Source organism: Streptomyces sp. NPDC058653 (assembly GCF_042716895.1).
Lineage (GTDB): Bacteria > Actinomycetota > Actinomycetes > Streptomycetales > Streptomycetaceae > Streptomyces.
The window spans coordinates 1-56,461 of record NZ_JBHXRM010000047.1 but is presented as its reverse complement, the minus strand read 5'-3'; the positions used below and the strand labels follow the sequence as shown (position 1 = coordinate 56,461).

Annotated in this window: 53 protein-coding genes (1 of these 53 cut by a window edge); 8 read left to right on the top strand and 45 right to left on the bottom strand. The window is 70.4% G+C overall.

Annotation, left to right across the window (positions count from 1 at the left end; translation table 11 throughout):
* The 7 genes in view from ACFWU9_RS30535 to ACFWU9_RS30505 are tightly spaced (at most 32 nt apart) and all read right to left on the bottom strand, a layout consistent with a single transcriptional unit that may run on beyond the window.
* Positions 1-2,467: the 5' portion of an NADH-quinone oxidoreductase subunit G gene (locus ACFWU9_RS30535; RefSeq protein WP_384324164.1), read on the bottom strand. Its footprint begins 56 nt before the window's first position; 2,467 of the gene's 2,523 nt are visible here — the first part of the coding sequence; it begins with the start codon at positions 2,465-2,467; its stop codon lies off the left edge, out of view.
* The gene (nuoF, locus tag ACFWU9_RS30530; RefSeq protein ID WP_384324162.1) at positions 2,464-3,819 is read right to left on the bottom strand and encodes an NADH-quinone oxidoreductase subunit NuoF; all 1,356 of its coding nucleotides are present in this window, start codon (positions 3,817-3,819) and stop codon (positions 2,464-2,466) included. Before nuoF ends, ACFWU9_RS30535 begins: the two co-directional genes overlap by 4 nt.
* Positions 3,819-4,637 carry an NADH-quinone oxidoreductase subunit NuoE gene (gene nuoE / locus ACFWU9_RS30525; RefSeq protein ID WP_384324186.1) on the bottom strand — a complete coding sequence of 273 codons (819 nt, stop codon included), beginning with the start codon at positions 4,635-4,637 and terminating at the stop codon, positions 3,819-3,821. Before nuoE ends, nuoF begins: the two co-directional genes overlap by 1 nt.
* A 32-nt stretch (positions 4,638-4,669) precedes the next feature.
* Positions 4,670-5,992, bottom strand: a complete 1,323-nt coding sequence (locus ACFWU9_RS30520; protein WP_384324160.1) for an NADH-quinone oxidoreductase subunit D — start codon at positions 5,990-5,992, stop codon at positions 4,670-4,672.
* Positions 5,989-6,750 carry an NADH-quinone oxidoreductase subunit C gene (locus ACFWU9_RS30515; protein WP_384324159.1) on the bottom strand — a complete coding sequence of 254 codons (762 nt, stop codon included), beginning with the start codon at positions 6,748-6,750 and terminating at the stop codon, positions 5,989-5,991. The genes ACFWU9_RS30520 and ACFWU9_RS30515 overlap by 4 nt, the downstream gene beginning before the upstream one ends.
* Positions 6,747-7,301, bottom strand: coding sequence for a NuoB/complex I 20 kDa subunit family protein (locus ACFWU9_RS30510; protein ID WP_384324157.1), 555 nt, complete (start codon positions 7,299-7,301; stop codon positions 6,747-6,749). The genes ACFWU9_RS30515 and ACFWU9_RS30510 overlap by 4 nt, the downstream gene beginning before the upstream one ends.
* A 19-nt stretch (positions 7,302-7,320) precedes the next feature.
* Positions 7,321-7,680 (bottom strand): NADH-quinone oxidoreductase subunit A, encoded by a 360-nt coding sequence (locus tag ACFWU9_RS30505; RefSeq protein WP_023539436.1) that lies wholly within the window; start codon positions 7,678-7,680, stop codon positions 7,321-7,323.
* A 766-nt stretch (positions 7,681-8,446) separates the two neighbouring features.
* On the opposite strand from ACFWU9_RS30505, the gene ACFWU9_RS30500 reads away from it, so the two are divergent.
* Positions 8,447-9,271, top strand: coding sequence for a C40 family peptidase (locus ACFWU9_RS30500; RefSeq protein ID WP_384324155.1), 825 nt, complete (start codon positions 8,447-8,449; stop codon positions 9,269-9,271).
* 239 nt (positions 9,272-9,510) lie between these two features.
* Complete coding sequence (locus ACFWU9_RS30495) at positions 9,511-10,125, top strand: glycoside hydrolase family 25 protein (RefSeq protein ID WP_384324153.1); 615 nt, start codon at positions 9,511-9,513, stop codon at positions 10,123-10,125.
* A 27-nt stretch (positions 10,126-10,152) separates the two neighbouring features.
* On the opposite strand, the gene ACFWU9_RS30490 is transcribed toward ACFWU9_RS30495, so the two are convergent.
* Positions 10,153-11,436, bottom strand: a complete 1,284-nt coding sequence (locus tag ACFWU9_RS30490; protein WP_384324151.1) for a geranylgeranyl reductase family protein — start codon at positions 11,434-11,436, stop codon at positions 10,153-10,155.
* Between the two features lie 143 nt (positions 11,437-11,579).
* Here ACFWU9_RS30490 and ACFWU9_RS30485 point away from each other — a divergent pair, with 143 nt between their 5' ends.
* Positions 11,580-12,104 (top strand): GNAT family N-acetyltransferase, encoded by a 525-nt coding sequence (locus ACFWU9_RS30485; protein ID WP_384324184.1) that lies wholly within the window; start codon positions 11,580-11,582, stop codon positions 12,102-12,104.
* Positions 12,105-12,167: 63 nt separating this feature from the next.
* Here ACFWU9_RS30485 and ACFWU9_RS30480 read toward each other — a convergent pair whose 3' ends face one another.
* From ACFWU9_RS30480 to ACFWU9_RS30460, 5 genes are all read right to left on the bottom strand, one after another.
* Positions 12,168-12,869, bottom strand: coding sequence for a demethylmenaquinone methyltransferase (locus ACFWU9_RS30480; protein ID WP_384324149.1), 702 nt, complete (start codon positions 12,867-12,869; stop codon positions 12,168-12,170).
* A 105-nt stretch (positions 12,870-12,974) separates the two neighbouring features.
* Positions 12,975-13,631: a hypothetical protein gene (locus ACFWU9_RS30475; protein ID WP_384324182.1), complete on the bottom strand. Its 657-nt coding sequence runs from the start codon at positions 13,629-13,631 to the stop codon at positions 12,975-12,977.
* 10 nt (positions 13,632-13,641) lie between these two features.
* Complete coding sequence (gene mqnC / locus ACFWU9_RS30470) at positions 13,642-14,841, bottom strand: cyclic dehypoxanthinyl futalosine synthase (RefSeq protein WP_384324148.1); 1,200 nt, start codon at positions 14,839-14,841, stop codon at positions 13,642-13,644.
* A 92-nt stretch (positions 14,842-14,933) separates the two neighbouring features.
* Positions 14,934-16,682: a protein kinase gene (locus ACFWU9_RS30465; RefSeq protein ID WP_384324146.1), complete on the bottom strand. Its 1,749-nt coding sequence runs from the start codon at positions 16,680-16,682 to the stop codon at positions 14,934-14,936.
* A gap of 49 nt (positions 16,683-16,731) precedes the next feature.
* Positions 16,732-17,625: a menaquinone biosynthetic enzyme MqnA/MqnD family protein gene (locus ACFWU9_RS30460; protein WP_384324144.1), complete on the bottom strand. Its 894-nt coding sequence runs from the start codon at positions 17,623-17,625 to the stop codon at positions 16,732-16,734.
* A 317-nt stretch (positions 17,626-17,942) separates the two neighbouring features.
* Between ACFWU9_RS30460 and ACFWU9_RS30455 the strand changes: the two genes are divergently transcribed.
* Complete coding sequence (locus ACFWU9_RS30455) at positions 17,943-18,146, top strand: cold-shock protein (RefSeq protein ID WP_017948713.1); 204 nt, start codon at positions 17,943-17,945, stop codon at positions 18,144-18,146.
* 120 nt (positions 18,147-18,266) lie between these two features.
* On the opposite strand, the gene ACFWU9_RS30450 is transcribed toward ACFWU9_RS30455, so the two are convergent.
* The 8 genes from ACFWU9_RS30450 to ACFWU9_RS30415 all read right to left on the bottom strand — a co-directional run bounded on the left by ACFWU9_RS30450 (position 18,267) and on the right by ACFWU9_RS30415 (position 26,694).
* Positions 18,267-20,228 (bottom strand): AMP-dependent synthetase/ligase, encoded by a 1,962-nt coding sequence (locus ACFWU9_RS30450; RefSeq protein WP_384324180.1) that lies wholly within the window; start codon positions 20,226-20,228, stop codon positions 18,267-18,269.
* Between the two features lie 169 nt (positions 20,229-20,397).
* Complete coding sequence (locus ACFWU9_RS30445; protein WP_384324142.1) at positions 20,398-21,021, bottom strand: TetR/AcrR family transcriptional regulator; 624 nt, start codon at positions 21,019-21,021, stop codon at positions 20,398-20,400.
* Between the two features lie 242 nt (positions 21,022-21,263).
* Positions 21,264-22,631, bottom strand: coding sequence for a dicarboxylate/amino acid:cation symporter (locus ACFWU9_RS30440; protein WP_384324140.1), 1,368 nt, complete (start codon positions 22,629-22,631; stop codon positions 21,264-21,266).
* A 443-nt stretch (positions 22,632-23,074) separates the two neighbouring features.
* The gene (locus tag ACFWU9_RS30435; RefSeq protein ID WP_384324138.1) at positions 23,075-23,371 is read right to left on the bottom strand and encodes a DUF4229 domain-containing protein; all 297 of its coding nucleotides are present in this window, start codon (positions 23,369-23,371) and stop codon (positions 23,075-23,077) included.
* A gap of 127 nt (positions 23,372-23,498) precedes the next feature.
* Positions 23,499-24,023: a GNAT family N-acetyltransferase gene (locus ACFWU9_RS30430; RefSeq protein WP_384324136.1), complete on the bottom strand. Its 525-nt coding sequence runs from the start codon at positions 24,021-24,023 to the stop codon at positions 23,499-23,501.
* A gap of 106 nt (positions 24,024-24,129) precedes the next feature.
* Entirely contained in the window at positions 24,130-25,293 is a 1,164-nt protein-coding gene (mqnE, locus tag ACFWU9_RS30425; protein ID WP_384324178.1) for an aminofutalosine synthase MqnE, read from the bottom strand.
* Positions 25,294-25,404: 111 nt separating this feature from the next.
* Positions 25,405-25,860: an Lrp/AsnC family transcriptional regulator gene (locus ACFWU9_RS30420; RefSeq protein WP_023539462.1), complete on the bottom strand. Its 456-nt coding sequence runs from the start codon at positions 25,858-25,860 to the stop codon at positions 25,405-25,407.
* A gap of 78 nt (positions 25,861-25,938) precedes the next feature.
* Positions 25,939-26,694: a UbiX family flavin prenyltransferase gene (locus tag ACFWU9_RS30415; RefSeq protein ID WP_384324134.1), complete on the bottom strand. Its 756-nt coding sequence runs from the start codon at positions 26,692-26,694 to the stop codon at positions 25,939-25,941.
* A gap of 93 nt (positions 26,695-26,787) precedes the next feature.
* Here ACFWU9_RS30415 and ACFWU9_RS30410 point away from each other — a divergent pair, with 93 nt between their 5' ends.
* Entirely contained in the window at positions 26,788-27,393 is a 606-nt protein-coding gene (locus ACFWU9_RS30410) for a rhomboid family intramembrane serine protease (protein WP_384324132.1), read from the top strand.
* Between the two features lie 30 nt (positions 27,394-27,423).
* Here ACFWU9_RS30410 and mqnP read toward each other — a convergent pair whose 3' ends face one another.
* Positions 27,424-28,377, bottom strand: coding sequence for a menaquinone biosynthesis prenyltransferase MqnP (gene mqnP / locus ACFWU9_RS30405; RefSeq protein WP_384324130.1), 954 nt, complete (start codon positions 28,375-28,377; stop codon positions 27,424-27,426).
* Positions 28,374-29,831 carry a menaquinone biosynthesis decarboxylase gene (locus ACFWU9_RS30400; protein WP_384324128.1) on the bottom strand — a complete coding sequence of 486 codons (1,458 nt, stop codon included), beginning with the start codon at positions 29,829-29,831 and terminating at the stop codon, positions 28,374-28,376. Before ACFWU9_RS30400 ends, mqnP begins: the two co-directional genes overlap by 4 nt.
* 87 nt (positions 29,832-29,918) lie before the next feature.
* Here ACFWU9_RS30400 and ACFWU9_RS30395 point away from each other — a divergent pair, with 87 nt between their 5' ends.
* Entirely contained in the window at positions 29,919-30,371 is a 453-nt protein-coding gene (locus tag ACFWU9_RS30395) for a PLD nuclease N-terminal domain-containing protein (protein WP_384324126.1), read from the top strand.
* A 72-nt stretch (positions 30,372-30,443) separates the two neighbouring features.
* Here ACFWU9_RS30395 and ccsB read toward each other — a convergent pair whose 3' ends face one another.
* From ccsB to hemL, 7 genes are all read right to left on the bottom strand, one after another.
* On the bottom strand, positions 30,444-31,535 hold the full coding sequence (ccsB, locus tag ACFWU9_RS30390) for a c-type cytochrome biogenesis protein CcsB (RefSeq protein WP_384324124.1): 1,092 nt from the start codon (positions 31,533-31,535) through the stop codon (positions 30,444-30,446).
* Complete coding sequence (locus tag ACFWU9_RS30385) at positions 31,532-33,343, bottom strand: cytochrome c biogenesis protein ResB (RefSeq protein WP_384324122.1); 1,812 nt, start codon at positions 33,341-33,343, stop codon at positions 31,532-31,534. Before ACFWU9_RS30385 ends, ccsB begins: the two co-directional genes overlap by 4 nt.
* 4 nt (positions 33,344-33,347) lie before the next feature.
* Complete coding sequence (locus ACFWU9_RS30380) at positions 33,348-34,085, bottom strand: cytochrome c biogenesis CcdA family protein (protein WP_384324120.1); 738 nt, start codon at positions 34,083-34,085, stop codon at positions 33,348-33,350.
* A 31-nt stretch (positions 34,086-34,116) separates the two neighbouring features.
* Positions 34,117-34,746, bottom strand: a complete 630-nt coding sequence (locus ACFWU9_RS30375) for a TlpA family protein disulfide reductase (protein ID WP_384324118.1) — start codon at positions 34,744-34,746, stop codon at positions 34,117-34,119.
* Between the two features lie 124 nt (positions 34,747-34,870).
* Positions 34,871-36,124: a hypothetical protein gene (locus ACFWU9_RS30370; RefSeq protein ID WP_384324116.1), complete on the bottom strand. Its 1,254-nt coding sequence runs from the start codon at positions 36,122-36,124 to the stop codon at positions 34,871-34,873.
* A gap of 157 nt (positions 36,125-36,281) precedes the next feature.
* Entirely contained in the window at positions 36,282-36,986 is a 705-nt protein-coding gene (locus ACFWU9_RS30365; protein WP_384324114.1) for a histidine phosphatase family protein, read from the bottom strand.
* Entirely contained in the window at positions 36,983-38,296 is a 1,314-nt protein-coding gene (gene hemL / locus ACFWU9_RS30360; RefSeq protein WP_384324112.1) for a glutamate-1-semialdehyde 2,1-aminomutase, read from the bottom strand. Before hemL ends, ACFWU9_RS30365 begins: the two co-directional genes overlap by 4 nt.
* Before the next feature lie 270 nt (positions 38,297-38,566).
* Here hemL and ACFWU9_RS30355 point away from each other — a divergent pair, with 270 nt between their 5' ends.
* Entirely contained in the window at positions 38,567-39,157 is a 591-nt protein-coding gene (locus tag ACFWU9_RS30355) for a hypothetical protein (RefSeq protein WP_384324110.1), read from the top strand.
* Between the two features lie 277 nt (positions 39,158-39,434).
* Here ACFWU9_RS30355 and ACFWU9_RS30350 read toward each other — a convergent pair whose 3' ends face one another.
* The 14 genes from ACFWU9_RS30350 to ACFWU9_RS30285 form a co-directional block, all read right to left on the bottom strand.
* A complete protein-coding gene (locus ACFWU9_RS30350) occupies positions 39,435-40,229 on the bottom strand; it encodes a MerR family transcriptional regulator (RefSeq protein ID WP_384324108.1) in 795 nt (264 codons plus the stop codon).
* A 15-nt stretch (positions 40,230-40,244) separates the two neighbouring features.
* Complete coding sequence (locus ACFWU9_RS30345; protein ID WP_384324106.1) at positions 40,245-41,006, bottom strand: ABC transporter permease; 762 nt, start codon at positions 41,004-41,006, stop codon at positions 40,245-40,247.
* Positions 41,003-41,812, bottom strand: a complete 810-nt coding sequence (locus tag ACFWU9_RS30340) for an ABC transporter ATP-binding protein (RefSeq protein WP_384324104.1) — start codon at positions 41,810-41,812, stop codon at positions 41,003-41,005. Before ACFWU9_RS30340 ends, ACFWU9_RS30345 begins: the two co-directional genes overlap by 4 nt.
* A 207-nt stretch (positions 41,813-42,019) precedes the next feature.
* Positions 42,020-42,700, bottom strand: coding sequence for an N-acetylmannosamine-6-phosphate 2-epimerase (locus tag ACFWU9_RS30335; RefSeq protein WP_384324102.1), 681 nt, complete (start codon positions 42,698-42,700; stop codon positions 42,020-42,022).
* Positions 42,697-43,794 (bottom strand): N-acetylglucosamine-6-phosphate deacetylase, encoded by a 1,098-nt coding sequence (gene nagA / locus ACFWU9_RS30330; RefSeq protein WP_384324100.1) that lies wholly within the window; start codon positions 43,792-43,794, stop codon positions 42,697-42,699. The genes ACFWU9_RS30335 and nagA overlap by 4 nt, the downstream gene beginning before the upstream one ends.
* The gene (locus ACFWU9_RS30325) at positions 43,791-44,636 is read right to left on the bottom strand and encodes a GntR family transcriptional regulator (RefSeq protein WP_384324098.1); all 846 of its coding nucleotides are present in this window, start codon (positions 44,634-44,636) and stop codon (positions 43,791-43,793) included. The genes nagA and ACFWU9_RS30325 overlap by 4 nt, the downstream gene beginning before the upstream one ends.
* Before the next feature lie 124 nt (positions 44,637-44,760).
* Complete coding sequence (locus ACFWU9_RS30320) at positions 44,761-45,786, bottom strand: SIS domain-containing protein (protein ID WP_384324096.1); 1,026 nt, start codon at positions 45,784-45,786, stop codon at positions 44,761-44,763.
* Positions 45,783-47,036 (bottom strand): sugar ABC transporter permease, encoded by a 1,254-nt coding sequence (locus ACFWU9_RS30315; protein WP_384324094.1) that lies wholly within the window; start codon positions 47,034-47,036, stop codon positions 45,783-45,785. Before ACFWU9_RS30315 ends, ACFWU9_RS30320 begins: the two co-directional genes overlap by 4 nt.
* Positions 47,033-47,845, bottom strand: a complete 813-nt coding sequence (locus tag ACFWU9_RS30310; RefSeq protein ID WP_384324092.1) for an ATP-binding cassette domain-containing protein — start codon at positions 47,843-47,845, stop codon at positions 47,033-47,035. Before ACFWU9_RS30310 ends, ACFWU9_RS30315 begins: the two co-directional genes overlap by 4 nt.
* Positions 47,842-49,434 (bottom strand): ROK family protein, encoded by a 1,593-nt coding sequence (locus ACFWU9_RS30305; RefSeq protein WP_384324090.1) that lies wholly within the window; start codon positions 49,432-49,434, stop codon positions 47,842-47,844. The genes ACFWU9_RS30310 and ACFWU9_RS30305 overlap by 4 nt, the downstream gene beginning before the upstream one ends.
* Positions 49,435-50,535: a substrate-binding domain-containing protein gene (locus tag ACFWU9_RS30300; protein ID WP_384324088.1), complete on the bottom strand. Its 1,101-nt coding sequence runs from the start codon at positions 50,533-50,535 to the stop codon at positions 49,435-49,437.
* Between the two features lie 361 nt (positions 50,536-50,896).
* A complete protein-coding gene (locus tag ACFWU9_RS30295; protein WP_384324086.1) occupies positions 50,897-51,721 on the bottom strand; it encodes a helix-turn-helix domain-containing protein in 825 nt (274 codons plus the stop codon).
* A gap of 38 nt (positions 51,722-51,759) precedes the next feature.
* A complete protein-coding gene (locus ACFWU9_RS30290; RefSeq protein WP_384324084.1) occupies positions 51,760-52,032 on the bottom strand; it encodes a hypothetical protein in 273 nt (90 codons plus the stop codon).
* 550 nt (positions 52,033-52,582) lie between these two features.
* Positions 52,583-55,240: a DUF6185 family protein gene (locus ACFWU9_RS30285; RefSeq protein ID WP_384324082.1), complete on the bottom strand. Its 2,658-nt coding sequence runs from the start codon at positions 55,238-55,240 to the stop codon at positions 52,583-52,585.
* A gap of 245 nt (positions 55,241-55,485) precedes the next feature.
* On the opposite strand from ACFWU9_RS30285, the gene ACFWU9_RS30280 reads away from it, so the two are divergent.
* Positions 55,486-55,728, top strand: a complete 243-nt coding sequence (locus ACFWU9_RS30280; protein WP_384324080.1) for a DUF6411 family protein — start codon at positions 55,486-55,488, stop codon at positions 55,726-55,728.
* Between the two features lie 94 nt (positions 55,729-55,822).
* On the opposite strand, the gene ACFWU9_RS30275 is transcribed toward ACFWU9_RS30280, so the two are convergent.
* A partial coding sequence (locus ACFWU9_RS30275) for a potassium-transporting ATPase subunit C (RefSeq protein ID WP_384324078.1) occupies positions 55,823-56,461 on the bottom strand: 639 nt, incomplete at its 5' end.

Sequence of the window (56,461 nt, the reverse complement as noted above, 5' to 3'; positions counted from 1 at the left end):
CGGCGGGGCCGATCCGGACCAGCGTGCCCGGCCGGGAGCCGGTGTCCGCGAGGACACCGCCGCCGGCCGAGTTCAGCGGCAGCCAGACGACCTTGTCGGGCATCTCCGTGACGCTGAGCGGCAGTTCGACCGTGCCGGCGGGGCCGGTCACGGCCAGGACGTCGCCGTCCTTGACGCCCGTCTCGGCCGCCGTGGTGGCGGAGAGCCGGGCCACGGCCGCGTGACGGGTGCCCGCCAGGGCCTCGTCGCCGTCCTGGAGCCGGCCCTGGTCGAGCAGCAGCCGGTGACCGGCGAGCACCGCCTCGCCCGTGCCCGGACGGGGCAGCGGACGCGACGACTCGACGGGGCCTTCGGCGCGCGCGCCGTCCCAGGTGCCGAGCCGGTCCAGTTCGGTGTGGACGGCCTTCAGATCGGGCAGCGCCAGGGACACGTCCATGGCGTCGGCGAGCATGTGCAGCACCCGCGCGTCGTCCGTGGCCAGCCGGCGCGTCATCTGCTCGGGCTTGAGCGCCGCCTCGAACATCCGGACCCGGCCCTCCCAGTTGAGGAAGGTGCCGGCCTTCTCGGCGACGGCCGCGACGGGGAAGACGACGTCGGCGTGGTCGGTGACCTCGCTGGGCCGCAGCTCCAGCGAGACCAGGAAGCCGACGGCCGCGAGCGCCTCACGCGCACGTGCCGGGTCGGGCAGGTCGGCGACCTCGACGCCCGCGACGACCAGCGCGCCGAGTTCGCCGGTCGCGGCGGCCTCGACGATCTGGCCGGTGTCCCGGCCGTGGCGGTGCGGCAGTTCGCGTACCCGCCAGACCTCGGCGACCTCCTCACGGGCCCGGGGGTCCGTGGCGGGACGGCCGCCGGGCAGCAGCGTCGCGAGCGCGCCGGCCTCGACCGCGCCGCGCTCACCGGCCCTGCGCGGCACCCAGACGAGCTTGGCGCCGGTCGCGGTGGCGGCCCGTTCGGCGGCGGTGAGCCCGCCGGGAACGGCGGCGAGCCGTTCGCCGACGACGATCACCGCGCCGCTCTCGCGCAGGGCGTCGGCGGCGCGGACGCCCGCGCCCTCGAGGCCCGTCTGCGAGGCGAGCGCGTCGAGCCACTCGGTCTCGGTGCCGGGCGCGGCGGGCAGCAGCGTGCCGCCCGCCTTCTTCAGACCGGGTGTGGCGTGCGTGGCGAGGGAGAAGCTGCGCTGCCCGTGCTTGCGGTGGGCCTTGCGCATCCTCAGGAAGAGGCCGGGCGCCTCCTCCTCGGACTCGAAGCCGACGAGGAGGACGGCCGGGGCCTTCTCCAGCGTGGTGTTCGTGATCCCCTTGCCGTCCAGGTCGACGCCGTGGCCGGCGACATGGGCCGCGAGGAACTCGGCCTCCTCGGCGCTGTGCACGCGCGCGCGGAAGTCGATGTCGTTGGTGTCGAGCGCGACCCGGGCGAACTTGGCGTACGCGTAGGAGTCCTCGACGGTCAGCCGGCCGCCGGTCAGGACGGCGGACCGGCCGCGCGCGCCGGCGAGACCGGCCGCGGCGGCGGCGAGTGCCTCGGGCCAGCTCGCCGGCTCCAGCTCACCGTCGGCGTTGCGTACGAGGGGTGAGGTGATCCGGTCCAGCTTCTGCGCGTAGCGGAAGCCGAACCGCCCCTTGTCGCAGATCCACTCCTCGTTGACCTCGGGGTCGTCGGCGGCCATGCGCCGCATGACCTTGCCGCGCCGGTGGTCGGTGCGCGTGGCGCAGCCGCCCGCGCAGTGCTCGCACACGCTCGGCGAGGAGACCAGGTCGAAGGGGCGGGAGCGGAAGCGGTACGCCGCCGAGGTCAGCGCGCCGACCGGGCAGATCTGGATGGTGTTGCCGGAGAAGTACGACTCGAACGGGTCGCCCACCCCGATACCGACCTGCTGGAGCGCGCCGCGCTCCAGGAACTCGATCACCGGGTCGCCCGCGACCTGGTTGGAGAAGCGGGTGCAGCGCGCGCAGAGCACGCACCGCTCACGGTCGAGCAGCACCTGGGTGGAGATCGGTACGGGCTTCTCGAAGGTCCGTTTCTTGCCCTCGAACCGGGTGTCGGCCTGACCGGCGCTCATGGCCTGGTTCTGCAGCGGGCACTCGCCGCCCTTGTCGCAGACCGGGCAGTCCAGCGGGTGGTTGATGAGCAGCAGCTCCATCACACCGCGCTGCGCCTTCTCGGCGACGGGCGAGGTGATCTGCGACTTGACGACCATGCCGTCGGTGCAGGTGATGGTGCAGGACGCCATCGGCTTGCGCTGGCCCTCGACCTCGACGATGCACTGCCGGCAGGCGCCGGCCGGGTCGAGGAGCGGGTGGTCGCAGAACCGGGGGATCTCGATGCCGAGGAGTTCGGCGGCGCGGATGACCAGGGTCCCCTTGGGGACCGAGATCTCGATGCCGTCGATCGTCAGCGAGACGAGATCTTCGGGCGGGACCGCCGCCTCGCCGCCGCCTGTGGGGGCGGAGGTGGTGACTGTCATGCGTTCACCTCCAGGTGCGCGGGTCGGTCGGCCCACAGGGTGGACTTCGCCGGGTCGAAGGGACAGCCCTTGCCGGTGATGTGCTGCTCGTACTCCTCGCGGAAGTACTTGAGCGAGGAGAAGATCGGCGCCGCCGCGCCGTCGCCGAGGGCGCAGAACGACTTGCCGTTGATGTTGTCGGCGATGTCGTTCAGTTTGTCGAGGTCGGAGGGCACGCCCTTGCCGGCCTCGATGTCGCGGAGCAACTGGACCAGCCAGTAGGTGCCTTCACGGCACGGTGTGCACTTGCCGCAGGACTCGTGGGCGTAGAACTCGGTCCAGCGGGTGACGGCCCGCACCACGCAGGTCGTCTCGTCGAAGCACTGGAGCGCCTTGGTGCCGAGCATGGAGCCGGCGGCGCCGACGCCCTCGTAGTCGAGGGGCACGTCCAGGTGCTCGTCGGTGAACATCGGGGTCGAGGAGCCGCCCGGTGTCCAGAACTTGAGCCGGTGGCCCGGCCGCATGCCGCCGCCCATGTCGAGCAGCTGGCGCAGCGTGATGCCGAGCGGGGCCTCGTACTGGCCGGGGGCGGCGACATGGCCGCTGAGCGAGTACAGCGTGAAGCCCGCGGACTTCTCGCTGCCCATCGACTTGAACCAGTCCTTGCCGCGGTTGAGGATCGCGGGAACAGAGGCGATGGACTCGACGTTGTTCACCACAGTGGGGCACGCGTACAGACCCGCGACCGCCGGGAACGGCGGGCGCAGCCGGGGCTGTCCGCGCCGTCCTTCCAGCGAGTCCAGCAGCGCGGTCTCCTCGCCGCAGATGTACGCGCCGGCCCCCGCGTGCACGGTGATGTCGAGGTCGATCCCGCTGCCGAGGATGTCCTTGCCGAGGTAGCCCGCCTCGTAGGCCTCGCGTACGGCCTCGTGCAGCCTGCGCAGTACGGGCACGACCTCGCCGCGCAGATAGATGAAGGCGTGCGACGAGCGGATCGCGTAGCACGCGATGATCATTCCCTCGATGAGGGAGTGCGGATTGGCGAAGAGAAGGGGGATGTCCTTGCAGGTGCCCGGCTCCGACTCGTCGGCGTTGACGACGAGATAGTGCGGTTTGCCGTCGCCCTGCGGGATGAACTGCCACTTCATGCCGGTGGGGAAGCCCGCGCCGCCCCTGCCGCGCAGACCGGAGTCCTTCACGTACGCGATGAGGTCGTCGGGCGTCATGGCGAGTGCCTTGCGCAGCCCCTCGTACCCCTCGTGCCGCCGGTAGGTCTCCAGCGTCCACGCGTCGGGCTGGTCCCAGAACGCGGACAGGACCGGAGAGAGGAGCTTCTCCGGGCCGGTGTCGCTCATCTCGGGTGCGGTGGTCATCACTTCCCCTCCTCGGCGACCGGGCCCGTGGGATTCGCGGGATCGGACGGCGCGGTCTGCTGCGGCGCGTCGTGGGAGCTGAGGTGCTCGGAACCGGGCTCGGGCGGTGTGTCCCGGGGTGCCCGGTCGCCGCGCGGCGCGGGCGTACGGGCCGGGGGTGCCTCGCCCTTGGCGAGCTTCAGGCCGATCAGCGAGGCCGGACCCGCGCCACCGGTGGCGTCGACGGCGCCGGGGCGCTCGTCGGGGAAGCCGGCGAGGATGCGGGCCGTCTCCTTGTACGTGCACAGGGGCGCGCCGCGCGTCGGGCTGACCTGCTCGCCGGCCCTCAGGTCGTCCACGAGCCGCTTCGCCGACTCGACGGTCTGGTTGTCGAAGAACTCCCAGTTGACCATCACCACCGGCGCGAAGTCGCAGGCCGCGTTGCACTCGATGTGCTCCAGCGTGACCTTGCCGTCCTCGGTGGTCTCGTTGTTGCCGACGCCCAGGTGCTCCTTCAGCTCGTCGAAGATGGCGTCGCCGCCCATCACCGCGCAGAGCGTGTTGGTGCAGACGCCGACCTGGTAGTCGCCGGACGGCTTGCGCCGGTACATCGAGTAGAAGGTGGAGACCGCGGTCACCTCGGCCGTGGTCAGCCCGAGCATCTCGGCGCAGAACCGGACGCCGGTACGGGTGACGTACCCGTCCTCGGACTGGGTGAGGTGCAGCAGCGGCAGCAGGGCCGAGCGGCTGTCGGGGTAGCGGGCGATCACCTCCTTGGCGTCCGTCTCCAGCCGGGCGCGTACATCGGCCGGGTAGTCGGGGGCGGGGAGTTGGGGCATTCCGAGGCTGACCTCGGAACTCGGTGTGGTGGTCACCGGTCGACGCCTCCCATCACGGGGTCGATGGACGCGACGGCGACGATGACATCGGCGACCTGGCCGCCCTCACACATGGCCGCCATGCACTGGAGATTGGTGAACGACGGGTCGCGGAAGTGGACCCGGTAGGGGCGGGTGCCCCCGTCGGAGACGACGTGCACGCCGAGTTCGCCCTTGGGCGACTCGACGGCGGCGTACGTCTGCCCGGGCGGGACCCGGAAGCCCTCCGTCACCAGCTTGAAGTGATGGATCAGGGCCTCCATGGACGTACCCATGATGTTCTTGATGTGGTCGAGCGAGTTGCCGAGACCGTCCGGGCCGAGCGCGAGCTGCGCGGGCCAGGCGATCTTCTTGTCGCCGACCATCACCGGACCCGGCTCCAGCCGGTCCAGGCACTGCTCCACGATCCGCAGCGACTGCCGCATCTCCTCCAGCCGGATCAGGAAGCGCCCGTAGGCGTCGCAGGTCTCGGCGGTGGGGATGTCGAAGTCGTACGTCTCGTAGCCGCAGTACGGGTCGGTCTTGCGCAGGTCGTGGGGCAGGCCGGCCGCTCGCAGTATCGGGCCGGTGGCGCCGAGCGCCATGCAGCCGGCCAGGTCGAGATAGCCGACGTCCTGCATACGGGCCTTGAAGATCGGGTTGCCGGTGGCGAGCGCGTCGTACTCCGGCAGGTTCTTGCGCAGGGTCTTCAGCAGCTCGCGCAGATGGTCGACGGCGCCCGGGGGAAGGTCCTGGGCGAGGCCGCCGGGCCGGATGTACGCGTGGTTCATCCGCAGACCGGTGATCAACTCGTAGGCGTCGAGAATCAGTTCACGATCACGGAAGCCGTAGATCATGATCGTCGTCGCGCCGAGCTCCATACCGCCGGTGGCGATGCAGACCAGGTGCGAGGAGAGCCGGTTGAGCTCCATCAGCAGGACGCGGATGATGTTCGCCCGGTCCGGGATGTCGTCCTCGATACCCAGCAGCGTCTCCACGCCGCGGCAGTACGCCGCCTCGTTGAAGAACGACGTCAGGTAGTCCATGCGCGTGACGAAGGTGGTGCCCTGCGTCCAGTTGCGGAATTCGAGGTTCTTCTCGATACCGGTGTGGAGGTAGCCGATGCCGCAGCGGGCCTCGGTGACGGTCTCGCCCTCGATCTCCAGGATCAGCCTGAGCACGCCGTGCGTCGACGGGTGCTGGGGACCCATGTTGACGATGATGCGCTCGTCGTCCGACTTGGCCGCGGTCTCGACGACCTCGTCCCAGTCACCGCCCGTGACGGTGTAGACGGTGCCCTCGGTGGTGGCACGGGGAGTTGCGTGGGGGGTGGTCATGAGTACGACCTCCGCTGGTCCGGAGACGGGATCTGGGCGCCCTTGTACTCGACGGCGATGCCGCCGAGGGGATAGTCCTTGCGCTGCGGGAAGCCCTGCCAGTCGTCCGGCATCATGATCCGGGTGAGGGCGGGGTGGCCGTCGAAGATCAGGCCGAAGAAGTCGTACGTCTCGCGCTCGTGCCAGTCGTTGGTCGGATAGACCTCGACCAGGGACGGGACGTGCGGGTCGCTGTCCGGTGCGGACACTTCGAGGCGGATCAGCCGGCCGTGCGTCAGCGAACGCAGGTGGTAGACGGCGTGCAGCTCGCGGCCCTTGTCGCCCAGGAAGTGGACGCCCGAGACACCCGTGCAGAGCTCGAAGCGGAGCGCCGGGTCGTCGCGCAGGGTCCTGGCCACCTGGACCAGATGCTCGCGGGCGATGTGGAAGGTGAGTTCGCCGCGGTCGACGACCGTCTTCTCGATGGCGTTGGCGGGCAGGAGTCCCTGCTCCTCCAGCGCGCCCTCGAGTTCGTCGGCGATCTCGTCGAAGACACCGTCGCGGCCGCCGTAGGGGCGGCTGGAGGCGCCCGGCAGGGTCACGGTCCTGACGAGACCGCCGTAACCGCTGGTGTCACCGCCGCCGCTGTCCGTGCCGAACATGCCCTTGCGTACGCCGATGACCTCGGAGGCCTGGCCGCGCGCGGACGGAATGCCGCCGGCGGCCCCCTCGGCCGTGCCGTTGTCCGGGGAACTTCCGGACCGCTGCTCGTCGCTCACCTGAGAAGGCCCTTCATCTCGATCGTCGGGAGCGCCTTCAGCGCCGCCTCCTCCGCCTCGCGGGCGGCCTCCTCCTGGTTGACCCCGAGCTTGGAGCCCTGGATCTTCTGGTGGAGCTTGAGGATGGAGTCCATCAGCATCTCCGGCCGCGGCGGGCAGCCCGGCAGATAGATGTCGACGGGGACGATGTGGTCGACGCCCTGGACGATCGCGTAGTTGTTGAACATCCCGCCCGACGACGCGCAAACCCCCATGGAGATGACCCACTTGGGATTCGGCATCTGGTCGTAGACCTGCCTCAGGACGGGCGCCATCTTCTGGCTCACCCGGCCCGCGACGATCATCAGGTCCGCCTGTCGCGGCGAACCGCGGAAGACCTCCATGCCGAACCGGGCCAGGTCGTACCGGCCGGCGCCCGTCGTCATCATCTCGATGGCGCAGCAGGCGAGGCCGAAGGTCGCCGGGAACACGGACGACTTCCGCACCCAGCCCGCGGCCTGCTCGACGGTGGTCAGCAGAAAGCCGCTCGGCAGCTTCTCTTCGAGTCCCATTGGTTGCCCCTCCGCGCCTTTAGTCCCATTCCAGACCGCCGCGCCGCCACACATACGCGTAGGCGACGAAGACGGTGAGCACGAAGAGCAGCATCTCCACGAGCCCGAAAAGCCCCAGCGCGTCGAAGGTGACGGCCCAGGGGTAAAGGAAGACGACCTCGATGTCGAAAATGATGAAGAGCATCGCCGTCAGGTAGTACTTGATAGGAAAGCGGCCACCTCCGGCCGGCGTGGGAGTGGGCTCGATGCCGCACTCGTACGCTTCGAGTTTTGCCCGGTTGTACCTTTTCGGGCCGATAAGCGTGGCCGCCACCACGGAGAAGATCGCAAACGCGGCACCGAGAGCGCCGAGCACGAGGATTGGCGCGTAGGCATTCACGCTCCTCGCTCCTTCCAGTCGTCCCTGACCGTTGGTCCTCAACCGAGCTTCTGTCTCCCGCCCCACGAAGATCACGCGTATGTGAGGCAGTTCACAAGCCGGACTGTCCCGCATCCTATGCCTCCCGGTCTGTGATCTGCGACACGGGGTGGGGCAAGGAGTTTGTGATCTCCACCACCTGACGATCGATCATGCGCCGGAGAGCCTGTTGATCTTCGAACGGGCAGCGTCCAATCGGTCACTTGAGGTAACAATGCGGAGAGTCACCGCTGGTCGGAGGGTGTGCGGCTCTATCAAGACATTGCGGAGAGCGGCAAATTGGAGATGGGCGCGGGCGGGTGATAAACGCGCGCCCCACCCGCGCGGGGGAGGTCCGCGGACGGAGGTGGACGGAGCCGGGCGCGGACATGAACGAGGGTGGACGGGCCTCGCCGGAGCGCTCGGAGCCGGAGAGCGTGCACGTGTTCACGAGCGCGCGCGAACGAGCACCCGCGAGCCGCCGCCTTCACCATTCTGTGACCTGTGCCACTACGCCCAACCTTCTCGAAAGCGGGGCTTGGCCATCGAAGCGAACGGATGGTAGGCAGCGGGCAATCCGGGCGATTCACCGAAACCCTCTGATCAAGGCCATGATCACCGTCGCCCGTTTTGCCCGTTACGGCGTCAATAAGAGTCACCGCTAAGCGGATTGATCTATTCCGAACGTAACTGTGGCGCAACACACGTTTCTTGAAGGGAACCGAAAGCCCTGATAGCGATTGGTCCCATGTCCCACACCGCTCACATACGAAGCCACCGGAAGCCCCGCCGAGGCGCGTCGAAAACCGCGATCCGGTCCGGAGTTGCCGGTGGCGTCCTCAGCACCATCGCGCTGGCTGGTGCCGCCGCTCCGGCCAACGCCGAGCCGGTGACCGAGACCATCGAGATGCCCACGCTCACCTCCGGCATCGCCGGCGCCGTCGCGCAGTCCGCCGCCGCCACCCAGCAGGTCGCGGTCGACCTCGAACTCCAGGCGCGCGAGGACGCCGCGGCCACCCGGGCGGCGAAGGCCGCCAAGAAGGCCAAGGCCGAGGCGGAGCGCAGGGCGGAGGCCGCCGCGAAGGAGAAGGCCGCCGAGGCCGCCGCCCGCGCCGAGGCCGCGGCCGAGGAGCGCGCCTCACGCTCCGAGGAGCGCACGACGCTCTCCGCCTCCTCCGGCTCGTCCTCGGGGGCCTCGTACGGCACCACGCAGGCCACCGGCTCGGCCGCGGCCGTCCTGGCCTTCGCGCGCGCCCAGGTCGGCGACGCGTACGTCCTCGGCTCCACCGGCCCCGACTCGTGGGACTGTTCCAGCCTCGTCCAGGCCGCGTACCGCCAGATCGGCGTCGACCTGCCGCGCACCTCGCAGCCGCAGTCGACCTCCGGCACCCAGGTCTCCCTGGACAACCTCCAGCCCGGCGACATCCTCTACTGGGGCGGCGCGGGCAGCGCGTACCACGTGGGGATCTACTCCGGCGGCGGCAAGTTCATCGGCGCGCAGAACTCCGGTACGGGCGTCGTGGAGAAGACGCTGGACTGGGACCCGCCGAGCGGCGCGGTCCGGCTCCTCTGACCGACCGGCACCTCCGTAGGAACCGCACGAACCGCACGACAGCACGGCCGAGGGCCGTCGCTCCCCCGCCCCGGGGAGCGGCGGCCCTCGGCCGTGCCCCGGCGCACAAGGGCGTATCCCGGCCCTCAGCCCCAACAGGCCCCGCGGACCCGCCTGTTCGTGCGTGCCCCCTCGGCAACGGGGGCATCGGACAGACAGCGCAACCACCCCCCACCCCGCACCACGCAGGAGGCACCCCGATGACCGTCAAGGGCGTCGACGTCGCGTCGTACCAGAGTTCGTCGTTCTCCACGAAGGGCCTGCAGTTCGCCATCGTCAAGGCGACCGAGGGCACCTCCTACATCAACCCCCGGATGGCCGCCCAGGCCGCGCACGCGCGGGAGGCCGGACTGGTCGTCGGCTTCTACCACTTCCTGCGGCCCGGCAGCATGAAGGCCCAGGCGAAGTACTTCGTGGACAAGGCCGCCGAGCGCGCGGGCGACTTGCTGTTCGCCGACTGGGAGGACGCGGACGTCTCGTGCGCGTCGAAGGACGCCTTCCTGGCGGAGCTCAAGCGGCTGCGCGGCGCGGACCACCGCGTCGGGCTGTACTGCAACCGGGACTTCTGGCTCAACCGCGACACCACGAGCCAGGCGGGCGACGCCCTGTGGATCGCGGACTACGTGACGCCGGGCAAGCCCCGGATCAAGGCGGCGTGGAAGTTCCACCAGTACACGGACAGCCCGCTGGACACGAACCTCGGCAGGTTCGCCGACGCCGAGGCCCTGCGGAAGTGGGCGACGGCCGGCGGCGGGACCCTCGCCGGGCCGGCCGGCGAGGGTCTCCGGGCGGCGGGGACCGACGGCGGGGCGTGAGCCCCGCCGTACGGCCGGCCGGGGCGGTCAGGACTTGGGCGCGACCTTGCTCAGGCCGTTGATGATGCGGTCCATCGCGTCGCCGCCCGTCGGGTCGGTGAGATTCGCCAGCATCTTCAGCGTGAACTTCATCAGCAGCGGGTGCGTGAGCCCCCGCTGCGTCGCGATCTTCATGACCTTCGGGTTGCCGATGAGCTTCACGAAGGCGCGGCCCAGCGAGTAGTAACCGCCGTAGGTGTCCTTGAGGACCCGCGGATAGCGCTGGAGAGCCATCTCGCGCTGCCCCGGGGTCTGCCGGGACTGCGCCTGCACGATGACGTCCGCCGCGATCTGGCCGGACTCCATGGCGTACGCGATGCCCTCGCCGTTGAACGGGTTCACCAGACCGCCCGCGTCACCGACCAGCAGCAGGCCCTTGGTGTAGTGCGGCTGCCGGTTGAAGGCCATCGGCAGCGCGGCGCCGCGGATGGGCATCGTCATGTTGTCGGGTGTGTAGCCCCAGTCCTCCGGCATCGAGGCGCACCACGCCTTGAGCACCTCGCGCCAGTCCAGCTCCTTGAAGGCGGAGGACGAGTTGAGAATGCCCAGACCGACGTTGGACGTGCCGTCGCCCATCCCGAAGATCCAGCCGTAGCCCGGAAGCAGCCGGTCCTGGGGCCCGCGCCGGTCCCACAGCTCCAGCCACGACTCCAGATAGTCGTCGTCGTGCCGGGGCGAGGTGAAGTACGTACGGACGGCGACGCCCATCGGCCGGTCCTCGCGCCGGTGCAGCCCCATCGCGAGCGAGAGCCGCGTGGAGTTGCCGTCGGCGGCGACGACGAGCGGCGCGTGGAAGGTGACGGGCGTCTTCTCCTCGCCCATCCTGGCGTTGACGCCGGTGATACGGCCGGTGCGCTGATCGATGATCGGCGCCCCGACGTTGCAACGCTCGTGCAGCCGCGCCCCGGCCTTCTGCGCCTGGCGGGCCAGTTGCTCGTCGAAGTCGTCGCGCTTGCGTACGAGTCCGTAGTCCGGGTAGCTGGCGAGATCGGGCCAGTCGAGCTGGAGCCGTACCCCGCCGCCGATGATCCGCAGCCCCTTGTTGCGGAGCCAGCCGGCCTCTTCGGAGATGTCGATGCCCATGCCCACCAACTGCTTGGTGGCGCGCGGCGTGAGCCCGTCGCCGCAGACCTTCTCGCGCGGGAACGCGGTCTTCTCCAGGAGCAGGACGTCCAGGCCCGACTTGGCGAGGTGGTACGCGGTGGTGGAGCCGGCCGGGCCAGCCCCGACGACGATCACATCCGCGGTGTGTTCGGAGAGGGGCTCGGTCACAGCGGGATCTCCCGAAGTCTCGTGGGCCCGGCGGCCGGGTCCCATCATGTGTACCGACGGCGGTGAGCATGTTCGGCACTGGACAGGTGCAGTCTATGGGTGCGTACTGATCGACAAGTTGAAGGGCTGCCCGCGTGAACGACATCACCCGACCGGTCCCCGTCGTACGGCTCCGCGTTCCCACCGAGGAGGACGCGCGTCACTGGCACCGCCTCTTCGACGATCCGGACGTCATGGAGTTCCACGGCGGTCCGGCGCCGCTCACCGAGTACGAGGAGTTCACCGCCCGTCAGCGGGGGCACGCCGCCGAACGGGGCTTCTGTCTCTGGACGATGCTCGACGAGCGGGACGAGGTCATCGGGTTCACCGGCGCGCAGCCGTGGCCGCACACGTCGTTCGGGCCGGTCGGCGAGATCGAGATCGGCTGGCGGCTCGGGCGGGCGTACTGGGGCAGGGGGTATGTGACGGCTGCCGCTCGGGCGACGCTGGAGCGGGTGCGGGCGGCGGGCGTCCCCACCGTCGTCGCGATGGTCGACGCCCGCAACGACCGCTCGGTCGCGGTGGCGCGGCGGCTGGGCATGGCACTGGAGGAGACGTTCGTGACACCGGTCGGCAGGCGGAAGGCGTACCGCTTCCGGCTCACGCTCGAACGGGCCTCAACGGCCTGAACAGTCTGAACGGCCCATGAACGGCGCGACTTGGTCGTGCGGGCCCGGCCCCTCGCCGCGGGCTCAGCCCCGAGGCGTCTTGATCCCGCGGTGCAGGGCCACGACCCCGCCCGTCAGATTGCGCCACGCCACCTTCGACCAGCCCGCCTTCTGCAACAGCCCGGCGAGAGCGGGCTGGTCGGGCCAGGCCCGGATGGACTCGGCGAGATAGACGTACGCGTCGGGGTTGGAGGAGACGCCGCGCGCCACCGGCGGCAGCGCGCGCATCAGATACTCCGTGTAGACGGTCCTGAAGGGCCCCCAGGTCGGCTGGGAGAACTCGCAGATCACGACCTGGCCGCCCGGCTTGGTCACCCGGTACAGCTCACGGAGCGCGCCGTCGGTGTCATGGACGTTGCGCAGGCCGAAGGAGATCGTGACGGAGTCGAAGACGTCGTCCCGGAAGGGCAGCCTGGTCGCGTCCCCGGCGGTCAGCGGCAGCCAGGGGTGGCGCTTCTTGCCCTCGCGCAGCATGCCCAGCGAGAAGTCGCAGGGCACGACGTAGGCGCCGGTGGCGGCGAAGGGCATCGAGGAGGTGGCGGTGCCCGCGGCGAGGTCGAGGATCTTCTGCGCGGGGCGGGCGCCCACGGCCTTCGCGACCTCCTTGCGCCAGAGCCGCGCCTGCCCCAGGGAGAGCACGTCGTTGGTGAGGTCGTAGTTGGCCGCCACGTCGTCGAACATCGACGCGACCTCGTGCGGCTGCTTCTCCAGGGAGGCCCGGGTCACTGGCGTTCCGCCTCACTTGTCTCGGTTGTCTCTGAGCCGTCCACCGCGGTCCACCGCGGTACGGACGCCATTCTCGCAGGCGGTCGGGCGCGCCACGCGTCCGCGTCAGGCGCGTCGGTGGACCAGCCGGCCGTCGAGGACGGTGGCCACGCAACTGGCCGCGCCCGCCCGCGCGAGCGCGGCGAGGGGATCGCCGCCCGGCGGTACGTCGAAGACGGCGAAGTCGGCCCGGCGGGCTTCGAGGCCCAACGGCGGCGCCACGAACGCCTCCTCGACCGGCCGGCCACCCGCGAACGGGTCCAGGGTCGGCGGGCCGGGCGGGTCGTCGAACCGCTCCTCGAAGGCGAGTCCCGAGCGCGCCACCGCGTCCGCCACCGTCTCGCGCCGGAGCGCGCCGGCGACCGCGACGGTCCCGTGCGCCAGCATCCGCCGCACCCCGCGCCGGGCACTGGCGCCCCAGCGGCTCTCGGTCATCTCCAGAGCGGCGAGCGCGGCGCCGGTGAGCGGCTCGGTGCCCAGGTCGTCGGCCTCGCGCGGGTCGGGATGGTAGGCCCGCTCCAGCAGTTCGGGACCGTACGGATTGCGGAGCCCCGGGGTGAGGACCCCCGTCCACCGTCGGACGCGGGCGAGCGGACGCGCCGCCGCCAGTTCCTCGTACGGGCCGACGGCCTCGACGCTCCGTCCGTCGACGAGGACGGCGCCGCCCGGCACGGGCGCGCGCCCGGCGCCGGGCAGCACCAGGTCCGCCCGGTGAATCGTCAGTGCCACCCGGTCAGTTGGCGTCGAGCAGCTTGAGCTCCGGGTGCGCGGTGCCGCCCTCGATCGCCGTGGACGAGATGTGCGAGACGACGCGCTCGTCCACCGGGTCGTCCGCCGGGTCGTCGTGCACGACGATGTGCTCGTACGTCGTGGCGCGCTGCGCCGGGACCCGCCCCGCCTTGCGGATCAGGTCGATGATCTCCAGCCGGTTGGAGCGGTGCCTGGCGCCCGCCGAGGAGACGACGTTCTCCTCCAGCATGATCGAGCCGAGGTCGTCCGCGCCGTAGTGCAGGGAGAGTTGGCCGACCTCCTTGCCCGTGGTCAGCCAGGAGCCCTGGATATGGGCGACGTTGTCGAGGAAGATCCGGGCGATGGCGATCATCCGCAGGTACTCGAAGAGCGTCGCCTGCGTCTGGCCCTTCAGCTTGTTGTTCTCGGGCTGGTAGGTGTACGGGATGAACGCCCGGAAACCGCCCGTCCGGTCCTGTACGTCACGGATCATCCGCAGATGCTCGATCCGCTCGGCGTTCGTCTCGCCCGTGCCCATGAGCATCGTGGACGTGGACTCGACACCGAGCCCGTGTGCGGTCTCCATGATCTCCAGCCACCGCTCGCCGGACTCCTTGAGCGGGGCGATGGCCGTACGCGGCCGGGCCGGCAGCAGTTCGGCGCCGGCGCCCGCGAACGAGTCGAGACCCGCCGCGTGGATCCGGCGGATCGCCTCCTCGACGGTGACGTCCGAGATCCGGGCCATGTGCTCGACCTCGGACGCGCCGAGGGAGTGGATGACCAGCTGCGGGAAGGCGGCCTTGATGGCGCCGAAGTGCTTCTCGTAGTACTCCACACCGAAGTCGGGGTGGTGTCCGCCCTGGAACATGATCTGGGTGCCGCCGAGTTCGACGGTCTCCGCGCAGCGGCGCAGGATGTCGTCGAGGTCGCGGGTCCAGCCCTTGTCGGTGTCCTTGGGTGCGGCGTAGAAGGCGCAGAACTTGCACGCCGTCACGCAGACGTTCGTGTAGTTGATGTTCCGCTCGATGATGTACGTCGCGATGTGCTCCGTGCCGGCGTACCGGCGGCGGCGCGCGCTGTCGGCGGCGGAGCCGAGCGCGTGGAGGGGCGCCGAGCGGTAGAGGTCGAGCGCCTCTTCGGGGGTGATCCGGCCACCCTCGGCAGCGCGGTCGAGGACAGACTGCTGGTCGGCCTTCTCGGTCACCGGGGCGTCACCTTTCGGCGGTGTATCAGTGGATCTACGGACCGATCCAGCGTACGCCAGGGGTCCGGGCGGACCGGCCGCGCCTCCACCGGCTACTGCTTGCGCAGCGTCCCGGTCGGGTTGCCCGCGGCCTCCTCCTTGGAGACGAAGCGGAGTTCGCCCTTGCCGGTGAGCGTGAACGTCAGCGCGGCGTCCTCGGTGGTCGTGCAGAGCCCCGCCTCGCCGGCCCGGTCGGGATCGGTCGACTCCGAGATCCGGATCTCCTTCGAGGAGGCGGAGACGAGCGTGCCCACGCCGTAGCACTTGGCCTCCACTCCGAGCAGCGAGAGGAAGCTGGTCGAGCGGAGCACCTTGTCGCCCTTGCCGCCCTCGGAGATCTCGACCGTGTAGTCGCCGTGCGGCAGCCCGTTCTCCTCGGTCGTCGGTCCCTTCCAGGTGCCGACGAACTCCTCGGGCACCTCCGGCACCGCGTCGGCGGCGCCGCCCCCGGTGGCCGAGGCGCGGGGGTTCGGGTCGGCTCCGGCCGAGTCCTTCGCGTCGGAGTTGTCCCGGAACTGGTCGACCAGCAGCGTTCCGCCCAGGGCGACGGCGGCCAGCGCTCCGGCCACGGCGAGGGCGACGGTGCAGCTCACCTTGCGGCGGCGCGGCCCGGCGCGCCCGGCGGTGACCGAGAGGGACATCCGGGGGTCCTGGGTGTCCTGGGCGTCGGCGGGCGTGCCGCCGGCCGTACGGGGTCCGGGCGGACCGGCCGACTGCGCCCGCGCGTCGTAGGTGGGCGCCCCGAACTCACCGAGGGGCGGAGCCGACCCGGGCGATCCGTGCCCCTCGGTCCGCGGATGCCCGGCGGTCGGCGGATGCCCGGCCGTGGGCGGGGGCGTGTCGGACCCCGGGGGCGTGGGCCATCGCACCGCCTGCCCGGGCGCGTCCCGTACGGGCCCCGCCGCCTCCAGGTCCAGGAGCTGTACGGCCGCCCGGCTGACCTCGCGTACCAGGGGGTCCGGCAGCCAGCCCGCGTCGACCAGGGCGACCGCCCCGCCGGGGGCGGGCGCGAGCCGCGCGGCGACCTCCGCCGGGGCAGGGCGCGCGGCCGGGTCCTTGGCCAGGCAGTGCCCGACGAGGTCCCTCAGTTCACCGTCCAGCGCGCCCAGTTGGGGCTCCTCGTGGACCACCTTGTAGAGGAGCGCGGCGGACGAGTCACCGGGGAAGGGGCTCACCCCCGCCGCGGCGTACGCGAGCACCGCGCCCAGCGAGAAGACGTCGGCCGCGCCCGTGACGCCCTTGCCGAGTATCTGCTCGGGCGACATGTAGCCGGGCGAGCCGACGGAGACACCGGTGGAGGTGAGCGAGGCGGTGCCGTCGGTGGCCCGCGCGATACCGAAGTCGATGAGCCGGGGTCCGTCGAGGGCCAGCAGGACGTTCGACGGCTTGACGTCCCGGTGGACGAGGCCCAGCTCGTGGACCGCGCCAAGCGCCTCGGCGAGCCCGGCTCCCAGGGCCCGTACGGTCGTCCCGGGCAGCGGTCCGTGGGCGGCCACCGCCTGCGTCAGCGAGGGGCCCGCGACATAGCCGGTGGCGACCCAGGGCGTGGCCGCCTCCGGGTCGGCGTCGAGCACCGGCGCCGTCCAGGCGCCGCCGACCCGGCGGGCCGCCGCCACCTCGCGGCGGAACCGGGCCCGGAACTCCTCGTCCAGCGCGAAATGCGGGTGGATCACCTTCACGGCGACCGTGCGGCCACCCTCCGACCTGGCCAGATAGACCCGGCCCATCCCACCGGCGCCGAGTCTGCCCAGCAGCCGGTACGCGCCGATGGTGCGAGGCCCGTCCGCGTCGAGCGGCTGCATACCCGTCCCCTCCCCGTTCCCCGTCCCCGTCCGTGCTGCCCCTACCTTCTCAGGACGGGAGCAACTCGACGTGCGGGTCGGCGGGATAGCCGGTCGTGGGTCCGGTGCGCCGGGCGAACTCCCGTACGCCCGCCAGCTGGTCGGGCCCGAAGCGGAAGTCGAGCGTCGTGAAGTAACGCTCCAGCAGCTCCGCGTCGAAGGTCTCCCAGCGCGCCGCCTGTTCCGCGACCTTGGCGACCTCCTCCAGCGACACGTCACGGGAGGCGAGGAACGCCTGGTGCACCAGGTGTACGGTCTCCGGCTCGCGCGCCAGATAGTCCTTGCGCGCCGCCCAGACCGCGAAGACGAACGGGAGCCCCGTCCACTCCTTCCACATCTGCCCGAGGTCGTGCACCTGGAGGCCGAGGCGCGGCGCGTCGTGCAGCGAGGCGCGCAGGGCGGCGTCGCCGATCAGTACGGCCGCCTGCGCCTCCTGCATCATCAGTCCGAGGTCGGGCGGACACGTGTAGTACTCGGGGGCGACGCCGTACTGCTCGGCGAGCAGCAGCTGCGCGAGGCGTACGGCGGTCCGTGAGGTCGACCCGAGGGCGACGCGGGCGCCGTCGAGTTCTTCGAGCGGTACCTGCGAGACAATCAGGCAGGACATGACGGGTCCGTCGCAGCCGACCGCGAGATCGGGGAATGCGACGAGGTCCTCGGCATTGCGGAGGAATTCGACGACGGTGACGGGACCGATATCGAGATCTCCGCGCACGAGGCGCTCGCTGAGCTTCTCCGGGGTGTCCTTCGTCAGCTCAAGATCGAAGAGGGCTCCTGTTCTGCCGAGGCCCCAGTAAAGGGGGAGGCAGTTCAGGAACTGGATGTGGCCGACGCGCGGCCGGACGCGGGGGTGATCGCTTCCGTCGGCCTCGCCGCCTGCTGTGCTTTCAAGGGAGCTGTCCACACCGCGAGGCTAGACCCGGGACGGCGACGGGGCCGCCCGGGGGTGCCGGACGGGGGGTCTGAGGGGTCTCCTTCGCACGTCAGGACACCCGCCACGTCAGCCCGCCGGAGCCCTCTTCAAACGTGCGGGTGAGGTGATCTTTCGGTGATCTTTCCCCTACCGCTGGCCATGAGACGCGTGCTAGGCTCGTCGCAAGTTGCAGTTTGGTTTCCCTTGCAGTACAGAGCCTGCGGAGCATGTGACCCGCAGGCTTTTGTAGTTTTCAGACTTGTTTGCAGGTTCTGGAGCAGGGCAACCCTTTGGCCCAAGGAGGGCTTATGGCTACCGGAACCGTCAAGTGGTTCAACGCTGAAAAGGGCTTCGGCTTCATCGCCCAGGACGGCGGCGGCCCGGATGTCTTCGTCCACTACTCCGCGATCAACGCGACCGGCTTCCGCTCCCTCGAGGAGAACCAGGTCGTGAACTTCGACGTCACCCAGGGCCCGAAGGGCCCGCAGGCGGAGAACGTAACCCCGGCCTAGTTGCCCGGGTCGGAAGATCGCGCACGAAAAGAACACGCAGTATCAAGGAGCCCTGCCCCCGCACGCCCCGTGCGGGGAGCAGGGCTCCTGCCCTTTCCGCCACTGTCCCGCCGTGGCGGACTACACGTACAGCTCGTCTATCTCCGCCGCGAATTCCTCGACGACCGCCGCCCGTCTCACCTTCAGTGACGGCGTCAACTGCCCGCTCTGCTCGGTGAAGGAGTCGGGCAGCACCCGGAAGCGGCGGATCGACTCGGCCCTGGACACCAGCCGGTTGGCCTCGTCCACCGCCCGCTGCAGTACGGAGAGCAGCTCCTCGTCCGTGACCAGCTCGGCCCGCGTCAGCTGCTCCTTCTTCTTCATCTGGCACCAGTGGGCGAGCCCGTCCGTCTCCAGGGTGATCAGCGCCGTGACGTACGGGCGGTTGTCACCGAGCACCAGGGCCTGGCCGATCAGCGGGTGGGCCCGCAGCCAGTCCTCCAGCGGGGCCGGGGCGACGCTCTTGCCGGCCGAGGTGACGATGATGTCCTTCTTGCGGCCGGTGATGGTCAGATAGCCCTCGTCGTCCAGCGCGCCCAGGTCCCCGGTGGCGAACCAGCCGTCGTCCAGGACCGTCACGGGCTCTCCCCGCTCCATGTCCCAGTAGCCGGTGAACACCTGGCCGCCGCGCAGCAGCACCTCTCCGTCGTCGGCGATCCGTACGGAGGTGCCGGGCAGCGGCCAGCCGACGGTGCCCAGTCGCGGCCGGAGCGGCGGCGTGACGGTGGCGGCGGCCGTGGTCTCCGTCAGGCCGTAGCCCTCGAAGATCGTGATCCCCGCGCCGGCGTAGAAGGCGGCGAGCGGGCGCCCCAGCGGGGAGCCGCCGCAGATGGCCTGCACCACCTTGCCGCCGAGCGCCGCCCGTATCCGCCGGTAGACCAGCGGGTCGTAGAGCGCGCGGGCGGCTCTGAGGGGCAGCGCCGGGCCGGGGCCCGTACCGGCCGCCGCCGCCTCGACGGCGTGCCCGTACCGGCGGGCGATCCGGGCGGCGCGGTCGAAGGACGCGGCGCGGCCCATCTTCTCGGCGGTGGCGCGGCCGGTGTTGAAGACCTTCTCCAGGACGTACGGGATGGCCAGCAGGAACGTCGGCCGGAAGCCCGCGAGATCGGCGATGAGCTCCTCGGTGCGCAGCGACGGCGCGTGCCCGAGCCGTACCCGCGCGCGCAGACAGCCCACCGCGACCATACGGCCGAAGACATGGGAGAGCGGCAGGAAGAGCAGGGTGGAGGCGGGCTCCTTGCTCACCGACTTGAAGACGGGGTGGAGCAGTTCGATGCAGTTGTCCACCTCCGCGAAGAAGTTGGCGTGCGTCAGGACGCAGCCCTTCGGGCCTCCCGTGGTGCCGGAGGTGTAGACGAGGGTGGCGACCGACGCGGGCGAGAGCGCGGCCCGCCGCGCGTCGAGGTCCGCGTCGGGGACGCCGGTGCCCGCCGCGCGCAGCGCGTCGACGGCGCCGCTGTCGAAGGTCCAGAGCCGGGCCAGGTCGGGGAGTTGCTCGGAGGCGATCAGCCGGGCCTGCTCCTCGGTCTCGACCGCGCAGGCGACGGCGCCCGAGTCCTGGAGGATCCAGCGGGCCTGGAAGGCGGACGAGGTCGGGTAGACGGGGACGGTGACCAGGCCGGCGGCCCAGGCCGCGAAGTCGAGGAGCGTCCACTCGTAGGTCGTACGGGCCATGATCGCGAGCCGGTCGCCGGGGAGCAGCCCTTCGGCGATCAGTCCCTTGGCGACGGCGCGCACCTCGTCGGCGAACGCGGCGGCGGTGACGTCCCGCCAGCGGCCGTCCGCCTGCTTGCGGCTGAGGACGGCGTCGTCCGGGGCGAACCGGGCGTTGTCGAAGGGGATGTCGGCGAGCGAGCCCTCGGGGACGGGCGGCACGAGGGGCGGTACGGAGACCTGTCGTACGACTCCGTCCACCCAGAGCTTCTCGGGCTCGACGTGCGCGGTCGACGGTACGGCGGGCTCGGCCGACGGTGCCGCGGGCTCCGGCTCGGGCTCGGGGTCCGGCCCAAGGTCCGGCTCGGGCTCGGCGGGAGGCGGCGGCAACTGCCACGGCTCCCCCGGCGGCACGGACCGGGCCGGTGACCCGGCTCCGTCGGCGGGCACGTCTGCGGACACGCGCTGTTCCCTCATCTCTGGCCGGAGGGTGGGGCTCCGGTCCGGCGAGTAAAGCGGGACCGGGTCGCGAAATCAAGGCGGGGCCGTGACCCGCCGACTACCGCCGTGCCACCGGCGCGTTGCCGACGGACCAACGTTCGCCGTCCAGCAGTCCTCCGAGCCCCGTCCAGGCGAAGTTCATCAGCGTCGCCGCGGCCTCCTTGGCCGTCACGTCGGGCGTCTCGTTCGCCCAGCCGGCCAGCGCCTCGGCGGCGCCGACGAGCGCCTGGGCGACCCCGACGACATCACGGTCCGCGGGCGTGGTGTACGCCGCCTCCCGGAGCAGCCCGGTCACGAAGGAGATCAACTCCTCCCGCATCCCTGCCACTTCGGCGGCGAACCGCTCCCCGTGCGTACGGGCCTGCCGGTGCAGCACCGACCAGGCGTCGGGGTGTTCCGCGGTATGGGCGAAGAACGCCGTGAGCCCGGACCAGAGTTGCTGGTCGGGCGCGAGTCCCGGCTCGACGACACCGGCGCGTACGGCCGCGAGGAGCGCGTCCGCCTCGCGGCGTATGCACGCGGTGAACAGCTCCTCCTTGGAGTTCAGATACAGATACACCAACGGCTTGGAGACCCCGGCCAGTTCGGCTATCTCGTCCATCGAGGCGGCCCGGTAGCCGCGCTGTCCGAAGGTCGCCACGGCGGCGTCCATCATCTGCCGCTCGCGCACCTCGCGCGGCATCCGTCTGCTCTTCCCCGCGCCTGCGGAACCCACCTGGTCTTCCCCTCACCCCACGTGCCCGGAACCGGCGTAAGCCTACGGTCACGGCCCGCGCCCGATCGAGTCGAACGACCGCTCCCGGCCACGGTTCCGGCCACGGTTCCGGTACCTCGGGGCGCGCCCACGACACGGCGGCGCCCCCGGGCCGAAAGGCCCCGGGACGCCGCCGGTGGTGACAGGTGTTCAGCCGCCGGGCCGCCGGATCAGGCGGCGACGGGGACCGCGGTCCGGTGGTCGGCCGTCTCCGGCTCCTCAAGTGGCGAGGCCGAGGCCGAGTTGTACTTGTCGTGGTCCAGGATCTTCTCCCGGGACGCGACGATGACCGGGACCAGGGCCTGGCCGGCGACGTTCGTGGCCGTCCGCATCATGTCCAGAATCGGGTCGATCGCCAGCAGCAGACCCACGCCCTCCAGGGGCAGACCCAGCGTGGAGAGGGTCAGGGTCAGCATGACCGTCGCACCGGTGAGACCGGCCGTGGCGGCCGAGCCGACCACCGAGACGAAGGCGATCAGCAGATAGTCCTGGATGCCGAGCTGGACGTCGAAGATCTCCGCGATGAAGATCGCCGCCAGCGACGGGTAGATCGCGGCGCAGCCGTCCATCTTGGTGGTGGCGCCGAACGGGACGGCGAAGCTGGTGTACTCCTTCGGCACGCCGAGCCGCTCGGTCACCCGCTGGGTGACGGGCATCGTGCCCACCGAGGAGCGGGAGACGAAGGCCAGCTGGATCGCGGGCCAGGCGCCCTTGAAGAACTGGAGCGGGCTGACCTTGGCGACCGTCGCCAGGAGCAGCGGGTAGACGCCGAAGAGGACGAGCGCGCAGCCGATGTACACGTCCGCGGTGAAGGTCGCGTAGTCGCCGATCAGGTCCCAGCCGTAGTCCGCGATGGCGTAGCCGATGAGACCGACGGTGCCGATCGGGGCGAGGCGGATGACCCACCACAGGGCCTTCTGGAGCAGTTCGAGCACGGCCTCGCTGAGGCTGAGGATCGGCGCGGCGCGCTCACCGAGCTTGAGGGCGGCCACGCCCGCGACGGCCGCCATGAAGACGATCTGGAGGACGTTGAGTTCGGTGAACGGGGTGATCACGTCCGTCGGCACGATGCCGGTGAGGAAGTCGATCCAGGAGCCCGAGCCCTCGGGCTTCGCGCCGTCCTTCGGGGTGAGGCCGGTGCCGGAGCCGGGGTTGGTGATCAGACCGATCACGATGCCGATGACGACGGCGATCAGTGAGGTGATCAGGAACCAGAGCAGCGTGCGCCCGGCGAGCCGGGCGGCGTTGTTGACCTTACGGAGGTTGGTGATCGACACCAGGATCGCGAAGAAGACCAGCGGGGCGACGGCCAGCTTCAGCAGCTGGACGAAGATGCCGCCGATCTTGTCGAGCGTGGTGTAGAGCCAGTTGATGTCCTGGCTGCGGGCGAGCCAGCCGAGCAGGACGCCGAGGACGAGACCGGCGACTATCTGGGCCCAGAACGGGACGTTGGGCAGGGAGAGACCTGGGCCTGAACCGGCCGGCTTGTCGGCCTGGTCGGCCTTGCCGGTGGTGGCGGGCTCGGAATTCGCGGACACGGACACACTCCAGTTGGGCATACGGACGTACGGGGACGAGGGGAAAGGGGTGGAACTGGGGGGGTGCGGCGCCCGTGCTTCAGAGGTGGCGCCGCCGCATGGTGCCGGTTCGGATCAGTGCGAGCGGCAACAGACCGCGGACATGCAGCGGCAGAGGTCGACATGCAGGCGCGCCACGAGCGGGAGGCTCACGGCAAGATGGCGCACTGCTGTCTTCATGGTCGATACATTAACACCGGGTCTTATGGATACTCAAAGGTCTGCTTTGAGGTATCGGTACGGCAGGAGTCCCGGGGCACCCCGGACATGCCGAAGCCCCAGCGTGCGAGCCGCTGGGGCGTGATGGACCGACGGAGCGGTGTGATGAAACTTACGCGCCGCTTAGGCGGGACGCATCAGACACATGGGACAGATGCCGCGAAACGACCGCGTGTGCGGGCGCCCTAGCGGGTCGCGCCGTCCTCCTGCGCGCGGTTGGCCTCCAGCTTGGCCTTCGCCGAGTCGACCCTGCCGACGATCTGCGCCGACATCTCGTCGCGCTGCTTGCGCAGCAGGACGAAGCTGAGCGGCGCGGAGACGACGAGCGAGAGCAGCAGCACCCAGATGAAGTTGGAGTCCCCGAGCCCCTTGGGCAGGGCGCCGAACTGGACCAGCGCGGCGACGACGACGAAGCTGCCGACGAAGATGCCCAGGCGCATCGCGGTGTAGCGGATCGTGGCGCTCGTTCTGGCGGCGGTCACAGCGGCACCTCTCCTCGTGGCGACATGTCCGGGCGGGCTCGTCCGGCGGCGTACGCGTCCAGTGAAGCACGCCGCCCGCTGTCCCATATAAGGGGGTTGACCCGGGCACGCCCGGAGGGCCGCCGGCTCAGTGCAGCGGCAGCAGCATCGTGATGTCGTCGCGGTCGTCGCCGGGCGCCACCCGTATCGCGTCCGGCACCCGGCCGACCTCCTTGTAGCCGCACGACGCGTAGAAGCGGTCCACGCCCGTGCCGCCCCGGCAGGTGAGCCGGATCGCCTCGATGCCCTCGATGCCCCGGGCGGCCTCGGCCGCCGCGCGCATGAGGTCGCGGCCGTACCCCTTGCCCTGGTGCCGCGGGTGGACCATCACCGTGTACAGCCAGAGCCAGTGCCGCATCAGCCGGTGGGTGTTGAGGGCGAGGAAGACCGTGGCGGCCACGGCGCCGTCCTCATCCACCCCCACGAGCAGCCGGGTCCGCCCCTCGGCCATCGACACGAGGTGCTTGACCAGCTCCGCCCGTACGTCGTCCGGGTTCACCGGGGGTACGAAGCCGACGGCGCCGCCCGCGTCGGAGACGTCCGTCCAGAGGGCGACGACGCCGTCGCGCAGGTCGGGGTCGACGGGCGGGTCGAGGGTGAACGTAAGCGGCATTTCCGCACCGTAACCAGTACTCGTCCGCGGTCTCAAACCCGTTCCAGAACCCGAGAAGCCCCGGCTCGACGAGCCGGGGCCGCCCGACGGAGGTACGGCGGGGAGGTCAGAGCCGCATGGGCTGCGGCGTCTCGCGCCTGGCCTCGTCCGGGCCCGGGTACTCCCGGATGATCTCGTAGCGCGTGTTCCGCTCGACCGGCCGGAAGCCGGCGTCGCGGATCAGGTCGAGCAGATCGTCACGGCCGAGCTTGTTCGGCGTGCCGTAGTTGTCGGCGTCGTGCGTGATCTTGTACTCGACGACCGAGCCGTCCATGTCGTCCGCGCCGTGCTGGAGGGCGAGTTGGGCGGTCTGCACACCGTGCATCACCCAGAAGACCTTGACGTGCGGGACGTTGTCGAACAGCAGCCGGGAGACGGCGAAGGTCTTCAGCGCCTCCGCGCCGGTGGCCATCGTCGTCCGCGCCTGGAGCCGGTTACGGATCTTGCCGTCCTGCATGTCCACGAAGTCGTGCTGGTAGCGCAGCGGGATGAAGACCTGGAACCCGCCGGTCTCGTCCTGGAGTTCACGCAGCCGCAGCACATGGTCGACCCGGTGCCTGGGCTCCTCGATATGGCCGTACAGCATCGTGCACGGGGTCTTGAGACCCTTCTCGTGCGCGAGCCGGTGGATCCGCGACCAGTCCTCCCAGTGCGTGCGGTGGTCGACGATGTGCTGCCTGACCTCCCAGTCGAAGATCTCGGCGCCGCCGCCGGTCAGCGATTCGAGGCCGGCGTCGATCAGCTCGTCGAGGATCTCACTCGCCGTCAGCCCGGAGATCGTCTCGAAGTGGTGGATCTCGGTGGCCGTGAACGCCTTCAGCGAGACCTCCGGCAGGGCCTCCTTGAGAGCCTTCAGCGAGCGCGGGTAGTAGCGCCAAGGCAGCGTCGGGTGGAGCCCGTTGACGATGTGCAGCTCGGTGAGGCTGTCGCCGCGCATCGCCTCTGCGAGCCGGACGGCCTCCTCGATACGCATCGTGTACGCGTCCTTCTCGCCCGGCTTGCGCTGGAACGAGCAGTAGGCGCACGACGCGGTGCAGACGTTCGTCATGTTGAGGTGGCGGTTGACGTTGAAGTGGACGACGTCACCGTTCTTGCGCGTCCGCACCTCGTGCGCGAGCCCGCCCAGCCAAGCCAGGTCGTCCGACTCGTAGAGGGCGATGCCGTCCTCACGGGTCAGCCGCTCACCGGCCCTGACCTTCTCCTCCAGCTCGCGCTTGAGCCCCACATCCATGACAGATGCAGTCATGCGGCGCCTCCCACTGTGTGTGCCGACTTCTCCGCCGGAACTCGTACCGAAATCTGCCGAACGCCCACTTCTCGCCAGGCCCCACCAACCGTACGCCTAGGTTTCGTCGGGAAGTTCGCCGACCCGGTTCTCCCACTTGGTGGAGAGCACGATGGTCGTACGGGTCCGCGAGACGCCCTTCGTACTGCCGAGGCGGCGGATCGTCTTCTCCAGGCCGTCGACGTCGCCCGCGCGGACCTTGAGCATGTACGAGTCGTCGCCCGCGATGAACCAGCAGTCCTCGATCTCGCTCAGCCCGCGCAGCCGGTGCGCGACGTCCTCGTGGTCGGCGGCGTCCGAGAGCGAGATACCGATCAGCGCGGTGACACCGAGACCGAGCGAGGCCGAGTCGACGGTGGCGCGGTAGCCGATGATGACGCCCGCCGCCTCCAGCCGGTTGATGCGGTCCGTGACGCTGGGCCCGGAGAGCCCGACGAGCCGGCCGAGCTCGGCGTACGAGGCTCTGCCGTTCTCTCTGAGGGCCTGGATGAGCTGCCTATCCACGGCGTCCATATGCCTGAAGCCTTCCATTGTTCAGCAATCTCGCAAGTTGATATATGCAATCAGAGGCAGTGCGGTGGTGCGGCGGTTCTACGCGGGCGCCGGCCCGGTCCGGTCCGCCCCGGGGTCCGGATCCGGACCCGTACGGGAGCCGCCGAGCTCCCCCTCCCAGCGGCGGTACAGCCGGTGCGGCACCCCCGCGGCGTCCAGCACCCGCCCGGCGACGAAGTCCACCAGGTCCTGGATGTGCGTGGCGCCCGCGTAGAAGCCCGGGGACGCGGGCAGCACGACGGCGCCCGCCTCGTCCAGGGCCACCAGCTGCCTGAGGGTGGCGCCGCCCAACGGGGTCTCCCGGACGGCGACCACCAGGGCGCGGCGCTCCTTGAGCGTCACGCTCGCCGCGCGTTGCAGCAGGTCCTTCGAGAGGCCGAGCGCGACACCCGCGACCGAGGCCGTGGAGGCGGGGACGATCAGCATCCCTTTTGTCCGGTACGACCCCGAGGACGGCCCGGCCGCCAGATCACCGGCGGCCCAGTGCCGTACGTCCGACACGTCGGGGGCGAAGGTGTCCGGCTTGCCGTCGGCGCCCCTGGCCAGCCAGACGCGCAGATCCTCCCGCCAGCGCGCGTCCCGGAAGGAGATCCCGGTCTCGTCGAGCAGCGTGAGGCGGGACGCGCGGCTGACGATCAGATCGACGCTCTCGCCGGCGTCGAGCAGCCCGCGCAGCACGGCCGCCGCGTACGGGGTCCCCGACGCGCCGGAGACTCCGACGACCCAGGGCCGCCGGGACCCCGCCGTGGGCCGCTCGGTGTGCCGCTGGTCCTCGTGGTCCGATCCGGGTTTCACGCGTCCGACCCTATCCGGCGGGCGGAAGCAGGAACCGGGGACGGTACCTCGCGCGTTCCAGGTGTGGGAGCGCGACGACCCCTGGGGGGCGACATGCCGGATTCATCCATCGACAGGACCGCGGTGCGCCGTATCAAGGCGGCGGCCGCTCTCATGCTGGGCTGGCTGGCGCTGCTCTGGGTGCTGGAGGCCGTGGACTCGTCGACCGGGGCACTGGAGACGTACGGGCTGAGCCCGCGTGACGTGGGCGAGCTGCGCGATGTCATCCCGATGGCCTTCCTGCACCACGGCTTCGACCATCTCGCGGCGAACGCGGTGCCGCTGCTGGTGCTCGGCTTCCTCGCGGCGCTCAGCGGGACGGGCCACTTCCTGCGGGTGGTCCTCACGATCATGGTGGTCGGCGGTCTGGGTGTCTGGCTCACGGCCGCGGACAACTCCGTCACGGCGGGGGCCTCCGGCGTGGTCTTCGGACTGCTCGGCTATCTGCTGGTCCGCGGCTTCGTCAATCGCCGGGCCGTGGACATCGTGGTGGGTCTGCTGGTCCTGGTGATGTACGGCTCCGCGCTGTGGGGCGTGCTGCCGACGAACCCGTCGGTGAGCTGGCAGGGCCATCTCTTCGGTCTCATCGGCGGCGTGCTGGCGGCGTTCGTGTTCCGCCGTCCCAAGCGGCCCGCCCCGGCGGGCTCGCTCATACCCTGACCCTCCCGCCGGGCCCGTGCCCGGCCGGGGTCAGACGGTCAGGCCGCGTACGAGCAGGTCGAGCAGCGCGCAGATGAAGAGCGCCATCCCGATGAAGCCGTTGACGGTGAAGAAGGCCCGGTTGAGACGGGACAGATCGTTCGGCTTCACGACCTGGTGCTCGTAGAGGAACGCGGCGGCGACGATCAGCAGGCCCACCCAGAAGAACAGACCCGCGTCGGTGATCAGGGCGTACCAGACCAGCAGCGCCGTGGTCACGGCGTGCGCGACGCGCGCGCCGTACAGCGCGGCCGGGATGCCGAAGCGCGCCGGGACGGACTTCACCCCGTGCGCGCGGTCCGCCTCGACGTCCTGGCTGCCGAAGATCAGGTCGAAACCGCCGATCCAGATGCCCACGGCCAGACCGAGGACGACCGCGTCCCACGACCACTCGCCGGTGACCGCGATCCACGCGCCGACCGGGCCCATGGCCTGGGCGAGCCCGAGGATGGCGTGCGGGAAGTTCGTGAACCGCTTCCCGTACGGATAGACGACCATCGGCACGACGGCGACGGGGGAGAGCACCAGACAGAGCGGATTGAGCAGGGCGGCGGCGCCCAGGAACACCACGAGGGCGACGAGCGCGCCCGTCCACGCGGAGCGCACCGACATCGCGCCGGTCACCAACTCACGGTTCGCGGTACGGGGGTTACGGGCGTCGATCTCGCGGTCGATGATCCGGTTGCAGGCCATCGCGAAGGTCCGCAGGCCCACCATGGCGACGGTGACGAGCAGCAGCCGGCCCCAGTGGATGTTCCGGTCGAGCTGGAACATGGCCGTCAGCGCGGCGATGTAGGCGAACGGCAGCGCGAAGACCGAGTGCTCGATCATCACCAGCCGCAGGAACGCCCGCGTCCTGCTGCCGGTCGGCGCGGGTCCGGGCCCCGAGCGGCCCGGCCGGCCCTGCCCGACAAGTCCGTCGGCTCCCTCGGCGGCACTGCTCACAGGCCGTACTCCCTCCAACGCTTCGTCACCCGGTCCGCGGTCTCCGGGTCGGACTCGACCATCTCCGGCCAGCCACCGTCCCGCGTGTACCCCTCCTCGGGGAGTTTGCGCGTGGCGTCGATACCGGCCTTGCCACCCCAGAACTGCTGGTACGAGGAGTGGTCGAGATGGTCGACCGGGCCCTCCACCACCGTCAGGTCCCTCGAGTAGTCGGTGTTCCCCAGCGCCCGCCAGGACACCTCGTGCAGATTGTGCACGTCGCAGTCGGCGTCCACGACCACGATCAGCTTGGTGAGCGACATCATGTGGGCGCCCCAGATGGCGTGCATCACCTTCTGCGCGTGTTTGGGGTACTTCTTGTCGATCGAGACGATCGCGCAGTTGTGGAAGCCGCCCGACTCCGGCAGGTGGTAGTCCACGATGTCGGGCACGATGATCTTGAGCAGCGGCAGGAAGAACCGTTCCGTCGCGCGTCCCAGCGGCCCGTCCTCCGTCGGCGGCCGGCCCACCACGATCGACTGGAGCAGCGGGCGCTCGCGCATCGTCACGCAGTCGATGGTCAGCGCGGGGAACGGCTCCTGCGGTGTGTAGAAGCCGGTGTGGTCGCCGAACGGCCCCTCGGGCAGCGTCTCCCCCGGCTCCAGCCAGCCCTCGATGACGACCTCGGCGTTGGCGGGCACCTGGAGCGGCACCGTACGGCAGTCGACCATCTCGATCCGCTTGCCCTGGACGAAGCCGGCGAAGAGGTACTCGTCGATGTCACCGGGCAGCGGGGCGGTGGAGGCGTACGTCACGGCGGGCGGACAGCCGAAGGCGATCGCGACGGGCAGCCGTTCACCGCGCCTGGCGGCGACCTGGTAGTGGTTGCGGCTGTCCTTGTGGATCTGCCAGTGCATGCCGATGGTGCGCCTGTCATGGCGCTGGAGCCGGTAGAGCCCGAGGTTCCGGACACCGGTCTCGGGGTGTTTGGTGTGTGTCAGACCGAGGTTGAAGAACGAGCCGCCGTCCTCCGGCCAGGTGAAGAGCGCGGGCAGCCGGTCCAGATCCACGTCGTCCCCCATGAGGACGACCTCCTGCACGGGCGCGCTGCCGGGCTTGACCTTCTTCGGCGGCACGTGCGTCATCGTGCCGAGCTTCCCGAAGGCCTCGCGCACTCCCACGAAACCCTGCGGCAGTTCGGGCTTGAGCAGCCCGCCGATCTTGTCGCTGATGTCCGTGTACGCCTTGAGGCCCAGCGCCTTGAGAAGCCGGCGGTCCGTCCCGTACACGTTCATCGCCAGAGGCATGTCGGAGCCCTTGACGTTCTCGAAGAGGAGCGCCGGTCCGCCCGCCTTGTTCACCCGGTCGACGATCTCGCCGATTTCCAGATACGGATCGACCTCGGCCTTGATGCGGGTGAGGTCGCCGTCGCGCTCCAGCGCCCGGAGCAGCGAGCGAAGATCGTCGTATGCCATGCCCTCCAGTATCTGCTACTCGCTACCCTGGTCCTGTAACCGGGGCCACCGCTCCGTACTCGATCTCCACGCACAGGGGGACCGCCCATGCTTCGGGTGCTGATGATTCTGGTGCCGCTGGCTCTCAGCATCTATGCCTTCATTGACTGCATCACCACCGACGAGAAGGACATCCGTCATATCCCCAAGCCCATCTGGGCCGTCCTGGTGCTGCTCTTCCCGCTGGTCGGCTCGATCGCGTGGCTGATCGTGGGCAGGAAGCCCGGCACCGGCGCGGGGTCGACGGGGCGCCGCGGCGGATGGGTCGCGCCGGACGACAACCCCGACTTCCTCAAGTCCCTTGAGGAGGAAGGCAAGAAGGACGGCAAGAAGGACGGCCCGAGCGACCCGGCCGCCAAGGCCGAGCCCGGTCCCGCCGTGCCCGACGCGGACGCCGTGGCCGAACTGGAGCGGCGTGAGGCCGATCTGCGCCGCCGTGAGGCGGAGATCGAGCGCCGCGAGAAGGGCGGCAGCGCGGACGACGTCCCGCCCGCGAGCTGACCCCCGTACGACGACGGAGCGGCGCGCCCCCGGTGGTCCCGGGAGCGCGCCGCTTTCTCCGTTCCTACGCGGTCACACGCCCGCGTACGAGTGCTTTCCGGTGACGAAGATGTTGACGCCGTAGTAGTTGAAGAGCCAGCACCCGAAGGCGACCAGCGCCAGCGTCGCCGCCTTGCGGCCCTTCCAGCCCGCCGTGGCGCGCGCGTGCAGGTAACAGGCGTACGCGACCCAGGTGATGAACGACCAGACCTCCTTGGGGTCCCAGCCCCAGTAACGGCCCCAGGCGTCGCCGGCCCAGATCGCGCCGGCGATGATCGTGAAGGTCCAGAGCGGGAAGACGGCGGCGTTCACGCGGTACGAGAACTTGTCGAGCGTCGCGGCGGCGGGCAGCCGCTCCATGACGGAGGACCACGCGCGGCCGACGGTGACGCCCCGGGCGACCTTGGACTCGTACACGTCACGCAGCAGATAGAAGAGCGTGCCCACGGCGCCGAGATAGAAGACCGCGCCGCAGAAGATCGCGGTGGAGACGTGGATCCAGAGCCAGTACGAGTGGAGCGCCGGGACCAGTTGGTCGCTGTCGGTGTAGAGCACGGTCGTCGCGATGCCGAGGTTGAGCAGCACCGTGGTGACCAGCGGCAGTCCGATCCAGCGCACGTTCTTCTTCGTGAGGAGGAAGGCGAGGTACGTGCCGACCGCCACCGTCGAGAAGGTGGTGGAGAACTCGTACATGTTGCCCCACGGCGCGCGCTGCACCGCCGTCGCGCGGGCGATGACCCCCACGGCCTCCAGCAGGAAGCCGAGCGTGGTCATCGAGACGGCGATACGTCCGTAGAGGTCGCCCTTGAGGGAACCGCCCGCCGCGCCGGGCCCGTCGGGCACGTCGCGGTGTCCGGCCGCCGAGCGCGTGATGACCTTGGGCCGCTCCAGGACGGCGGTGCCGCCGCCCTTCTCCTTCTCCGCCGTACGCACCTCGACCGTGGCGGAGGCCTTCGCGCCGGCGCCGGTCAGCGCGGCGGCGGTACGGCCGACCTTGCTGCGGCTGCCCAGGACCCACTCGGCGATATGGGCGAAGAAGGCCAGGGTGTAGACGGCCATGGACGAGTAGACCAGCACGTTGGCGGTGTTCGCCAGGCTCTCGTTGGTGGTGGCGGCGAGGTTCACTTCTCAGCCCCTTCGACAGGCTCTCCGGTAGTGGCGGCGGCGGTGGGTGTGTCTGAAACGTCCGTGTTCTCCTGCGCGTCCGGGGCCTCTTCGGCCGCCGGCGCGGTCGGCGCCTGCGCGTTGAGCGTCAGCGCCAGGTCGCCCAGCTCCTCCGGGAGCTTCGCCGACTCGGAGCGGCCGAGACCGGCCATCTCCACGACGGTGACGCCGTCCGCGCCCCGTACCGTACGGACCCAGATCCGGCGCCGCTGGATGAACAGCGAGCCCACGAGGCCGAGCACGGCACCGATCGCACCCGCGAGGGCGAGCCCGTTGCCGGGCTGCTGGGAGACCGTGAAGGTCGCCCACTCCTTGATGTCCTTCTCGAAGGTCACCGAGCCCGCGCCGCCGGGCAGCTCCATCGTCTCGCCGGGCAGCAGCCGCTTCGCGAGCTTGTTGCCGTCGGCGTCCTTGAACTGCTTCATCTTCTTGGTGTCCAGCTGGTACACGTTCTGCGGCAGACCGGAGTCGACGCCCAGGCTGCCGATGTAGCCGGTGAGCGCCAGCACGGGATAGTCCAGTTCGGGGAACTGGGAGAACATGCTCCCGTTGCCCTTGCCCGCGAACGTCGGGACGAAGAAGGCGTTGAAGCCGAGCTGCTGCTTCTTGCCGTTCTTGTCGCGGTAGCCGTCCATCACCTTGATCGCGCCGGTCGAGGTGATGTTGTTGTCGATCGGCAGGAGCGGGGTCGCGCCCTTGAAGACGACCTTGCCCTTCCCGTCGCGGACGGTGAGGACGGGGGCGTAGCCGTGGCCGATCAGATAGACCTTCGAACCATTGACCTCCAGCGGTTCGTTGACCTCGATGACGGCTTTGCGCTCCTTCTCGCCGGCCTTCGCCGAGTAGCTGACGTGGGCCTCGAACTCCCGGGCGGTGCCGACCTGCGGCCCCTTGCGCTCGAAGGTGCCGACGAACTTGTCGAGGGTGAAGCTGAACGGCTCCAGGTCGTCGGTGTCGTACATGGAGCCCGACTTGAAGTCGTCGTACTGGGTGAGGGTGTTGGAGAAGCCGTCGCCCTCCAGGATCAGCTTTCCGCCCTCGGACTTGAAGAGCTGTCCGGTCGCGAAGGCCACCAGCATCACGATCAGCGCGATGTGGAAGAGCAGATTGCCCGTCTCGCGGAGGTAGCCCTTCTCGGCGGCGACCGCGTCCCCCACCGTGTGGGCGCGGAAGCGCCGCCGCTTGAGCAGGGCGAGCGCCGCCTCGCGGGCCTCGTCCGGCTCGGCCGTCGTACGCCACGTCGTGTACGCGGGAAGCCTGGTGAGCCGCTTGGGGGCGGCCGGTGGACGGCCGCGCAGCTGCCCGACGAACTGCCAGGTGCGCGGGACGATGCAGCCGATGAGCGAGATGAAGAGCAGCAGATAGATCGCGGAGAACCAGACCGAGCTGTACACGTCGAACAGCTGGAGCTTCTCGTAGATCGGGGTGACCGTCTCGTGCTGCTCCTGGAACGTCTGGACCTTGAGCTCGTCGACGCTGTTCTGCGGGATGAGCGAGCCGGGGATGGCGGCGAGCGACAGCATGAAGAGCAGGATCAGCGCGACACGCATCGAGGTGAGCTGGCGCCAGAACCAGCGGAGCCAGCCGAGCGGGCCGAGGCTGGGGCCGCCGACGGCGGACTCCTCGCGGGGCGCGGTGGACAGCTGCGATCCGGCGGCGCCGAGTTCGCGGGCCTCCTTGGCCTCGGGTGTGAGGGACGTCTCGGACGTGAGGGACGTCTCGTCAGGGCCCTCGGCCGTCTCCGCCGCCGTCGTCTCTGTCTTGCTCATGGAACTAGATCCCCACCGTGAAGCCGTTGGTCCACGTCTGCATGGACTGCATGATGCTGTCCCACACGCCGGTCACGAGCAGCACCCCGGTCGCGATCATCATCACGCCGCCGATCCGCATCACCCACATGTAGTGGCGCTTGACCCAGCCGAAGAGCCCCAGCGCCTTGCGGAACGCCACGGCGGCGAGCACGAAGGGCACCCCGAGTCCGACGCAGTACGCGACGGTCAGTATGGCCCCTCGTCCCGCGGTCGCCTGGTCGAAGGCGAGCATGTTCACGGAGGTGAGCGTCGGGCCGATGCAGGGTGTCCAGCCGACCCCGAACAGCGCGCCCAGCACCGGGGCGCCGACCAGCCCCGACACCGGCCGCTTGTGGAGGCGGAACTCGCGCTGGGTGAGCCAGGGCAGCAGCCCCATGAAGAACACGCCCATCGCGATCATGAGCACACCGAGGATGCGCGAGATGACCGTGCGGTTGTCCTGGAGGGTGCTGCCGAAGTAGCCGAAGAGCGCGCCGCCGGAGACGAAGACCGCGGTGAAGCCGGTGATGAACAGCACGGCGCCGGTGACCATCCGGCCGCGCCGGGCGTCTCCCAGATCGGTGCCGCTGATGCCGGTGACGTACGACAGATAGCCCGGCACGAGCGGCAGCACGCAGGGCGAGAAGAACGAGACGAGACCGCCCAGCAGCGCGATCGGCAGCGCGACCAGCAGGGCCCCGCTGAAGACCGTCTCATTCATGCCGGGAACCGCGGCGAGAACCTCCACGGGATCACTTCTCCGCGATCAGCGGGTCGATCATCTCGCGCAGCTTCTTGTCGTCGAGCGCCTTGAGCGAGCGGGCCGCGATCCTGCCCTCACGGTCGAGCACGATCGTGGAGGGGATGGCCTGCGGATTGAGGCTGCCCTTGGGGAAGCCGTTGACGATGAGCTTGCCGGCCGGGTCGTAGATGCTCGGGTACAGGACGCCGTAGTCCTTCTCGAAGGCTATGGCCGAGCCCTTGTTGGCGTCGCGGGTGTTGAGCCCGACGAAGGCGACCTCCTGGCCCTTGGCCTCGGTCTCCTTGGCGACCTTCGCGAAGTACGGCGCCTCGGCGCGGCAGGGGCCGCACCACGAACCCCAGACGTTCAGAACGACGACCTTGCCCTTGAGGTCCGCCACGTCGAGCCGCTTGCCTTCGAGCGTCTCGCCGGCGATCTCGTCGACCGGCTGCCGGTCGGCCACGGCGACGGTCTGCACGCCGCCGGTGTTCGTCACGAAGTTGGTGTCACCGCCGCCCCCGGACGTGGCGCCACCGCCGCACGCCGCCAGGGTGAGCATGGCCGCCGACGCGACAACGGCCGGAAGCACGGCGCGTGGGCGTCGGTTCGAGCGGCTTCGGGGGGCTCGGCCAAGGTTCATGTGAAAAGTTTCGCATGGGCCATTCAGGGATCTTCTTCGCCCCCCTCGCTCCCGGGAAACGCCCTGTCGGCGGCCTGTTCGGGGCCGCCGTCCCGTACGCAGGGCCGCCCGGGCGCGCTTCGGCTCAGGCCGCTTTGAAGAAGGTGTTCCACCCGCCCGCGGGGGCCTGACCGACGTCCAGCGTACGGAGTTTGGCGAGCACCGCCGGGTCCTGGACGTCGAGCCAGTCCGCGAACTGCCGGAAGGACACCAGCCGTACGTCCTTCTTGCCCGCCATCCCCTTCAGCGCCTCTTCGACCGCGTCCATATATATGCCGCCGTTCCACTCCTCGAAGTGATTCCCTATGAAGAAGGGGGCCCGATTCGACTCGTACGCGCGCCGGAATCCGGAGAGATAAGCCTCCGCGGCCTGCTTGCGCCAGCCCGGATAATTCGCGGGAACACCCTTGGTCGAATTTCCCGACTGATTGGCGAGCATGTTGTAGTCCATCGAGAGCACCTCGAAGGAGCGCCCGGGGAACGGCACGCCCTGCAACGGCAGATCCCACACGCCCTTGCGCTTCTCCGGCCACATCTGCCGGCCGCCGGGCGAGCTGGCGTCGTAGCGCCAGCCCATCTTGGCCGCCATGGGCAGCAGGCTGTCCTGGCCGAGCAGACAGGGCGTGCGGGCGCCGACGAGTTCCTTGCGGTAGTCGAACGGCAGCGGGTCGAGGTCCTTCCAGCCGCTGTTCGTCTTCCACTCGGTGACGAAGCCGATGGCCTGCTCGGTCTCGTCGCGCCACTGCTTGGGCGACCAGTTGCCGACGGAGCCCGAACCGGCGCAGAAGTGCCCGTTGAAGTGGGTGCCTATCTCATGCCCTTCGAGCCAGGCCTTGCGTATGTACGTCAGCGTCTCCTTGATGTGCCCGTCGGTGAGGTAACCGATGTCGGAGGCGCCGACGGCGTTGCCCGGCGGGCGGTAGAGCGTCTTCTTCGACTCCGGCAGCAGATAGATGCCGGAGAGGAAGAACGTCATCGCCGCGCCGTGGTCCCTGGCGAGGTCGAGGAAGCGCGGAAAGAGGCCGTTGCCCACTTCGCCCGCGCCGTCCCAGGAGAAGATCACGAACTGCGGCGGGGTCTCGCCCGGTTCCAGCGGTACGGGGGCGGGCGGCTGGTGCGGCTGCTTTCCGGTGTCGGACGTGGAACCGTCACCGATCATCCGCACATTCTTCTCACTCGGCCCGGCGCTCGGCCTGCCACTTCCCCTGTCCCCCGCCCCGCCCGTACCGGAACCGGTATTGCCGGACGTGCCCCCGTCGTTACCGCAGGCCCCGATTCCGATTGCGGCCGCGGCCCCGATTCCGGCCCCGAGCAGGTTCCTTCGGCTCATGCCGCGCATTTCGTCCCCATCCGCGATCGCCCATGTCACGCCCGCCGGTCATGCGGACGACAACACGTTAGAGGGCACAGGGAACTCACAGGTTCCAGGAATTGGCAAAGCATTCGCCTGTAACGGCGGATGTGACATTCGACGCAGACCGTGGGCGATTGGCCGACTACGCACCGAAGGCTTTCGACGCGCCCTTCACCGGTTTGGCACCGGCGAGAAGGTGCGCCGGTACGAGATCACGCGCCGGCTCCGTATAGGCGACGGAGATCAGTTTCTCCCCCTCGTACGTGAACGACGTCAGGGACGCGAGCGTGCACTGCCTGCGGCGCGGGTCGTGCCAGAGCCTGCGGCGCTCGAAGTGGCTGCGCACGATCCAGATCGGCAGCTGGTGGCTGACGCACACGGCCTCGTGCCCGGCGGCCCGGTCGCGGGCCTCCGCCAGGGCGTCCTTCATGCGGGCGACCTGGTCGACGTACGCCTCCCCCCAGGAGGGCCGGAAGGGATTGGTCAGATAACGCCAGTTGGCGGGCGAGCGCAGGGCGCCGTCGCCGACCCCGAAGGTCTTGCCCTCGAAGACGTTCTCGGCCTCGATGAGACGGTCGTCGGTGTGCAGGGTCAGACCGTGGGACTCGGCGACGGGCGCGGCGGTCTCCTGGGCGCGCTCCAGCGGGGACGCCACGACGTAGGTGATGTCGCGGCCCGCCAGGTGCTCGGCGACGCGGTCGGCCATCTGCCGGCCGAGCTCGGAGAGGTGGTAGCCGTCGCGGCGGCCGTAGAGGACCCCGTCGGGGTTGTGGACCTCTCCGTGGCGCAGGACGTGTACGACGGTGATCCCAGCGTCGTTCCCCGGCCCGGTCCTTTCCTCGCTCATGATCCCGTCCTCGCTTCCGCGGCGGCGCGGGCGGCGGCCGGCAGCGCGGCGGCGACACGCTCGACCGCGCGGTCGTCGTGAGCGGTGGAGACGAACCAGGACTCGAAGGCGGACGGTGGCAGATAGACGCCGTCGGCGAGCATCGAGTGGAAGAAGCCGGTGAAGCGGAAAGCTTCCTGCCGCTTGGCGTCCTCGTAGTCACGGACCTCGTCCGCAGTGAAGAACACGGAGAACATGTTGCCCGCCGTCTGCACGCGGTGCGCGACACCCTCCTTGGTGAGGGCGTCGCTGACCAGCCCGCGGATCTCGGCCGACACGGCGTCGACCTTCGCGTACGCCGCGTCGTCGAGCAGCCGCAGCTGGGCGAGCCCGGCGGCGGTGGCGACGGGGTTCCCGGAGAGCGTGCCGGCCTGGTAGACGGGGCCGGCGGGAGCGAGGTGCGCCATGACGTCGGCGCGCCCGCCGAAGGCGGCGGCGGGGAATCCGCCGCCCATCACCTTGCCGAAGGTCATCAGGTCGGGCGTGACGCCGTCGATGCCGTACCAGCCGGCCTTCGACGTACGGAACCCGGTCATCACCTCGTCGGAGATGTACAGCGCGCCGTTCGACGCGCACAGCGCCTTGAGCCCGGCGTTGAACCCGTCGCGCGGCGGCACGACGCCCATGTTCCCGGGCGACGCCTCGGTGATCACACAGGCGATCTCGCCGGGGTGCGCGGCGAAGGCGGCGCGGACGGCGTCCAGGTCGTTGTACGGCAGTACGACGGTGTCCCCGGCCTGCGCGCCGGTCACGCCGGGCGTGTCGGGCAGCCCGAAGGTCGCGACGCCCGAGCCGGCGGCGGCCAGCAGGGCGTCCACGTGCCCGTGGTAGCAGCCGGCGAACTTCACGATCTTCGCGCGCCCGGTGAAACCGCGGGCGAGCCGGATCGCCGACATGGTGGCCTCGGTGCCGGACGACACGAGCCGTACCTGCTCGACGGGGGCGACACGGGCGACGATCTCCTCGGCGAGCGCGACCTCGCCCTCACCGGGCGTACCGAAGGAGGTGCCGCGCGCGACGGCTGCCTGGACGGCCTCGATGACCTCGGGCCGCGAGTGCCCGAGGATCATCGGCCCCCAGGAGCAGACGAGGTCGACATAGTCGCGCCCGTCGGCGTCCGTGAGGTACGGACCGTCACCGGACACCATGAAACGGGGCGTACCGCCCACGGCCCGGAAGGCGCGGACGGGAGAATTCACGCCACCGGGCGTCACAATCGACGCACGGTCGAAAAGCGCCTGCGAAACGGGGGCTTCGTATGAATACGACACTTTGGTCCTGATCTGCCATGGGAGGTCGGGTGGCCGGGACGAAGGATCTCAGCCACGGATGAGCGAGGCGCGAGGTCTCCTCGTATTACATAAGGCGTCAACGCCCTCGCGTCTGCGAAACTGGGGCGTCATAGGGGAAGCTCACGCAATCCATGGTGTCAGAGCCTTCGAAGTATCTGCGGACAGGTGTTTCACCGGTCGCCCGTGGGGGAGGTCACTGTCACGATGATCGGGTTGCGCGGCCGGGGCTGCGAGTGGTCGGGTGGAGATATGCATCGCGGTGGCGGACTGGGCGAGGGGACCGATGACCTCGGTCCCGACCCTGCCCGACGGGGGAAACACCGGCGCCGCGAGCGAGAGGCCCGCGCGCAGCCTCCCGCCGGCACGAACGGCGGCCGGCCTCCGGGAGGCGGGAGCGGCCGGGTGGGGGTGACCTACAAATACTTCGGCGCCCCGGACGGCGCGACGGCGGCCCGGGTCCCCATCTCGATGCGCCCGGAGGAGCTGGGCGGCGACGAGCTGGGCATGGGCGGCATGTTCACCAAGATCAAGCCCGAGACGATAGCGGCGATGGTCCTCACGGGCATCCAGGGCATGCCCCTGAACAAGGTCCCCCCGCTCGAACTGGTCGTCCTGCACCCGGACTACGCGGTGGTCAAACTCCCGATGACGGTGGTGGACCCGCTGCGCGGCATCGGCGAGGAATCGGTGGGAGCGGCGGCCTTCATCTGGTCCACGGTCCCGGACCGCGGCGGCCCGCGCGACGCGTTCAACGTCTACCAACTGCTCCACGAATGGCAGGACTTCAGCCACCGCCTCCACGAGGCGGGGCACCAGCCGTACTGCCTGGTGTGGCCGTAGGACCGAGTCTCACGAGGGACGGGCGCGGCAAGATGTGGTCGGCAGCGGCGGCCGGGGCGGGCTGCTGACCTCCTGCGGGAAGCGCCCGACGGCGTCGCGGGGCAACCAACCGCTTCACGCGGCCCAGGCCGTGCTCGTCGTCAGCTCTTCAGCGCCGCGACCCGCTGATCTCGCCGGAGCGGGGGCGCAGTTCGAGGGTTCTGTCGCCCGGCGGGTACACGATCGCCCGCTGGCGGTCCGGCTTCGTCTCCACCGCCCACCGGCCGCCGCCACCACTTCACGATGGCGGCGGCTCGGTGTCGAGTGCCTCGGCAGGCACTCGCTCGATGCGGGTCCAGCCCCTCCAGCCCCGCTCCTCCAGAATCGCCAACAGCCGCGCGGCGTGCGGTGAGGACTCGACCATGGTTGAGTCCAGCAGGTCGACAAACTGATCGTCGATGCCGTCGTCGGCACCCACCTCGCCCGCCTCCACAGCGCGTGCCATCAAGCGCTCCATGATGTCGGCGACCTCGACGATCCGCGGATCGTCGGCCGGCCAGTCGAGTGCCCCGCTGAGAAGGCTGTAGAGCTTCACCATGTCGGGGTCGTCCAGTTCCTCGTGCTTCTTGGCGATCACGGAGTCGATCGAATGCGGCACCTGGGCAGCGATCATGATCCAGGCGTCCCGCTCCATCTCGATGTACCGCTCCTCGACGCCGAGACCGCGCAGCCGGCCGAGGTAGTCCACAACGCTCTGCGGAAGCGCCAGGTGCTCTCCGGCGGCAAGCCGGGCGAGACGGCTGCGAGTGTCCTGCAGCCGCCGGATCTCGGCGCGCAGGGCCTTGTCGATCTCCTGCACACCGCCGGCGAACTCCTCCGGGCCGGCGGCGAGGAGTTCCTGCACCCGGGCCAGCGGCACGCCGGCGTCGGCCAGGGTGCGGATCCGGATCAGTCGCACGACCGCGACGGCGTCGTAGGTCCGGTATCCGGACCGGTCGCGCCCGGGCTCCGGCAGCAACCCGATCCGGTGGTAGTGGCGTACCGCCCGCACCGTCACCCCGGCGTACGCCGCGAGCTGGCTGATGGTGAGCATGGGGCCCAGCCTGCCTCAGGCGATCTTCCGGCGATAGGCGGCCATCGCGAAGACGTACGCCACGACGAGGATGCCGAGGCACCAGGCGAGGGCGGTCCAGATGTCGTCACCGACCGGCTGCTGGGCGAACAGGTTGCGGATCGTGTTGACGATCGACGTCACCGGCTGATGTTCGGCGAACCAGCGCACCGGGCCGGGCATCGTCCTGGTGGGCACGAACGCCGAGCTGACGAACGGCAGGAAGATGAGGGGGTAGGCGAACGCGCCCGCTCCCTCGACCGATGACGCGGAGAGTCCGGGGATCACGGCGAGCCAGGTCAGCGCCAGGGTGAACAGGAGCAGGATGCCGGCGACCGCGAGCCATGCCGGCACTCCTGCCCCTGAGCGGAAGCCCATGAGCAGAGCGACGCCCACGACGAGTACGAGGGCGATCAGGTTGGCGACCAGAGAGGTGACGACGTGAGCCCACAGCACACCCGACCGCGCGATCGGCATGGACTGGAATCGCTCGAAGATTCCGCTCTTCACATCGGTGAACAGCCGGTACGCGGTGTAGGAGATGCCGGATGCGATGGTCATGAGCAGGATGCCGGGCAGCATGTAGTTCACATACGAGACCGACCCCGTATCAATGGCGCCGCCGAAGACGTAGACGAACATCAGCATCATGGCGACCGGCGTGATGGCGGTCGTGATGATGGTGTCCATGCTGCGTGTGACGTGGCGCAGGGTCCGCCCCGTGAGGGCGGCGGTGTCGCTGATGAAGTACGCGGTCATCCTTGTCCCCCGTTTGTTGTGATGGTGGCTTCGCTCTTGTCGCCGCCGCCGATGACCGCGAGGAAGATCTCCTCCAGAGTCGGCTGCTTCTCGATGTACTCGACCTTGGCGGGCGGGAAGAGCTGCTTGAGCTCGGCGAGGGTGCCGTTCACGATGATCCGCCCCTGGTGGAGGATCGCGATCCGGTCGGCGAGCTGCTCGGCCTCCTCCAGGTACTGCGTGGTGAGCAGCACCGTGGTGCCGTACTCGGCGAGTTCCTTGACGGCATCCCACACCTCAATGCGCGCCTCGGGGTCGAGTCCGGCCGTCGGCTCGTCCAGGAAGATCACGGGCGGCTTTCCGATGAGGCTCATCGCGATGTCCAGCCGGCGGCGCATCCCGCCCGAATACGTGGACACCTTCCGCGGGCCGGCATCGGTCAGCGAGAAACGCCTCAGCAGATCATCCGCGATCGCGCCGGGGTCCTTGAGGTGGCGCAGCCTGGCGACGAGGACGAGGTTCTCCCAGCCGCTGAGGATCTCGTCGACAGCCGCGAACTGCCCGGTGAGGCTGATGGACTCCCGTACATTCGCCGGTTGCGCGGCGACGTCGAAGCCGTGGACGCTGGCTGTCCCGGCGTCGGCCTTCAGGAGCGTGGCGAGAATCCGCACAGTGGTGGTCTTGCCCGCCCCGTTGGAGCCGAGCAGGGCGAAAATGTTGCCCCGCGCCACCTCGAAGTCGACGCCTCTTAGCACTTCGAGCTTCCCGTACGTCTTCTCCAAACCCTGCACGCGAATCACCGGGCCGGCGATCGATGGGGCCGTCATGGTCATCTGCCTCCTTCGTGGAGTCGTTCCCGCGACCGCGGGGAAGCTCCTGCCGGAAGCATGAAGGGTTGACCCAGCGTCAAGGTCAAGCTCGCTCCGACCACGACGCTGCCCTGCCCCGAGCCCGGGTGGGCGGTGGTCGGGCCCAAGCCCCAGACGGGCCGTCGCACGCGTGAATCCCGCACGGTGGTTGTCGCGGGAGCCCTCTTACCCAGCCCTGGTGTCCGTCGCCGTGGTGAAGCGGGACGTCAGCCAGACCGGGTCGGTGATTGCCGAGCCGATCACCACCGCGTGGGCGCCCAGGTCCATCGCCGCGCGGGCCTCGGCCGGGGTGGAGTAGCCGCGTTCGGCGACGACCGGGACCCCCGCTTCCGCCACCAGGCGTTCGACCAGGCCGAGGTCGGGCAGTGGGCCGCTGTCGGCCTTCGCGGGGTAGCCCATGGTGGAGGAACTCACGATCGTGGCGCCGGCCCGTACGGCGGTGCGCGCGTCGTCGATTCCGGGGACGCCCGCCTTGACCGGGCGGCCCAACGCGGCGAAGGACGCGACCAGTTCGGCGAGGTCCTGCCCGTCCTGGCGGCGTGCGGCCGAGTCGGCCTCCAGTTCCAGGACGTCGGCGCCGGCCTCCACCAGGGCGGTCGCGTGGGCGAGCGTCGGCGTGATGCGTACGACCCCGCCGTGCGAGCCGTCGATGCTCACGGCGAGTACGGGGAAGCCGGGGACGGCGCGCTTCACCGCGCGTACGGCGTCGGGGCCGTCCACCTTCACGGCGACGGCGCCGCCGGCCCGCGCTGCGTGGGCGAGCCGGGCGATGTCCTCCACGTGCTGCCAGGGCGAGAGCGGGGACGGGGTGAGCGAGACGATCAGCCCGCGGGGTATGAGGTTCATGCCGTGAACTCCTGACCGTCGATCAGGACGCGTACGACGTCGACGTTCTCGTCGGTCACGATCAGGTCGGCCGGTCCGCCGAGGGTGAGCTCCCCCACGCCGGTGAGCCCGTAGAAGCGGGCGGGCGCGCGGCTGGCCAGGTTCACCGCGCGGTCGACGGGCCAGCCGTGCTCGACGAGCCCCCGCACCTGCTGGAGCAGCGTCACCGTACTGCCGGCGAGAGTGCCGTCGGGCAGACGCGGCACCCCCTCCGTCACCGTGACCGTGAAGCCGCCCACGGTGAAGACACCGTCGCCCGCTCCCGCCGGGGACGCGGCGTCGGTGACGAGCATGATCCGGTGCTCGGCGGCCTTGAGGGCGAACAGCGAGGTCTCGCGCGCCAGATGGATGTCGTCGGCGATGAGCTGGATGGCGACGTCCTCCCGGTTGAGGGTCGCGCCGGCGATGCCGGGGGCGCGATGGCCGAAGGGGACCATCCCGTTGAACAGGTGCGTGACCGCGCGGGCGCCCGCGTCGAAGCCCGCGTACGCCGTCGCCGCGTCGGCGCCCGAGTGCCCGGCCTGCACGATGACTCCCTCCCGCGCCGCCCCGGCGATCAGCTCCAGCGCGCCGGGCAGTTCGGGCGCGACGGTGATCGTGCGCAGCGGCCCGGCGTCCAGGAAACGGCGCACGATGCCGAGGTCGGGGTCGCGCAGGTACTCGGGGCGGTGCACCCCGCGGTGGTGCGGGGAGAGGAACGGGCCCTCGGCGTGCACGCCGACGACCTTCGCGCCGGGCGGCGCCGACCGGCGGAGCCCGTCCAGTACGCGCAGCTGCCGGACCACGTTCTCCTCGGAGTCGGTGATGACGGTGGGCTGTACGTGGAGTACGCCGTCCCGGGCGAGCGCCGCGAGGGCGCGGGCGAACTCCGCCTCCGTCGCGGCGTTGAAGTCGGCGCCGCCGTACCCGTTGACCTGGAGGTCCACCAGGCCCGGCAGGACGTACCCCCTGCCGGTCGACGGCAGACCGGCGCGTACCAGCCGTCCGTCCTCGACCTCGATGTCGCCCTTCAGCCAGGCGCCGGCGATGACGGCGCCGCGTGCGGAAACTCTCATGGATACAACCTCGCTAGATGGGGTGCGGCGCCGCGGCCGGCCGGTTCCGCCGCGGTCGGGGGGTGGTGGGCGCGGCCCGCCTGGCCTTCGAGGGCGGCGCGGAAGCGGTAGCGGTCCCCGCGGTAGACACTGCGGCACCACTGCACGACACGGCGGTTCTCGTCGAACGTGGTCTGGACGATCTCCAGGACGGGGTCGCCGGTGGGGAGGCCGAGCCTCTCGGCGATCTCGGCGGTCGCCCCGCGCGCCTCGATGACGCAGTCGGCCCTGACCGCGTGCAGGCCGTACTCCTCGGCGAGTGTGGAGTACAGGGAGGCGGACCTGAAGTCGTGTTCGCTCAGTCCGGGCGCGGGCCCCTCCGGGATGAGCGAGAAGTCGATCAGGGTGGGGATGCCGTCGAGATAGCGCAGCCGGGCCAGTTCGACCACGGGCGCGCCCGGCGCGATGCCCAGCAGGTCCGCCTCGTCGAGCGACGCAGCCCGGGTGAGGCACTTCAGCACTTTCGAGCTGGAGGTCAGACCGTTCGCGGCGGCGAGGTCCGAGAAGCTCACCAGCCCGGTGGCGCCCTCCTCGATCGACTCGGCGTCCGGCCCGCCGGGGCGGACCGGGGCCGGCGCGGAGGGTGTCTCCCTGCGTACCCACCGCGCCCCCGCGACGACCGTGACCAGGCCGGCCACCTCCAGATCCTTCAGCGCCTGGCGCACGGTGACGCGGCTGACGTCGAACTGACTGGCGAGAACCCGCTCGGAGGGCATCCTCGAACCGGGTGCGATCACACCCGACTCGATCCGTTCCCTGAGGTGCTGGGCGACCTTGCGGTGCAGTGCTGGCGAAGTAGACATAGAACCGATTGTGTCCGTTGCGATGGGGGGTGATGAATGGATTCCGCGGCCCCGCCGCACGGTGCGGCGGGGGTGTCCGGCGGACCGGACCGGCGACGGCTACGCGTCGCCGCCGAGCCGACGGCTACTCGTCGTCGTCGAGCTTGGTGCCGGTGTCGAGGAACAGGAACTCGTCGGGGTCGATCCCCCGTGCCCGCGCCGAGCGCAGCGCCACCCGCTGGAGCAGCGCCGCCACGAAGATCGGTGTCTCCAGGGGGCCCTGCGTCCCGATCGGCACCACCTGCGTCCGCTCGTCGTGGGCGACGGGAGCGCCGGTGCGCAGCTCCACTATCCGGCGGCCGAGCGAGCCGAGGGCCCGGACGATCTGTCCGTCGTCGGGACCGTCGAGAACGATGTGCAGGGCCGAGGGGCGGGTGGACTCCATGAGCCCGTGCAGATACTGACGGGTCTCGAACGACGCGGCGGGCACCCGCGCCACCTCGCGCAGCAGCAGGGCGCCGCCCTCGACCGCGCCGTACTGGTCCGCGGGCGCCACCAGGTCGACGACCGAGGAGGCCGACAGCCGGTCCGCGATCTCCTCGGTCAGCGGCGCGGTCTCGGTGAGGAACCGGGCCAGCCGCTCCCCCAGGGTGAGCCAGGACGCGGACGGTTCGCCGTCGGTCCAGATCTCGGCGAGCATCGACACGGCCATCGCCGACGCCGTGAACCCGATCGTCGAGGCGAGGCTGTCGGGCAGGTCCCCGAGGGTGAGCACGGTGTCGACGGCGGAGGCCATCGGCGAGTCGGTGACGTTGACGACCGCGAGCCCCCGGCCCGGGGCCGCGCGCATCGCGTCGACCGTCTCGCGGCTGCGGCCCGACTGGGACAGCGCGACGAGCGTGGCGCCGGCGTCGAACGGGCCCGCCTCGGCCGCGTTGAGCCGGACGCTCGGGATGCCGCGTGCCGACAGATGGGCGGCCGGCGCGGTCAGCGCCGCGAGGCTCGCGCCGATGCCGATGAACGTGACCTGGGCGGGCCGGCCGGCGGCGCCCGCCGCGGCGAGCGCGCGTTCGCGCAGGACCGGGGCGACCTCGGTGAGCCGGGCGGTCTGGTCCAGCACGCCCTCCTCGAAGGGGATGAAACCCTGTCGCAGAAACGCGTTGACACTCATCGGCCGCTAGCCGCCCTTCCTCGTCGTGCCAGGGAATCGATCACGACGGCGACGACGAGTACAGCGCCGGTGATCACGTATTTGACGGCGGAGGTCTGGTTGAGCAGATCCATGCCGTTGGACACCGCTCCGATGACGAGCATGCCGAGCAGTGCGGAGTAGGCGGTGCCGCGCCCGCCGAAGAGGCTGGTGCCGCCGATGACCGCCGCGGCGATGGCGTTCAGGAGGATGTCGCTGCCGCCGCTGGCCTGGTTGACCGCGAAGAGGCGCGAGGCCGCGAGCACACCGCCGAAGGCGGCGAGCGAGGAGGCGATGGTGAAGGCGACGACCTTGACCGTGCCGACCTGGATGCCCGCGCGGCGGGCCGCCTCGGCGTTGCCGCCGACGGCGAACAGCTTGCGGCCGAAGGTCGTCCCGCGCAGCAGTACGTCGACGATCACCACGAGCCCGACGAAGATGATCAGCGACAGGGGTATGCCGTGCCACTGCTGGAAGACGGCCGTCGCCGCGAGGATCACCAGCGTGATCACGGAGGCGGGCACCAGGGTCCCGGTGAGGGGGCGCACGGTGAGCCCGCGTTCGCGCCGCCGCCGGGTGCCGAGGAACGCCCTGCCGAACGACACCGCCGCGTAGAGGAGGGCGATCGGATAGCCGATCCACGCGGGGAGGGTGGTGTTGGCGAGGGAGGCGATCGTCCCGTCGTACGGGATGTTGATCGTGCCCTGGTTGCCCAGTACGAGGAGTTGGCCGCCCTGCCAGGCGAGCAGGCCCCCGAGGGTCAGTACGAACGACGGGACGCCGAGCTTCGTGAAGATGAATCCGTGGAACAGGCCGATGGCCGCGCCGAACACGACGGCCAGGATGATCGCGAGGACCGGTGGCCACCCGTGGTTGATGCTCAGGACGACCATGGTGGCGGAGGTGAGTCCGCTCACCGATCCGGCGGAGAGGTCGATCTCCCCGATGATCAGGACGAAGACGATGCCGAGCGCGATGACGCCGGTCGAGGCGATCTGCAGGCTCAGGTTGGAGAGGTTCTGCGGCGAGAGGAAGCGACCGTTCGCGAGCTGGAAGACCAGCGAGATGACGATCAGGCCGAGGATGACGGGCAGCGGTCCGAAGTCGCCGGTACGCAGGCGCTGGACGCGTTCGCGGATCCAGTTCCCCCCTGAGGGTTCCGAGGGTGCGCCGGGTGGCAGGAGGCCGCGCTGGGGTCGGCCGGTGGTGGCGGTGTCGGTGGTCACGGTCATCCTTCCTGGGCCCGGTCGCGGCGCAGCTTCCGGCGCTTGTGGGCACTGCTGTCGGCGATGCCCGTGATGGCGGCGACGACCTGTTCCTCGGTGGTCCCCTCGACGGGGAACTCGCTGACGCTGCGTCCGAGCCGCAGACAGACGATCCGGTCCGCCACGTCGAAGACGTCCGCGAGGTTGTGGCTCACCATCAGGACGGCGTGTCCCTCGGCGCGCAGCCGTTCGATGAGTTCGAGCACCTCGGCGGTCTGCTCGACGCCGAGGGCGGCGGTGGGCTCGTCGAGGATGACCAGCCGGGGGTCGCCGAGCAGGGACCGCGCGATGGCGACCGACTGGCGCTGCCCGCCCGAGAGCGACGAGACGGGGACACGCAGGTCCTTGATCCTGACGGAGAGCCGTTTGAGGAGCCCGACGGCGATCTCCTCCATGTCGAGCGCGTTCAGGAAACCGCCGTGGTGCTTCTCGCGGCCGAGGAAGAGGTTGGCGACGATGTCGAGGTTGTCGCAGAGCGCGAGGTCCTGGTAGACGGTCGCGATGCCGAGGCGCGTCGAGTCGATGGGCTTGCGCGGGGAGACCTGCTCGCCGTTGACCGACATGGTGCCGCCGTCGCGGGGGTGCGCCCCGGAGACCGTCTTGATCAGGGTGGACTTGCCGGCCCCGTTGTCGCCGACGAGTGCGACGACCTCGCCCGCGGCGACGCTCATGCTGACGTCGCCGAGCGCCTGTACGGCGCCGAAACTCTTGCTGATGTGCTCCAGTTCGAGCACGGGCGGCGGGCTCTTTGCCGCCTTGTGGACGGTCGCTGTCATCGGCTGTCTCCTTTCGTACCGGGGTGATCTGGTTCGGCGCCTGGGCGCTCGGCCGTCGCGCCTGGACGGCCGCTTTCCGTACGGCGGGGGTCGGCCGTCGCGCCTGGGCGGCCGGTCTCCGTACGGCGGGGGTCGGTCTCCGTACGGCGGGGGTCGGTCTCCGTACTGCGACGGTCGGCCTCCGTACGGCGGGGGTCGGCCGTCGTGCCTGGGCGCTCGGCCTCCGTACTGCGGCGGCCGGCCGTCGCGCCCGGGTGGTCGGTCTCAGTACGGCGGGGGTCGGCCGTCGTGCCTGGGCGCTCGGCCTCCGTACTGCGGCGGCCGGCCGTCGCGCCCGGGTGGTCGGCCTCCGTACTGCGGCGGCCGGCCGTCGTGCTGCGACGGTCGGCCGTCGTACAGCGGTGGTACGCCTCCGTACCGCAGTGGTCGCCCTCCGCACGGCGGGGGTCGGCCGTCGTACTGCGGTGGTCGGTTTCCGTACGGCGGGGGTCAGTTTCCGTGCCGCGACGGTCGGCCTCCGTACTGCGGCGGTCGGCCGTCCTGCCTGGGCGGTCGGCCGTCGTGCCTGGGCGCTCGGTCTCCGTACTGCGGTGGTCGGTTTCTGTACCGCCGTGGTCGGCCTCCGTACCGCGGTGGTAAGCCCCCGTACTTGCGTGCTCGGTCGCGGCGACGACGGCAGGTCTGGCCAGATGCCAGACGGCCGCGCCGGCGAGGCCGGCGTCGTCACCGCGGCGGGCGGCGCGCACCTCGACGTCCCAGGTGACGTGCGAGGTGGCGGAGCGGATACGGCGGTCCAGTTCGGCGAGCAGCTCCGCACCGGCCGCGCGGGCGAGCCCGCCGCCGACCACCAGCACGTCGGGTGAGACGACGTGGCACAGCAGCGAGACCGCGGCGCCCGCCGCGTCGGCGATGTCGGTGAGCGCGCCGGCCGCCAGCTCACGGGCCCGCCGCGTCACCGGCGACATGCCGGTCGCGGCGGCGAGTTCGGTGAGCGTGCGGTGGTCGACGTCCGTGCCGAGCTCTCGCGCGGCCTTCAGGACGCGCTGTCCCGAACCGAGGTCCTCGATCATGGGGCGCCCGGCGCCGAGCAGGTGCAGGAAGCCGATCTGGAACCCAGACACCCGTCCCGACAGCACGCGCCCGTCGGCGACCGCCGCCGCGCCGATCCCCGTGGAGAGGGTGAGGTAGGCGGTGGTCCCGGTGGTGGTCCCGGCGCCGAAGTACGACTCGCCGACGGCGGCCAGCTCCGCGTCACCGGCCAGCTCGACGGCCAGCCCGGTGACCTCGGAGAGGTACGCGGCGGACAGCCGGTCCAGGTCGGTGGACGGCAGGTTGCGCGCCACGTGCAGCCGGCCCTCGACGTGGTCCACCCGTCCGGGCAGGCCGACGACCGCAGAGACCGCTTCCGTACCGGCCGCGACCCGGGTCATCAGATCGGCGACCTGCTCGTGGGCCGCGCCGTGCCGGACGGGCTCCTTGAGCCGGGCGCTCGGCACGCCGTCCGCGTCGACGAGCGCCGCTCGGGCCGTGGTGCCGCCCAGGTCGACCGCGACGCGCCGGGCGGCACCGCTGGTGGGGAGGGAGTTCACTTAGCGGAGTCCCGCCTTGGCGCATGCCTTCGCGTAGTCGGCCGTGCAGATCTGGTCGACGGTCAGATAGCCGCTGTCGATCAGCAGCTCCCGCATGTTCTCCATGGTCACGGCGATGGAGTCGAGCAGATACGCGGGCACCTTGTTGGTGCCGTCGTCGACGGTGCCGTTGAGCAGATCCCCGGCGGGCTTCTCACCCTTGGCGAGCGCGGCGGCCGCCTGGGCGCCGATCCGCGCCTCGGTCTCGACGGGCAGGTAGGTGCTCTCGTACAGATCACCGGCGACCATGTTCTGGATCGCGTCGAGTTGGGTGTCCAGACCCGTGACGGGCGGCATCGGCTTGACGCCCGCGCTCTTGAGCGCGGCAATGACACCGGTGGCCATGCCGTCGTTGCCCGCGTAGACGCCGTCGATGTTGGCCGCGCCCAGCTTGGTGATGGCCTGCTGCATCTGGTTCTGCGCGTTGGCCGCCGACCAGCCCTTGGTGTCGTACTCGGCGGCGACGGTGTACCCGGACTTGTCGATGACGCTGTGCGCGCCCTCCTTCTCGGGCTTGGCGCCCGAGTCGACCGGGTCGCCGTTCATCATGACGATGTTGCCGGAGGTCTTGCCGTCCTTCTTCAGCTTGCCGAGCAGCGACCGCATGCCGACGGCGCCCTGCTGGACGTTGTCGAACTTCACCGCGTAGTCGACACCCGCGTTGTAGATGACGCGGTCGTAGCTCATGACCTTCGCGCCCTGCTGCCGGGCGCTGGCGACGGCGGCCCCGGCGGCGTTGGAGTCGACGGGATCGATCACCAGCACGCTCGCGCCCGCGGTCAGCGCGGACTCGGCCTGGCTGAGCTGCTTGCCGGCGTCCCCGGCGGCGTTGTAGTAGCGGAGTTCGCAGGAGGGACAGCTCTTCTTGAGCTCCTTCTCGAACGTCGGCTTGTCTCGCGCCTCGTACCTGGCGGTCGCGTTCTCCGGGAGGAGGAGGGCGACGACGTGCTTCTTCCCGTCACCGACGGCGGAGCTGCCGGCCCCTCCGGATCCCCCGGAATCCGATGATCCGCACCCGGCGGCCAGGAGGGCTCCCACCGCGGCCACCCCCAGAACGGCCATGCGTCGGCGACGTGCTTGAGAAGTAACGTTCATGAGAGTTTGTCCCCCTCGGGCCATTTCGAGCGAAGTGATGCGGAGCACGCTAGAACTGGCACCAACCACTGGTCAACCCTCTGGTATCACGGCTCGGTAACCTAAGTAGACCACTGGTATTACCCGCTGCTGGCCAGCAAGGCTCCAGAGCCTCAGGGGATATGCCGACCAGCGGAACGGCTCGCTCCATCGCGCGTCGTGCACGGCGAGCAGCTTCGACCGACAACTGGTCTGAACCGGTGGTCGCATAGCTGACGGGCCGCACCAGGCCCGCCATCCAGCCGAACCGGGCCGCGACCGAGCCGGCCCCCGACCGAAACCGCCCAGGTCAGCCCGCGTTCCGCGCGGGCTGGACCTGCCGGGTGGGCGTGCGCGTGGACCGGGGCCGTTTGTCCGGGGAGCGGGGTGGGGCGAAGCGGACCTCGACCGTCTCGTACCAGGCCGCCGCCCTGACTCCGTAGAGGCTGTTCTGGCGTGCGCGCCGCGGCAGACCGGCCGGGGTCACCGCCTCGGCCGCCGTCAGCGGAACGGGGTTGAAGTAACCGTCCGACGTACGGGGCGGATCCTGGACCGCGTGGAGCGTGTCCGCCGTCTCCCCCTCGCTCTGCTTGTGGTGGCGCCAGGCGCGGCTCCACGCGTCCTCCCAGGCACGGCGGTCCGCGTCCGGGACCTCGCACGCGCGGAGGAAGGCCTGGAACTGGGCGGGGTTGTGCGGCATCGCCTGCCGGTTCACGATCCGGTGGGCCGTGCTGCGGGGCAGCGCGCCGTAGTCCCCGCCCCGCTCCTCCATCGTGCGCAGCGAGGGCGAGCCGGCCTTCTCGTACAACTCCCGCAGCCCCGCGCTCAGATCGGCGAAGTCGCGTACCAGCGCCGGCGACGGGGCGGGCGAGGTGCGCCCGCCCCGGGCCGAGCGGGTCGCCTCGTATCTGGCCCGCTTCCAGAGCAGCTTGGCGTCCTCCGGGGACGCGTCGCAGGCGCGGGCGTAGGCGCGTACGGCGGAGAGCGTCGGGACGCTCTCCGCCGATGCCGTGCGCTGGAGCGTGGTGGCATGCACACCGGCCCGGAGTGCGAGGTCGCGATAGCTCAGCCCCGCGCGTCGTCGCTGTTCGCGCAGCCACTGCGCCAGACCGCGCAACGCCCTGTTGTCGGTCACGATGGGCTTCTCCGGGCGCCCCACGGCCGCGCCCGCCCTCAGGCGGCCGGGCCGGGAGTCAGCAGGGCCCGTACGGCGACCCGGAGCCCCTTCGCGGGTCCCGCCCTGCCCAGGGCGAGGACGACGACGGCCACCAGGCCCGCCCCGGCGAGCAGTTGCAGGGCGTCGGCGAGGGGCAGGCCCGCGAACGCGACCAGGATCGCGGCCACGACGACGATCACGATGATGACGACGGCCTCGGGGCTGTACAGCCGGCGCGGGGCCGGCGCACCGCTCTCCACGCACGACGCGGCTGGGGGTTTCTTGTTCACGCGGTATCTCCTGATCGTGATGCCCGGCGGCCGGAACGGCCGCCGGACACCTGCTACTGGCTCCAACTGGTTGCAGACCACGGGCAGTTGCCGCCGCCCGGTGTGGTTGTCCAGATGTTCTCAGCAGCCGGGCAGCTAATCCCAATCCGAAAGGGGACGAAGATCTGATTGATGCGCCCGTGTCTGGCGTGCCCGGCGGAAGAAAAAGCGACGCAGAGTCAACTTCCAAGGCGGCGGAGACCTCTGACCGGTGCTGGACTTGGCCCCGCTGTGATCAACATGCTTGTCCGTGAGACGTGGTATGAACGCGTTGATGCGCGCACGCCTCAATCGGGGTTGCATGATCTTGTGCACCGCTGACACGATCCGCCGGACGCCGAGAGAGCAAGTGGTCTGTACCTCTCTCCCGGCACCGCCCCTGATCGCTACTGGCTCCAACAACCAGCTGAACAGGGCGTTACGGGCCTCCTGTTGCCGCATGAGCCCGTCGAAGGGCCGGCACCGCACACGCGGTGCCGGCCCTTCGGGCTGTAGGCCGCCGGATCACCGCTCACGGCGGGTCGCCCGTCGAAGGGCCGCCCTGGTCGCCCGTCGGGGTCTGCGGTTCGATCAGGACCATCGGATCGTTGCCCTTCAGCTGCTGCCAGACTCCCACCAGCGCCACCACCTGGGCCACGAAGAAGGCCAGTTGGACCGAGGCCGTGCGGAGTTGGTAGATGGAGAGCAGCAGCGCCGCCTTCGTGGGCCAGTGGTGGCCCTCCTTGCGGAAGGTGTCGATGTCCATCGCCACGCCCGTCGTCGTCAGGATGAGCAGGGTCAGCGCGACATCGAGGGCCCAGGTGCCGAAGGGCTGTCCGACCGCCCGGCTGGTGATCCAGTAGAGGCCGACCGGGGTCGCGTACACGAGGGAGAGGCCCAGGCCCTTCGCCGGGCCGCGCCGGCCGGGCAGGGTGCGCCACAGCGCGCCGAGGACGAAACCCGCCGCCGCCCAGATGAGCTCCGTGGTGATCACGGACTGTACGAGGGTGGCCGCCCCGAACTGGTCCCTGGATACGTTGCCCCAGAGCGGCCCGCGCACATGGTTCGCCCAGAAGGAGATCGCGGTGGCCGGCAGCGCGACGACCGCGGCGAAGAACGCGGCCCGGCAGGCGTTGCGCCACCAGGTGTCGCGAGGACCCCACGCCAGGACGAGTTCTATCGCGTCCACCGAGTCCGGCAGCGCCTTTCCGGCGTGCGGGGAGGTCGCGTCGCCGGGGTTCCAGCGGTGCAGGTCGTCGAGTCTCACCTCCAGTTCGGTGCGCTCCCCCTCCTGGTCGCCCTGTTCCCAGCGGCGCAGTTGTAGATGGAGATCGCGGTACTTGCGCGCGGAGTCGATCAGCCACTGGCGGTCCGGCTCCCGTATCACCTCGCGCAGAGGCGTCCCCGGTATCAGCTCCTGGGACAGCACCGACCGGCGGCGCCCCAGGGAGAGGAGGAGGTATCCGGCGAGCAGGACCGGCGGCAGGTCGAGCAGATAGGCCGGCACACCCACGTACCAGCCGGGAATCGGCACCACCACCGTCACGAACAGCACCGTGAGGACCAGCGTCTCCGGCGGGGGCGGCGAGACCGGGGAGGCTCCGGGGGCCTTGGACCGGGCGGCGAGTACGGCGAGGAGCACTCCGTTGCGGATGAACCAGGCCGCCCACACGGAGAACACATCCGGCCAGTTGGAGGGGAACCAGGCCAGCGAGTTGTAGAGGTGCGCCAGATGCCAGCGGTCGTAGAAGTCGTCGCCCGGCCCGGCGCTCAGCCAGGACTCCTGCTCCCAGGCGTTCTGATTGGCCCATACGGCGAGAGCCACGACGGCGAGCGCGATGACGGCGCAGAGAGCCGGCGTCCACCAGAGGGGCCGGCCCCGTGGGGGCGTCCCGGTCAGCTGAACCGGCCCGCCGCGCAGCCGCCGCACCGCCAGTACGGTGCCGACCAGCCAGACGAAGGCGACACAGGAGCACGCGAGGGCGAGCCAGAGGAACCCGCCGGTGTCACGGAGCAGTTCGACGTCCGTGAGGTCGTTCTCGTCGAGCCAGAAACCGGCGGGCAGCCCGAACCACCGGGGCGCGCCCGCCACGACCACCGGATACGCCCCGGCGACCAGGACGGTCGACACGGCGACGATCCGGTCCCTGCCCACCAGGCCGTACAGGCCGAAGAGACAGAAGGCCGCGCCGCCGCACGCGGCGAGCCCGAAGTGGATGGCGGTCCGGTACTCCGGCCACCACGGCAGTACGCCGTAGTCGCCGGCGAAGCTCGGGACCATGTCGTCGAGTTCGTAGATCAGGGCCACCGCGAACGAGACGTACGCCCAGAGCAGGAGATCGCGCCGGGTGGCCTCCTCGGCGGGTGTCTCCGGAGACGACGCGGGGCTACGGCGCAGCATGCGCACCAGCGGCAACAGGACGAGGAAGGCCGCGACTTCCCAGGTCAGCCAGGCCGCGGACGTCAGCAGATACCAGGGCTTCTGGCCCCACCCCGTGATCAGGGCCTTCGTCGCCGGCGGCTGCACCCCGATCCGCACCTCGGGCGGCCTGCCACCGGCCTCGGCCCGGACCCAGGTCAGCCGGGTGGCGGACCCCTTGGTCGGGGTCGGGGACATGGTGCGGGCGGAGCGCCCGCCGAGGTCGACCGTGATCTCCCGCCACCACGCCTTGCCGAGGGCGGGCGGATGCACCAGCGCCAGCGTCCAGAAACGCTTGCCGACGGTGATGCGCCAGGGTCCGAAGTCCCGGTCGCGCCGGTCGTCCACGTAGGTGACGGCCCGGTGCCGAACGGTGATCCACTTCGCCTCGACGGTCACCTTCGGCGGCCAGGGGCGCGCCTCCGTGTCGCGGTACGGATAGGGGTCGTCCGGGTAGCGCAGCACACACCGCATGGCGGAGCGGTAGCGCTCGGTGTCCCCGTTCAGCAGCAGATTCCGCGCGAGCTTCCAGGTCTTCGGCACCTGGACCACGAGATCGCTCTCGGCCTTCGTGTAGTCCTCGCCGTCGTGCTTGAGGCGCACCGAGGTGGCGACCCGCGCGGTCGTCAACTGCCCCGACAGACAGCTGTCCTGGGCCCCCGGTCCGGCGGTCGGAGCCGAAGCCCGGGCGGCCGAGGCCGTGTCGGCCGCGCCGAGCGACGACAGCACCAGCAGTCCCGTGAAGACGAACAGCAGCAGCGCTCGCCGCATCCCCTGCCCCCCGCGGCGGATAACCGGTTCGGTCGATCGATCGAGTCGGTCAACGGACCGACGCGTCAACGGAGATGCAGAGTAACCGGCCACCGCCGCCGGGGCCATCGCGCCGTGTGACCGGCTCTTCGACGGTCCGTGGTGAGGAGGCCGTCACACAGCGCGTACGCGGACAACCCCGGGGTACCCGCATCACGTCGGCGCTCGGCGCCGAAGGCCATGAACGCAACATAAGGAGGCCGCACATGATGATCGTCGGCGTCATCGTCGTCTGCGCAGTAATCCTGGTGCTCGCCTTCCTGCTCCCCCGCCTCTCACACCATCCACAGCGCGGCGCACAGCGCACGCTGGGAACCGGCGGACAGGTCGCGGGCAAGGCCCCCGGCCGACTCGGCAGGCTTCTGCGCAAGCCCTTCAGCAGCAGTTCCCGCGCGGTCGGCCGCAGCGGTTCCGCGGGACGCCGTACCCGCGGTCGGCTGCCCTTCTGACCGGTCGGCCCCCGGCCGGTCCCGACCCGTGTGACGCCCGCCGATCAGGCGGGCGTCACACGTGCGAACGGGCCCGGCGAGCCCCCGCCCTCACTCACTTCCGCTCAAGTGCCTTCAGCGCGATGTTGAGTTGGAGGACGTTGACGTGTGGTTCGCCGATGAAGCCGAGGATGCGGCCGTCTGTGTGGTCGTCGACGAGTTTCTGTACTTGTGTGACGTGGAGGTTGTTGAGTTCGGCGATGCGGTGGATCTGGATGTGTGCGTATTGGGGGGAGATGTGGGGGTCGAGGCCGGAGCCGGAGGAGGTGACGGCGTCGGGGGGGACGTCGGAGGGTTTGATTCTGTGGCCGTTGGTGGTGTTGTCCCTGATGACGGCGGCTTTGGCGTCCTTGATCCAGTGGATGAGTTCCTCGTTGTCGCCGGCGCGGTTGGTGGCGCCGGAGAGGAGGAGTCTGTACTGGGTGTTGACGGTGTTGGTGCCCAGTCCGTTGGAGGGGCGGGGCTGGAACCATCTGAGGTCGGGTTCGGGGGTCTCCTGGCCGTCCTTGAGGGGGAGGTCGTAGCGCTGGCCGATGAGGGAGGAGCCGGCGACTCTGCCGTCGGAGGTGATCTCGGAGCCGTTGGCCTGGTGGTTGAACGCTGCCTGGCCGATGCCGAGGACGGCGAGGGGGTAGACCAGCCCGCAGAGGAGGGTCAGGACGAGGAGGGCGCGCAGGGCGGCGGTGAGGAGGCG

Excerpts from the sequence above, each read along its gene's own strand:
- ACFWU9_RS30400 (WP_384324128.1), bottom strand. The coding sequence starts at position 29,831 with ATGGCATACGACGATCTTCGCTCGCTGCTCCGGGCGCTGGAGCGCGAC.
- ACFWU9_RS30335 (WP_384324102.1), bottom strand. The coding sequence starts at position 42,700 with ATGAACCTCATACCCCGCGGGCTGATCGTCTCGCTCACCCCGTCCCCG.
- ACFWU9_RS30465 (WP_384324146.1), bottom strand. The coding sequence starts at position 16,682 with ATGCAGCCGCTCGACGCGGACGGGCCTCGCACCATCGGCGCGTACCGG.
- ACFWU9_RS30365 (WP_384324114.1), bottom strand. The coding sequence starts at position 36,986 with ATGAGCGAGGAAAGGACCGGGCCGGGGAACGACGCTGGGATCACCGTC.
- ACFWU9_RS30500 (WP_384324155.1), top strand. The coding sequence starts at position 8,447 with ATGTCCCACACCGCTCACATACGAAGCCACCGGAAGCCCCGCCGAGGC.
- nuoE (WP_384324186.1), bottom strand. The coding sequence starts at position 4,637 with ATGCCCCAACTCCCCGCCCCCGACTACCCGGCCGATGTACGCGCCCGG.
- ACFWU9_RS30310 (WP_384324092.1), bottom strand. The coding sequence starts at position 47,845 with ATGACAGCGACCGTCCACAAGGCGGCAAAGAGCCCGCCGCCCGTGCTC.
- ACFWU9_RS30345 (WP_384324106.1), bottom strand. The coding sequence starts at position 41,006 with ATGACCGCGTACTTCATCAGCGACACCGCCGCCCTCACGGGGCGGACC.
- ACFWU9_RS30280 (WP_384324080.1), top strand. The coding sequence starts at position 55,486 with ATGATGATCGTCGGCGTCATCGTCGTCTGCGCAGTAATCCTGGTGCTC.
- ACFWU9_RS30325 (WP_384324098.1), bottom strand. The coding sequence starts at position 44,636 with ATGTCTACTTCGCCAGCACTGCACCGCAAGGTCGCCCAGCACCTCAGG.
- ACFWU9_RS30420 (WP_023539462.1), bottom strand. The coding sequence starts at position 25,860 with ATGGACGCCGTGGATAGGCAGCTCATCCAGGCCCTCAGAGAGAACGGC.
- ACFWU9_RS30320 (WP_384324096.1), bottom strand. The coding sequence starts at position 45,786 with ATGAGTGTCAACGCGTTTCTGCGACAGGGTTTCATCCCCTTCGAGGAG.
- ACFWU9_RS30355 (WP_384324110.1), top strand. The coding sequence starts at position 38,567 with ATGCATCGCGGTGGCGGACTGGGCGAGGGGACCGATGACCTCGGTCCC.
- ACFWU9_RS30520 (WP_384324160.1), bottom strand. The coding sequence starts at position 5,992 with ATGACCACCCCCCACGCAACTCCCCGTGCCACCACCGAGGGCACCGTC.
- ACFWU9_RS30385 (WP_384324122.1), bottom strand. The coding sequence starts at position 33,343 with ATGAGCAAGACAGAGACGACGGCGGCGGAGACGGCCGAGGGCCCTGAC.
- ACFWU9_RS30300 (WP_384324088.1), bottom strand. The coding sequence starts at position 50,535 with ATGGCCGTTCTGGGGGTGGCCGCGGTGGGAGCCCTCCTGGCCGCCGGG.
- ACFWU9_RS30445 (WP_384324142.1), bottom strand. The coding sequence starts at position 21,021 with ATGCCGCGCGAGGTGCGCGAGCGGCAGATGATGGACGCCGCCGTGGCG.
- mqnE (WP_384324178.1), bottom strand. The coding sequence starts at position 25,293 with ATGGATGTGGGGCTCAAGCGCGAGCTGGAGGAGAAGGTCAGGGCCGGT.
- ACFWU9_RS30350 (WP_384324108.1), bottom strand. The coding sequence starts at position 40,229 with ATGCTCACCATCAGCCAGCTCGCGGCGTACGCCGGGGTGACGGTGCGG.
- ACFWU9_RS30375 (WP_384324118.1), bottom strand. The coding sequence starts at position 34,746 with ATGAACCTTGGCCGAGCCCCCCGAAGCCGCTCGAACCGACGCCCACGC.
- ACFWU9_RS30455 (WP_017948713.1), top strand. The coding sequence starts at position 17,943 with ATGGCTACCGGAACCGTCAAGTGGTTCAACGCTGAAAAGGGCTTCGGC.
- ACFWU9_RS30340 (WP_384324104.1), bottom strand. The coding sequence starts at position 41,812 with ATGACGGCCCCATCGATCGCCGGCCCGGTGATTCGCGTGCAGGGTTTG.
- ACFWU9_RS30495 (WP_384324153.1), top strand. The coding sequence starts at position 9,511 with ATGACCGTCAAGGGCGTCGACGTCGCGTCGTACCAGAGTTCGTCGTTC.
- ACFWU9_RS30370 (WP_384324116.1), bottom strand. The coding sequence starts at position 36,124 with ATGCGCGGCATGAGCCGAAGGAACCTGCTCGGGGCCGGAATCGGGGCC.
- ACFWU9_RS30315 (WP_384324094.1), bottom strand. The coding sequence starts at position 47,036 with ATGACCGTGACCACCGACACCGCCACCACCGGCCGACCCCAGCGCGGC.
- ACFWU9_RS30285 (WP_384324082.1), bottom strand. The coding sequence starts at position 55,240 with ATGCGGCGAGCGCTGCTGCTGTTCGTCTTCACGGGACTGCTGGTGCTG.
- ACFWU9_RS30430 (WP_384324136.1), bottom strand. The coding sequence starts at position 24,023 with ATGCCGCTTACGTTCACCCTCGACCCGCCCGTCGACCCCGACCTGCGC.
- nagA (WP_384324100.1), bottom strand. The coding sequence starts at position 43,794 with ATGAGAGTTTCCGCACGCGGCGCCGTCATCGCCGGCGCCTGGCTGAAG.
- ACFWU9_RS30410 (WP_384324132.1), top strand. The coding sequence starts at position 26,788 with ATGCCGGATTCATCCATCGACAGGACCGCGGTGCGCCGTATCAAGGCG.
- ACFWU9_RS30380 (WP_384324120.1), bottom strand. The coding sequence starts at position 34,085 with ATGAATGAGACGGTCTTCAGCGGGGCCCTGCTGGTCGCGCTGCCGATC.
- ACFWU9_RS30510 (WP_384324157.1), bottom strand. The coding sequence starts at position 7,301 with ATGGGACTCGAAGAGAAGCTGCCGAGCGGCTTTCTGCTGACCACCGTC.
- ACFWU9_RS30395 (WP_384324126.1), top strand. The coding sequence starts at position 29,919 with ATGCTTCGGGTGCTGATGATTCTGGTGCCGCTGGCTCTCAGCATCTAT.
- nuoF (WP_384324162.1), bottom strand. The coding sequence starts at position 3,819 with ATGACCACCGCACCCGAGATGAGCGACACCGGCCCGGAGAAGCTCCTC.